This window comes from Lactobacillus sp. M0396 (assembly GCF_016101625.1).
Lineage (GTDB): Bacteria > Bacillota > Bacilli > Lactobacillales > Lactobacillaceae > Lactobacillus > Lactobacillus huangpiensis.
This window is the reverse complement of sequence record NZ_JACFQE010000004.1, coordinates 1-57,671: the sequence shown is the minus strand read 5'-3', so window position 1 is coordinate 57,671 and position 57,671 is coordinate 1. Positions and strand designations below refer to the sequence as shown.

54 protein-coding genes, 27 tRNA genes and 1 riboswitch (1 of these 82 running past the window's edge) are annotated in these 57,671 nt (G+C 35.7%); of the genes, 8 read left to right on the top strand and 73 right to left on the bottom strand.

The window, feature by feature from the left end; all coding sequences use genetic code 11:
• Positions 1-720 carry the 3' portion of a CPBP family intramembrane glutamic endopeptidase gene (locus H3T43_RS05990; protein ID WP_198213264.1) on the top strand. The gene continues 21 nt to the left of window position 1, outside the view, so 720 of the gene's 741 nt are visible here — the last part of the coding sequence; its start codon lies off the left edge, out of view; its stop codon occupies positions 718-720.
• Positions 721-1,038: 318 nt separating this feature from the next.
• A complete protein-coding gene (locus tag H3T43_RS05985; RefSeq protein WP_198213263.1) occupies positions 1,039-1,623 on the top strand; it encodes a TetR/AcrR family transcriptional regulator in 585 nt (194 codons plus the stop codon).
• A 66-nt stretch (positions 1,624-1,689) separates the two neighbouring features.
• Here the strand turns inward: H3T43_RS05985 and H3T43_RS05980 are convergent, their stop codons facing one another.
• The 15 genes from H3T43_RS05980 to H3T43_RS05910 all read right to left on the bottom strand — a co-directional run bounded on the left by H3T43_RS05980 (position 1,690) and on the right by H3T43_RS05910 (position 16,442).
• Positions 1,690-2,448, bottom strand: coding sequence for a GntR family transcriptional regulator (locus H3T43_RS05980; protein WP_034977200.1), 759 nt, complete (start codon positions 2,446-2,448; stop codon positions 1,690-1,692).
• A 140-nt stretch (positions 2,449-2,588) separates the two neighbouring features.
• The gene (locus H3T43_RS05975) at positions 2,589-4,835 is read right to left on the bottom strand and encodes an ATP-binding cassette domain-containing protein (RefSeq protein WP_198213262.1); all 2,247 of its coding nucleotides are present in this window, start codon (positions 4,833-4,835) and stop codon (positions 2,589-2,591) included.
• Positions 4,828-5,259, bottom strand: coding sequence for a MarR family winged helix-turn-helix transcriptional regulator (locus H3T43_RS05970; protein WP_198213260.1), 432 nt, complete (start codon positions 5,257-5,259; stop codon positions 4,828-4,830). The genes H3T43_RS05975 and H3T43_RS05970 overlap by 8 nt, the downstream gene beginning before the upstream one ends.
• A gap of 141 nt (positions 5,260-5,400) precedes the next feature.
• Positions 5,401-5,934, bottom strand: coding sequence for a ClbS/DfsB family four-helix bundle protein (locus H3T43_RS05965; RefSeq protein ID WP_198213258.1), 534 nt, complete (start codon positions 5,932-5,934; stop codon positions 5,401-5,403).
• A 62-nt stretch (positions 5,935-5,996) separates the two neighbouring features.
• A complete protein-coding gene (locus tag H3T43_RS05960) occupies positions 5,997-6,899 on the bottom strand; it encodes an ABC transporter ATP-binding protein (RefSeq protein WP_034977195.1) in 903 nt (300 codons plus the stop codon).
• A gap of 3 nt (positions 6,900-6,902) precedes the next feature.
• Complete coding sequence (locus H3T43_RS05955) at positions 6,903-7,970, bottom strand: ABC transporter ATP-binding protein (RefSeq protein WP_370520793.1); 1,068 nt, start codon at positions 7,968-7,970, stop codon at positions 6,903-6,905.
• 5 nt (positions 7,971-7,975) lie between these two features.
• Entirely contained in the window at positions 7,976-8,884 is a 909-nt protein-coding gene (locus H3T43_RS05950) for an ABC transporter permease (protein WP_034977189.1), read from the bottom strand.
• A gap of 2 nt (positions 8,885-8,886) precedes the next feature.
• The gene (locus H3T43_RS05945; protein ID WP_198213254.1) at positions 8,887-9,819 is read right to left on the bottom strand and encodes an ABC transporter permease; all 933 of its coding nucleotides are present in this window, start codon (positions 9,817-9,819) and stop codon (positions 8,887-8,889) included.
• A gap of 77 nt (positions 9,820-9,896) precedes the next feature.
• Positions 9,897-11,516: a peptide ABC transporter substrate-binding protein gene (locus tag H3T43_RS05940; protein ID WP_198213252.1), complete on the bottom strand. Its 1,620-nt coding sequence runs from the start codon at positions 11,514-11,516 to the stop codon at positions 9,897-9,899.
• 15 nt (positions 11,517-11,531) lie between these two features.
• Positions 11,532-12,347: a PfkB family carbohydrate kinase gene (locus H3T43_RS05935; protein WP_198213250.1), complete on the bottom strand. Its 816-nt coding sequence runs from the start codon at positions 12,345-12,347 to the stop codon at positions 11,532-11,534.
• Positions 12,348-12,361: 14 nt separating this feature from the next.
• On the bottom strand, positions 12,362-13,339 hold the full coding sequence (locus H3T43_RS05930) for an SIS domain-containing protein (RefSeq protein ID WP_198213248.1): 978 nt from the start codon (positions 13,337-13,339) through the stop codon (positions 12,362-12,364).
• A 234-nt stretch (positions 13,340-13,573) separates the two neighbouring features.
• Positions 13,574-14,227, bottom strand: a complete 654-nt coding sequence (locus tag H3T43_RS05925; protein ID WP_034977176.1) for an amino acid ABC transporter permease — start codon at positions 14,225-14,227, stop codon at positions 13,574-13,576.
• 15 nt (positions 14,228-14,242) lie between these two features.
• On the bottom strand, positions 14,243-14,881 hold the full coding sequence (locus H3T43_RS05920) for an amino acid ABC transporter permease (protein WP_034977173.1): 639 nt from the start codon (positions 14,879-14,881) through the stop codon (positions 14,243-14,245).
• On the bottom strand, positions 14,878-15,693 hold the full coding sequence (locus tag H3T43_RS05915) for a glutamate ABC transporter substrate-binding protein (RefSeq protein WP_198213246.1): 816 nt from the start codon (positions 15,691-15,693) through the stop codon (positions 14,878-14,880). The genes H3T43_RS05920 and H3T43_RS05915 overlap by 4 nt, the downstream gene beginning before the upstream one ends.
• Positions 15,694-15,704: 11 nt before the next feature.
• Complete coding sequence (locus H3T43_RS05910) at positions 15,705-16,442, bottom strand: amino acid ABC transporter ATP-binding protein (RefSeq protein ID WP_034977167.1); 738 nt, start codon at positions 16,440-16,442, stop codon at positions 15,705-15,707.
• A gap of 332 nt (positions 16,443-16,774) precedes the next feature.
• Here H3T43_RS05910 and H3T43_RS05905 point away from each other — a divergent pair, with 332 nt between their 5' ends.
• Positions 16,775-17,224 carry a GAF domain-containing protein gene (locus H3T43_RS05905; RefSeq protein ID WP_198213244.1) on the top strand — a complete coding sequence of 150 codons (450 nt, stop codon included), beginning with the start codon at positions 16,775-16,777 and terminating at the stop codon, positions 17,222-17,224.
• 121 nt (positions 17,225-17,345) lie between these two features.
• Here H3T43_RS05905 and H3T43_RS05900 read toward each other — a convergent pair whose 3' ends face one another.
• Positions 17,346-20,015, bottom strand: a complete 2,670-nt coding sequence (locus H3T43_RS05900; RefSeq protein WP_198213242.1) for a calcium-translocating P-type ATPase, PMCA-type — start codon at positions 20,013-20,015, stop codon at positions 17,346-17,348.
• Positions 20,016-20,264: 249 nt separating this feature from the next.
• Positions 20,265-22,667 (bottom strand): phosphoketolase family protein, encoded by a 2,403-nt coding sequence (locus H3T43_RS05895; protein WP_198213241.1) that lies wholly within the window; start codon positions 22,665-22,667, stop codon positions 20,265-20,267.
• 287 nt (positions 22,668-22,954) lie between these two features.
• On the opposite strand from H3T43_RS05895, the gene H3T43_RS05890 reads away from it, so the two are divergent.
• On the top strand, positions 22,955-23,719 hold the full coding sequence (locus H3T43_RS05890; RefSeq protein WP_034977158.1) for a DeoR/GlpR family DNA-binding transcription regulator: 765 nt from the start codon (positions 22,955-22,957) through the stop codon (positions 23,717-23,719).
• A gap of 50 nt (positions 23,720-23,769) precedes the next feature.
• Positions 23,770-24,093 carry a bacteriocin immunity protein gene (locus H3T43_RS05885; protein ID WP_198213407.1) on the top strand — a complete coding sequence of 108 codons (324 nt, stop codon included), beginning with the start codon at positions 23,770-23,772 and terminating at the stop codon, positions 24,091-24,093.
• A 51-nt stretch (positions 24,094-24,144) separates the two neighbouring features.
• Here H3T43_RS05885 and H3T43_RS05880 read toward each other — a convergent pair whose 3' ends face one another.
• The 6 genes from H3T43_RS05880 to H3T43_RS05855 form a co-directional block, all read right to left on the bottom strand.
• Positions 24,145-24,870 carry a GntR family transcriptional regulator gene (locus H3T43_RS05880; RefSeq protein WP_198213240.1) on the bottom strand — a complete coding sequence of 242 codons (726 nt, stop codon included), beginning with the start codon at positions 24,868-24,870 and terminating at the stop codon, positions 24,145-24,147.
• Between the two features lie 8 nt (positions 24,871-24,878).
• Positions 24,879-25,802 carry a nucleoside hydrolase gene (locus tag H3T43_RS05875; RefSeq protein ID WP_198213239.1) on the bottom strand — a complete coding sequence of 308 codons (924 nt, stop codon included), beginning with the start codon at positions 25,800-25,802 and terminating at the stop codon, positions 24,879-24,881.
• 160 nt (positions 25,803-25,962) lie between these two features.
• On the bottom strand, positions 25,963-26,655 hold the full coding sequence (gene rpiA, locus H3T43_RS05870; protein ID WP_198213238.1) for a ribose-5-phosphate isomerase RpiA: 693 nt from the start codon (positions 26,653-26,655) through the stop codon (positions 25,963-25,965).
• 115 nt (positions 26,656-26,770) lie between these two features.
• Entirely contained in the window at positions 26,771-27,241 is a 471-nt protein-coding gene (locus H3T43_RS05865) for a DNA starvation/stationary phase protection protein (protein ID WP_034977145.1), read from the bottom strand.
• Positions 27,242-27,398: 157 nt separating this feature from the next.
• Positions 27,399-28,763 (bottom strand): PTS cellobiose transporter subunit IIC, encoded by a 1,365-nt coding sequence (gene celB / locus H3T43_RS05860; protein WP_198213237.1) that lies wholly within the window; start codon positions 28,761-28,763, stop codon positions 27,399-27,401.
• A 79-nt stretch (positions 28,764-28,842) separates the two neighbouring features.
• Positions 28,843-29,343: a PTS cellobiose transporter subunit IIA gene (locus tag H3T43_RS05855; protein WP_198213236.1), complete on the bottom strand. Its 501-nt coding sequence runs from the start codon at positions 29,341-29,343 to the stop codon at positions 28,843-28,845.
• A gap of 151 nt (positions 29,344-29,494) precedes the next feature.
• Between H3T43_RS05855 and H3T43_RS05850 the strand changes: the two genes are divergently transcribed.
• Entirely contained in the window at positions 29,495-30,940 is a 1,446-nt protein-coding gene (locus H3T43_RS05850) for a 6-phospho-beta-glucosidase (RefSeq protein ID WP_198213233.1), read from the top strand.
• A gap of 215 nt (positions 30,941-31,155) precedes the next feature.
• Here the strand turns inward: H3T43_RS05850 and H3T43_RS05845 are convergent, their stop codons facing one another.
• From H3T43_RS05845 to H3T43_RS05790, 12 genes are all read right to left on the bottom strand, one after another.
• Complete coding sequence (locus tag H3T43_RS05845; RefSeq protein WP_198213231.1) at positions 31,156-32,097, bottom strand: aldo/keto reductase; 942 nt, start codon at positions 32,095-32,097, stop codon at positions 31,156-31,158.
• Between the two features lie 192 nt (positions 32,098-32,289).
• A complete protein-coding gene (locus H3T43_RS05840) occupies positions 32,290-32,664 on the bottom strand; it encodes a PTS lactose/cellobiose transporter subunit IIA (protein WP_034977130.1) in 375 nt (124 codons plus the stop codon).
• 10 nt (positions 32,665-32,674) lie between these two features.
• Positions 32,675-33,010, bottom strand: a complete 336-nt coding sequence (locus tag H3T43_RS05835) for a PTS sugar transporter subunit IIB (protein WP_034977128.1) — start codon at positions 33,008-33,010, stop codon at positions 32,675-32,677.
• A gap of 255 nt (positions 33,011-33,265) precedes the next feature.
• Complete coding sequence (locus H3T43_RS05830) at positions 33,266-33,493, bottom strand: hypothetical protein (RefSeq protein ID WP_198213229.1); 228 nt, start codon at positions 33,491-33,493, stop codon at positions 33,266-33,268.
• Between the two features lie 424 nt (positions 33,494-33,917).
• A complete protein-coding gene (locus tag H3T43_RS05825; protein ID WP_198213227.1) occupies positions 33,918-34,331 on the bottom strand; it encodes a PTS sugar transporter subunit IIA in 414 nt (137 codons plus the stop codon).
• A 15-nt stretch (positions 34,332-34,346) separates the two neighbouring features.
• Positions 34,347-35,342 carry an SIS domain-containing protein gene (locus tag H3T43_RS05820; RefSeq protein ID WP_198213225.1) on the bottom strand — a complete coding sequence of 332 codons (996 nt, stop codon included), beginning with the start codon at positions 35,340-35,342 and terminating at the stop codon, positions 34,347-34,349.
• A gap of 27 nt (positions 35,343-35,369) precedes the next feature.
• Positions 35,370-36,437 (bottom strand): SIS domain-containing protein, encoded by a 1,068-nt coding sequence (locus H3T43_RS05815; protein WP_198213223.1) that lies wholly within the window; start codon positions 36,435-36,437, stop codon positions 35,370-35,372.
• Positions 36,438-36,452: 15 nt separating this feature from the next.
• Positions 36,453-37,277: a PTS system mannose/fructose/sorbose family transporter subunit IID gene (locus H3T43_RS05810; protein ID WP_034977109.1), complete on the bottom strand. Its 825-nt coding sequence runs from the start codon at positions 37,275-37,277 to the stop codon at positions 36,453-36,455.
• On the bottom strand, positions 37,258-38,088 hold the full coding sequence (locus H3T43_RS05805) for a PTS sugar transporter subunit IIC (RefSeq protein WP_034977107.1): 831 nt from the start codon (positions 38,086-38,088) through the stop codon (positions 37,258-37,260). Before H3T43_RS05805 ends, H3T43_RS05810 begins: the two co-directional genes overlap by 20 nt.
• 13 nt (positions 38,089-38,101) lie before the next feature.
• The gene (locus H3T43_RS05800) at positions 38,102-38,572 is read right to left on the bottom strand and encodes a PTS sugar transporter subunit IIB (protein ID WP_109585971.1); all 471 of its coding nucleotides are present in this window, start codon (positions 38,570-38,572) and stop codon (positions 38,102-38,104) included.
• 14 nt (positions 38,573-38,586) lie between these two features.
• The gene (locus H3T43_RS05795) at positions 38,587-39,276 is read right to left on the bottom strand and encodes a GntR family transcriptional regulator (protein ID WP_223896792.1); all 690 of its coding nucleotides are present in this window, start codon (positions 39,274-39,276) and stop codon (positions 38,587-38,589) included.
• A gap of 2 nt (positions 39,277-39,278) precedes the next feature.
• Positions 39,279-39,995 carry a GntR family transcriptional regulator gene (locus H3T43_RS05790; protein WP_198213221.1) on the bottom strand — a complete coding sequence of 239 codons (717 nt, stop codon included), beginning with the start codon at positions 39,993-39,995 and terminating at the stop codon, positions 39,279-39,281.
• A gap of 283 nt (positions 39,996-40,278) precedes the next feature.
• Here H3T43_RS05790 and udk point away from each other — a divergent pair, with 283 nt between their 5' ends.
• Positions 40,279-40,920 (top strand): uridine kinase, encoded by a 642-nt coding sequence (udk, locus tag H3T43_RS05785; protein WP_198213220.1) that lies wholly within the window; start codon positions 40,279-40,281, stop codon positions 40,918-40,920.
• Between the two features lie 43 nt (positions 40,921-40,963).
• Here udk and H3T43_RS05780 read toward each other — a convergent pair whose 3' ends face one another.
• Both H3T43_RS05780 and H3T43_RS05775 read right to left on the bottom strand, forming a co-directional pair.
• The gene (locus tag H3T43_RS05780; protein ID WP_198213219.1) at positions 40,964-41,542 is read right to left on the bottom strand and encodes an ECF transporter S component; all 579 of its coding nucleotides are present in this window, start codon (positions 41,540-41,542) and stop codon (positions 40,964-40,966) included.
• A 42-nt stretch (positions 41,543-41,584) separates the two neighbouring features.
• A riboswitch (TPP riboswitch) is annotated at positions 41,585-41,674 on the bottom strand.
• Between the two features lie 67 nt (positions 41,675-41,741).
• Complete coding sequence (locus H3T43_RS05775) at positions 41,742-42,824, bottom strand: M42 family metallopeptidase (RefSeq protein ID WP_198213218.1); 1,083 nt, start codon at positions 42,822-42,824, stop codon at positions 41,742-41,744.
• A gap of 241 nt (positions 42,825-43,065) precedes the next feature.
• On the opposite strand from H3T43_RS05775, the gene hpt reads away from it, so the two are divergent.
• A complete protein-coding gene (gene hpt, locus H3T43_RS05770; RefSeq protein WP_034977086.1) occupies positions 43,066-43,635 on the top strand; it encodes a hypoxanthine phosphoribosyltransferase in 570 nt (189 codons plus the stop codon).
• A gap of 36 nt (positions 43,636-43,671) precedes the next feature.
• Here the strand turns inward: hpt and H3T43_RS05765 are convergent, their stop codons facing one another.
• The 36 genes from H3T43_RS05765 to H3T43_RS05590 all read right to left on the bottom strand — a co-directional run bounded on the left by H3T43_RS05765 (position 43,672) and on the right by H3T43_RS05590 (position 57,584).
• A complete protein-coding gene (locus H3T43_RS05765) occupies positions 43,672-45,018 on the bottom strand; it encodes a hemolysin family protein (RefSeq protein WP_198213217.1) in 1,347 nt (448 codons plus the stop codon).
• 94 nt (positions 45,019-45,112) lie between these two features.
• The gene (locus tag H3T43_RS05760) at positions 45,113-45,769 is read right to left on the bottom strand and encodes a nitroreductase (protein ID WP_187154559.1); all 657 of its coding nucleotides are present in this window, start codon (positions 45,767-45,769) and stop codon (positions 45,113-45,115) included.
• A 435-nt stretch (positions 45,770-46,204) separates the two neighbouring features.
• Positions 46,205-46,663 carry an SsrA-binding protein SmpB gene (gene smpB / locus H3T43_RS05755; protein ID WP_045927674.1) on the bottom strand — a complete coding sequence of 153 codons (459 nt, stop codon included), beginning with the start codon at positions 46,661-46,663 and terminating at the stop codon, positions 46,205-46,207.
• A gap of 9 nt (positions 46,664-46,672) precedes the next feature.
• Positions 46,673-48,997, bottom strand: a complete 2,325-nt coding sequence (gene rnr, locus H3T43_RS05750) for a ribonuclease R (protein WP_198213216.1) — start codon at positions 48,995-48,997, stop codon at positions 46,673-46,675.
• Between the two features lie 72 nt (positions 48,998-49,069).
• Positions 49,070-49,303 (bottom strand): preprotein translocase subunit SecG, encoded by a 234-nt coding sequence (gene secG, locus H3T43_RS05745; protein WP_034977075.1) that lies wholly within the window; start codon positions 49,301-49,303, stop codon positions 49,070-49,072.
• Between the two features lie 68 nt (positions 49,304-49,371).
• Positions 49,372-51,432, bottom strand: a complete 2,061-nt coding sequence (locus tag H3T43_RS05740; RefSeq protein WP_198213215.1) for an LTA synthase family protein — start codon at positions 51,430-51,432, stop codon at positions 49,372-49,374.
• A 69-nt stretch (positions 51,433-51,501) separates the two neighbouring features.
• Positions 51,502-52,527, bottom strand: coding sequence for a lysylphosphatidylglycerol synthase transmembrane domain-containing protein (locus tag H3T43_RS05735; RefSeq protein ID WP_109585957.1), 1,026 nt, complete (start codon positions 52,525-52,527; stop codon positions 51,502-51,504).
• Positions 52,527-53,570 (bottom strand): glycosyltransferase family 4 protein, encoded by a 1,044-nt coding sequence (locus tag H3T43_RS05730; protein WP_198213214.1) that lies wholly within the window; start codon positions 53,568-53,570, stop codon positions 52,527-52,529. The genes H3T43_RS05735 and H3T43_RS05730 overlap by 1 nt, the downstream gene beginning before the upstream one ends.
• A complete protein-coding gene (locus H3T43_RS05725; RefSeq protein WP_045927669.1) occupies positions 53,563-54,735 on the bottom strand; it encodes a glycosyltransferase family 4 protein in 1,173 nt (390 codons plus the stop codon). The genes H3T43_RS05730 and H3T43_RS05725 overlap by 8 nt, the downstream gene beginning before the upstream one ends.
• Positions 54,736-54,845: 110 nt before the next feature.
• Positions 54,846-54,930 (bottom strand) — tRNA-Leu (locus H3T43_RS05720).
• A 44-nt stretch (positions 54,931-54,974) separates the two neighbouring features.
• Positions 54,975-55,045 (bottom strand) — tRNA-Cys (locus H3T43_RS05715).
• 23 nt (positions 55,046-55,068) lie between these two features.
• Positions 55,069-55,140 (bottom strand) — tRNA-Gln (locus H3T43_RS05710).
• Positions 55,141-55,147: 7 nt separating this feature from the next.
• Positions 55,148-55,220, bottom strand: a tRNA-His gene (locus H3T43_RS05705).
• 12 nt (positions 55,221-55,232) lie between these two features.
• A tRNA-Trp gene (locus H3T43_RS05700) sits at positions 55,233-55,303 on the bottom strand.
• Between the two features lie 4 nt (positions 55,304-55,307).
• Positions 55,308-55,389 (bottom strand) — tRNA-Tyr (locus tag H3T43_RS05695).
• Between the two features lie 7 nt (positions 55,390-55,396).
• A tRNA-Phe gene (locus H3T43_RS05690) sits at positions 55,397-55,469 on the bottom strand.
• Positions 55,470-55,475: 6 nt separating this feature from the next.
• A tRNA-Asp gene (locus H3T43_RS05685) sits at positions 55,476-55,549 on the bottom strand.
• A 3-nt stretch (positions 55,550-55,552) separates the two neighbouring features.
• A tRNA-Met gene (locus tag H3T43_RS05680) sits at positions 55,553-55,626 on the bottom strand.
• A gap of 10 nt (positions 55,627-55,636) precedes the next feature.
• Positions 55,637-55,723: transfer RNA gene (locus H3T43_RS05675), tRNA-Ser, on the bottom strand.
• A 26-nt stretch (positions 55,724-55,749) separates the two neighbouring features.
• Positions 55,750-55,821: transfer RNA gene (locus H3T43_RS05670), tRNA-Glu, on the bottom strand.
• A gap of 357 nt (positions 55,822-56,178) precedes the next feature.
• Positions 56,179-56,268, bottom strand: a tRNA-Ser gene (locus H3T43_RS05665).
• 4 nt (positions 56,269-56,272) lie between these two features.
• Positions 56,273-56,346: transfer RNA gene (locus H3T43_RS05660), tRNA-Ile, on the bottom strand.
• A gap of 5 nt (positions 56,347-56,351) precedes the next feature.
• Positions 56,352-56,422 (bottom strand) — tRNA-Gly (locus H3T43_RS05655).
• Positions 56,423-56,433: 11 nt separating this feature from the next.
• A tRNA-Phe gene (locus H3T43_RS05650) sits at positions 56,434-56,506 on the bottom strand.
• A gap of 6 nt (positions 56,507-56,512) precedes the next feature.
• A tRNA-Asp gene (locus H3T43_RS05645) sits at positions 56,513-56,586 on the bottom strand.
• A 3-nt stretch (positions 56,587-56,589) separates the two neighbouring features.
• A tRNA-Met gene (locus H3T43_RS05640) sits at positions 56,590-56,663 on the bottom strand.
• 39 nt (positions 56,664-56,702) lie between these two features.
• A tRNA-Ile gene (locus H3T43_RS05635) sits at positions 56,703-56,776 on the bottom strand.
• A 13-nt stretch (positions 56,777-56,789) separates the two neighbouring features.
• Positions 56,790-56,863 (bottom strand) — tRNA-Met (locus H3T43_RS05630).
• A gap of 30 nt (positions 56,864-56,893) precedes the next feature.
• Positions 56,894-56,967 (bottom strand) — tRNA-Pro (locus H3T43_RS05625).
• A 6-nt stretch (positions 56,968-56,973) separates the two neighbouring features.
• Positions 56,974-57,047, bottom strand: a tRNA-Arg gene (locus tag H3T43_RS05620).
• A gap of 9 nt (positions 57,048-57,056) precedes the next feature.
• Positions 57,057-57,142: transfer RNA gene (locus H3T43_RS05615), tRNA-Leu, on the bottom strand.
• Between the two features lie 10 nt (positions 57,143-57,152).
• Positions 57,153-57,224 (bottom strand) — tRNA-Gly (locus tag H3T43_RS05610).
• Between the two features lie 11 nt (positions 57,225-57,235).
• Positions 57,236-57,308, bottom strand: a tRNA-Thr gene (locus tag H3T43_RS05605).
• Between the two features lie 32 nt (positions 57,309-57,340).
• Positions 57,341-57,422 (bottom strand) — tRNA-Leu (locus tag H3T43_RS05600).
• A 12-nt stretch (positions 57,423-57,434) separates the two neighbouring features.
• A tRNA-Lys gene (locus H3T43_RS05595) sits at positions 57,435-57,507 on the bottom strand.
• Between the two features lie 4 nt (positions 57,508-57,511).
• Positions 57,512-57,584: transfer RNA gene (locus tag H3T43_RS05590), tRNA-Val, on the bottom strand.
• Between the last annotated feature and the right edge of the window lie 87 nt (positions 57,585-57,671).

Here is a 57,671-nt window from a genome sequence, read left to right as displayed (position 1 = left end):
TCATTTCATTTATCTGGTAAAAAATGGTTATTAATATTATTATCGAACATAATTGCATACTGCTGTTTGATAATGCCTGGTATACAAGTTCCAGACTATTTAGTCTTTGATGAAAATCATCCCTCTTTAGCAGCTGCTTGTTTTCAGCTATTAATTGTAACCATTTTTTTAGTAATTCAAATAATCGGTATACAAATTGCTACTGGTAAAAGATGGCACCAATTATTTCACCTGCCACATGCTAAAGAATGGCTTTGGATTCTTGTTTTCTTTGTCTTTGCCTATTTCATATCTGTGTTATCAGGAACAATTTCTCAAAAATTATTTGGTTCTGTTTCTGGCAATGCAGCTGCAGGATTGACTATGAAGACACCACATGTTTGGCCAATTTTTCTCTATCAACGTATAAGCAGCGCTATCCAAATATTGGGCGAAGAATTTTTAGCAATCATGCCTTTATTAGCTGTTACCCAGTTAGCTGACTCTATTAATTTAGCGCACCCACTATTTTGGGGTAATATTGTTTCGGCTTTAATATTTGCACTACTGCACTTATCAACTTATGACTACAATCTGGGTTATGTCATATTAGGATTGGCATTTACACGTCTAGTTTTAAACTGGGCTTTCATCAAAACCCATAATATCTGGGTCAGCTTTTTGGTCCACTTTTTATTTGATACATTAGCCTTTTTAATTTTATTACTAGCAACAAAATAAGCAAACTCACTTAAATAATTTTTGAATCATAACTGGAATTTTTTCTAGTTATGATTTTTATTTTAGCAATGATCAAGTCACTTTAGAAACAGGGATATTTTATCTGCAGTGCTTAATGTTTCTTTATGACAGTTCAATATCTCACTTTGAAATATACAATCATTTTAAATTGATTTATGGTAGCAAATTATAAGAACATTAACAAATTGTTGGAATTTTACTATTACTTGTCTTGTTACTTAATGTGATAATTGTTACAATTAGACACAAACAGCCATTATTGAAATTTAAAGAGTTGAGTTAAGGTGAGTGGCCAAAATGAGCGGTAATGTTGAACAGAGAATATTAACAGCTTTCTCACAATTATTAATTCACAATGGTTATCAAAGAACCACTACTAAAAAAATTGCTCAAGTCGCTCAAGTTAATGAAAGCACCTTGTTCAGACATTTTAAAGACAAACGTGGTATTTTGCAGCAACTGATATCCAAGTATCATGATGATATTCAAATGATTAATAAAAATTATCAGTTAGTTGGCGATTTAGATAAGGATATTATGAATTTTTCCATTATATACCAAAATTTTATAAAGCAACATCTAGCTTTGTTTTTAACTGGTATTCGCGAATCTCAAAATTTGCCAGAACTGCAAACAGTGATTAAAAATCTTCTCGATTTAATCAGGAAAATTTTAGCTGAAAAGTTTGAACAAATGCAAAAAACAGGAGAAATTGCTCAAGATATTGATAAAAATGTTGAAATTGATAATTTAGTCCTACTCAATTTAGGTCAAGCTATTATGCAGCATTCCTTTCCTAATTGTGTTTTTCAAACTCAGCCACATGCTTTTGTACAAAATAATATTCGTGCCTACTCTCAACATTTAAAGCCTAAAAAATAATAAAACGACCAGGTGAATTCATTTCAACTGATCGTTTTTAAATATTGGAAAGTTTTTTAAATACAATTACTTTTTGTGGTTAAGATAAATATTGCTGTCATTTTTGGAGTCGATAGTATAAACCATTTTATCTCCTCTTACCACATAATGAGAAAATTCTAGCGGTTGATCAAACTGATTATAAACAGTCTTGTTTACATCAAAAAGTGGCACTACATTAGTTAATGCCAATAATCTAGCTTGTTCACTACTGGGTAAGATAGTGCTGATTTCGCGATATGAACTTGCTAAAGTTTCATGGTACTTATCTGCTAGGTATTGGTATAGTGAGGTATCTTCCTGAATATTTGTAAGCAAATCTGGAAAGCGTTCAGCTGATAGCCAGGCTTCATCAATTGCCATAGGCTCATTTCCTGTTTGAGAAATTCTTTTAATATAAACTAAATCTGCTGGCTCAGACAGTTGCAAAATCCTAGCAATTTGAGAATTTTGTAATATTTCTCTTTTTAAAATAATCTTTTTATTTGTTTTAGAGCGAGACTCAGAAAATTCTGAGAAGCCTTCAATTTGTTCCAGTCTTCCCCTCAGCTTTTTGACATTGACATAGGAGCCTTTTCCTTGGATGGTAACTACTAGTCCTTCATCAGTCAATAATTTCAGAGCTTTACGCACTGTTATTCTGCTAACCTGATATTTTTGACACAAATATTGTTCACTCGGTAATTTTTCATCAGTTTTCAAAATGTTTTGCTGAATCTTTTGTTTGATATCTAAGTAGATTTTTTTGTAAAGTGGTACGCCAGCTATTGTTTTGACAGAATTCATTATCACACTTCCTTAACTATTCAATATTACTAAATTAAAATAAAAATAACAAACTCAAAGATTAGTATAACAGTCATTTAAAATTATAACTGTATGAAAAGTTTGGTAGATTATACTAACTAAAAAACTCTAAAAATATTTTAAAGCCTGAAATATTGCTTTAGAGCCTTAGCTGTCAAAGTTTTTCCTTTATCAATTAATTGTTCTGGACTACCAGAAAACATAATTTTACCACCTTTATTACCAGCATAAGGTCCTATATCAATAATCCAATCCGCTTGTCCAATTAGGCGTAAATTATGTTCAATTACAATAATAGTTAATTGATAAGTTGAGATTAAGCTTTTCAACAGATCAATTAAATCCTGAATATTATATTCATGCAGACCACTTGTTGGTTCGTCTAAAACTAAAATTTTACTGGACTGGTTTAAGAGAAACTTGGCTAATTTAAGCCGCTGTAGTTCGCCTCCAGAAAAAGTGTCTAATGACTGATTTAACTTTATATAACTTAATCCTACTTGTTTTAATGCTATCATTGCAGGATTAAGGATAGGATATTTAACAGCAAAATCTGCAGGACTTAAAGCCATCGCTTCTGCAATATTTAAACCATTGACTTTTAATTTTAAAACCTTTTCTGAATAACGTTGCCCGTGACAAGCTTCGCAAACCGTAACAGACTCTCCAATATATGCCAAGTCAAGCTTAAGCATCCCCTTGCCTTTACATATCGGGCAAGCTCCCTGACTATTAAATGAAAATAACCCTATTGGTTGGTTAGTGGCATCAGCAAAATACTGTCGCAATTGGTCAAAAACATTTAAATACGTTAACACATTTGACCTGTTGTTCCCACGAATTTCACGTTGACCTAAAACCGCTGTTTGCGGATACTGTTTTTTTATTATTTTGACTAAACTACTTTTGCCCGATCCAGCAACTCCTGTAATTGCTGTAAAGGATTGTTGAGGAATTTTAATACTTATATCATGAAGATTATTTAGGGATACATTACTTATATGATAAAAATTGTTAAATAATTTGGTTTCACTTTTAAGACTGCCAAAATTGCGCAAGCTTTTTCCTGTTAAAGTATTACTTTGAACTAAGTTTTTAAAATCACCTGTAAATGTAATATATCCACCTTTTTCACCTGCTAACTCCCCTAAATTAATAATTTTGTCAGCTATTGCCATCACTTCTGGGTCATGATCAACAATAATTATTGAATTTCCTTTATCCCGTAATTGCCTAAAAATACCGTTAATTTTGTGAAGGTCATATGAGTGCAAACCTACGCTGGGTTCATCAAAGACGTAAAGCAAGTCGGTCAAATCACTATTTAAATAGTTTGCTAATTTAACTCTTTGAGCTTCTCCACCTGATAAAGAGGTAGTTGTCCTGTTTAAACTCAAGTATCCTAAACCTGCATTAATTAAATTAGTCAGCTTAGCTTCTATTTCCTTCTGAATAAGTTTAGTTTTTTCATCATTGATTCTACTTAGCCAGAGTTTCAATTCAATTAAACTCATCATACTGCAATCAGCAATATTATTATTATTAATTTTAGCAGAAAGTGCTTTTGCATTTAGCCTTTGCCCATGACAAGCTGGACAGACCTTCACTTTAACAATCCTCTTTAAATCATTTTGGTATTGAGAATCATTTTTGCTTAAAAAAGTTTGAGTTATCCTAGGGATAAGACCAATATACTTCGCACTTTTATGCCATTTTCTCGTTGGGTTTGGTGGCACTTGCTTCTCACCATTCAATAACAGAGTAATTTTTGATTCAGACCATTTTCTTAGCGGTAAATCATTATTAAAAAACCCTGATTCAGTATAACGAGTTAATCGCCACCCACCTGGTTGAAAGGTAGGAAATTCTATCGCTCCTTCATTAAGTGATTTGCTCATATTCAACAAATCCTCTGGAATAATTTCTCTAACTTCTCCTAATCCTTGGCATCTGGGACACATGCCCACTGGATTATTAAAAGAGTAGTTCATTGAATAACCAATAAACGGCTTTGCCAAACGTGAAAACAACAATCTCAATGCTGAATAAATATCAGAATAAGTACCAAGAGTTGAACGCTTGTTGTTTCCGATACCTTTTTGATCAACTACTACAGTAAATGGCAAATTTTTAATTTTATCAACTTCAGGTTCTTTAAAATGAGGTAAAAGTTGTTGAACATAGGCGCTGTATGTCTTATTCACCTGCCTTTGAGCTGCTGCTGCAATAGTCGACAATGCCAGTGAGGATTTGCCAGCCCCAGATAAGCCGGTAATAACGGTAATTTTATTTTTGGGAATTTCAACCGAAATATTTTTTAAATTATTTGTATGTGCACCTTCAATAATTATTGGTTTACTACTCATTTCCAATCCGGTCTTTCCTTAAAACAGCAATCAGTTTATTTGCTAATAAAACAAATTGTTCTTGTTCTTTCTTGGACCAAATTTTTTGAGCCTGATTATATAGTTCACCATGCTTTTCAGCAATATCATCCATAAAAGCAAGTCCTATTGCAGTAATTTCTGTTATCATTTCTCTATGATCTTGTATGTCTGGGTTTTGCTTGATATAGCCTAATTTTCTTAATTTTGTAAAATTTTTGGATAATTTCGCCTGCGTAATTCCAAGCTGCCGGCTTAAAACGGTTGGTTTGCAAGCATGCTTTTGCAAAACGCTCAAAATATCATATTGCAACCAGTTAATTTGTCCTGGATTTACCAAATTTCTTTCAGCAACCAACTCACACTGTAAGTCCATTAATGTCTGGTATAACTTATTATTTTTCATTATAATTTCCTTTTATAAATATTTTCTATTTAGAAATTATATCTATAGAGAAATAAATTGTCAAACTTTTGATTTATTTAAATAAGTGGCTCATCCAAAACAAAAACCGCTAGCTTTTACGCTAACGGTTTTCATAAGCCCTTATTTCAAGGATCTTTGATATTTTCGTAACTTCTTTAAAGCCCATTCATAATGACTGCAAGTATTTGCAATGAAGTAAGTACCTAATGCATTATTACCAGTCCAAGGAAAAACATTCTTTTGAAAGAGTTGCTCTTGCGTATAGGTATCAAGCAAAGCCATGGTTTGTTTATGACTAGTCGCCAGCATTTTTTCTGCTTCTGCAAGTGGCGTAGATTGGTGCTTTTGCCAAAATTCTTGATTCATTTCACCATAATTACGCCAATTATACCCTTCAGGCAAAAATTCTTTGTTTTCACCGGATTGATTGCTTTTAACCCACTCTAGCAACAATTTTTGCCATTCATATAAATGGATCAAAACATCGCGTACATTATGATCTCTCTTCCAATGGGCTTCTTTTAGTTTACTCGTATCAAAATTGAAACTGCCAGTGCGAGCACCCTCTGGCAACTTAGCGATTAAATCAACTATCTTCTGGTATGACGAATTACTTGCATCAACTAATTCTTGCTTGGTTTTAGGACGTGGCATCTATTTTTCCTTTTCTTGATAATATTAAAAATTTATTTATCAATATTTTATCATAAGGAGTTTTACTTAGTCCACGACCCATCGTCTATTGCATAGTGACCATTGCCTAAATCTGCCATTTCTTTATTTTCATATTGTTGTCTAAATGCATGATAATTTGATAACTTTTTATTTTGTTCTGCTATTGGATTAGTAGTGGGGATAGCAGTTAACAAACTTTTTGTATAAGGATGCACAGGATCGTCAAAAATTGCTTCTGTTGGCCCAATCTCGACAATATGTCCCAAATGAATTACTCCTATATGACTTGAAATATGTTTGACCATTGCCAAGTCATGGGCAATAAAGAGCATGGCACTGCCACTTTCTCTTTGTATTCTTTGAAGAAGATTAACAACTTGAGCTTGTACTGAAACATCTAGAGCAGAAATAGCTTCATCTGCAATAATAAGTCTGGGATGCATGATAACTACTCTGGCAATACCAACTCTTTGTCTTTGTCCACCTGAAAGTTCTTGCGGATAGCGGTTAACAAATGATGAGTCAAGGCCCACTACTTTTAACATTTCAATAACTTTTTGCAGTTTTTCATCCTTAGATAATTTAGGATAATGAATATCAAGACCCAGCTTGACTATGTCACCAACTTTTTTACGAGGATTTAGTGAAGACATAGGATCTTGAAAAATCATCTGCATGTCTTTACGCAGCTTAGCAGTCTGCTTTTTACTTAACTGACCTGCTATTTGTTCACCTTCAAAAATCACCTCACCAGCAGTAGGCCAATAAAGACGAATAATAGAGCGTCCAATAGTGGTCTTTCCACTTCCTGACTCACCTACCAGACCAAAAGTTTCACCATTAGCAATGTTAAAGGAAACATCATCTACCGCTTTAACTACTTTTTTATTTGCAACTGGAAAATATTGCTTTAAATGATGAACTTCAAGGATATTTTTAGTCATTGCTTATGATGCCCCCTTCATTTTTAAAATTCTCTTTTGCAAAACTGCTGGAATTGGTACTTTGGGAGCTCTTTTATCTAAGAGCCAAGTTGCAGCATAATGGTGGTCATTAATTTTAAACATTGGCGGTTGTTTTTTAAAATCAATGTTTAAGGCATACTTATTTCTGGGAGCAAAAGCATCTCCAACAATCGGTTGTGTTAAGTCTGGAATCGTTCCGGCAATAGTCGGTAATTCGTCAACCTTCTCATTGATATCAGGTACTGATTCAAGCAGACCCCAAGTATATGGGTGACGAGGTTCAAAAAAGATATCTTGGCTCGTTCCAGTCTCAACTATTTTTCCAGCATACATGACGTTTACATATGTTGCAATATTGGCAACCACCCCTAAATTATGGGTGATAAAAATAACAGATAATTTCCTGCTCTTTTGTATATCTTTAATCAGGTTCAAAATTTTAGCCTGAATGGTAACATCCAAACCCGTAGTTGGTTCATCACAGATCAGTAAACTGGGATTCCCGGCCAACGCAATGGCGATAACAATTCTCTGTCTCATTCCTCCAGAAAGTTGATGTGGATATTGGTTCTGAACAACCTTCATGTTTTGAATGCCAACGGTTTCAATTAAATTAAGCACCCGTTCGTTGATTTGATCCTTGTTCATCTCAGGATGAGAAGCCTTTACTGCCTCCGCGATTTGCTTATTAATTTTCATGGTTGGATCGAGAGAAGTCATTGGGTCTTGAAAAACCATTGCTATTTCTTTGCCCTTAATACGATTTTGCATAATCTTAGGACTAATTTTTAATAAATTAACTGTTTGTAGACCATTTTCAGTCTGGTAAGTGAAATTGATCTCACCGGATTTAATTATTTGATTGGCTTCTTTTTCGCCCATGATTGGCTTTACACTAGCTGACTTGCCACAACCGGATTCACCAACTAAAGCAACTGTTTCACCCTTTTTTACCTGATAACTTATTCCTCTAACAGCTTGCACTTCTCCGTGATCGGTATGATAGGCTACTTGTAAATTTTTTATTTCTAATACTGTTTCGGTCATAATCTTACCTAACTTCCTTCAATAGCATCCCGTAAGCCATCCGCAATAATATTAAAACTCAGCATAATTAGTGCTAAAAACAATACGGGGAAAATGACCATGTATGGGTAAACGATAGCCTGGGTATAACCATCATTAATCATTGTTCCTAATGAAGCTAATGGTGCCGGAACACCTAAACCGATAAAGGCTAAGAATGCTTCCAAAAAAATTGCGTTCGGAATAGATAACATAAATGTGGTAATTATTTGTCCTAATGTATTAGGCAAAATTTGAGAGAAAATAATTTTAATATCAGATTCTCCCATTGTCTTTGCTGATAAAACATACTCGCTGGTTTTTAGTTCCAACACTTGTGCGCGAACTATTCTACTCATATTAATCCAGCCGACAATCATCATCGCAGTAATTATGCTTACTAGACCTGGCTTCATGACAAGAACAAGCAAAGTAACAATAATGATCATAGGAATAGTACTAAGAATTTCTGTTATTCTTTGCATGAATAAATCAATTTTGCCACCAAAATATCCTGAAATCAGGCCATAACTAGTACCAATAACCAGATCAATTGCCATAGCCACTAGCGCAACCCTTAGTGAAACTGAAGTACCAGCAGCAACTCTTACAAAAATGTCTCTGCCTAAGTTGTCTGTTCCAAACCAGTGACCATTAACTCCAGGAGCTAAATTAGACTGGTTAGGATACGGCGTAGTGGGTGAGTATTGACTAAGGTAAGGTGCCAGAATAGCTATTAAAGCAATAATAATTAAAACAACTGCGCTAATCACCGCACCTTTATTTCTTAAAAAGCGATGCCAAACCAATTGCCCATATGAATAAGATTTACCGGAATAATGGTCAACTGTTTCAGATTTATGGGCAAATTCAAAATCATTATTTTCTATATTAGTCATAATTATTTGCCCTCATCTAATCTAATACGCGGATCTATTAACCCGTAAAGAATATCAACTATTAACATAATGCTAATAAAAAGCACTGCATAAAAGAAAGTTATGCCTAAGACTACATTGTAGTCATTAGCTTGTATAGCACTGATATACAATGTTCCCAAGCCTGGAATAGCAAAAGCTTTTTCAATTACCATACTCCCGGCAATTAGGTCAATCATCAGTGGTGCTAATACTGTAATAACTGAAATTAAAGTGTTTCTGATAACATGGTGTCCGATCAACTGGAACTTTTTAATTCCTTTTGAATCCGCTAAACGATAATAATCAGAATTCATAATATCAATCATGTCATTTCTAACATATCGTTCAATACTTGCCATAGTAAAAGTACTCAATGCTATTGTAGGCAGAATACTTGATACAAATGGTTGTGTTGGTTGGTATGTTCCTGGAAAGACCATCAGCTTATAAGAAAATATGATTGACACGATCAATGCTACTACAAAGTTAGGAAGACTTATTCCCAAAACAGAAATACCAGTCATTAAGTTATCCCAAATTGTGCCTTTTTTGATTGCTGCCAAAATTCCCATCAGAAAGCCTAAAACTAAACCTAGTACAGTAGCCTGTAAACCTATCTGGAGTGAAATGGTAAAATGTTGCAAAATCATTGTAGTAACCGGCGTATTAACTTGAACGGTATACGAAACACCGAAATCGCCAGATAACATATTTTTCAAGTAATTAAGAAACTGCAGTGGTACTGGACCGTCTAAACCATATTTATGATAAAGTGCCGCTACTTGAGCATGTGACATTTTTTCATCATTAAATGGAGAACCAGGCATTGCCTTTTCCATAATAAAAAGAATCAAAGTAATCAAAAATAATGTAATCACTGCGATTAATATTCTTTTTAAGACATACTTTTTCAATTTTTTCCCTCCAATCTTCGTAAATAAGCAAACAGAGCTGAGATTGTATCCCAGCCCTATTAATACTTTTAATGAAATTATTTAATTGAAGCATATTTGAAGAAGAATGGTACACCTGCAATATGCATCGGTAAATCTTTTATATTGGACCTTTCCAAAACTGGTGCGCCAATCTGATATAGCGGTGGGCAAGAAGCACTGTCAATTAGGATATTATTTGCCTTAAGAAGCAATTTGTATCTCTTAGCTTGATCAGTTGTTTGATCAGATTGAGCCATTAACTTATCAAATTCTGAATTTGCCCAGCGACCGTAATTGCTGTCGTTCTTAGATTGATACATACTCAAGATCGCTGTTGGATCTGCATAGTCTGGTCCCCAACGAGTTAAAGTAGCATCATAAGTAGCTTTTGACATCTTATCAGTTCTAGTCTTCTTTGCTACTTGCTGCAGTGTCACTTTCATGCCGGGAAGGTGTTTTTCAACTTGAGCCTTGATATACGCGGCTACGTTAGCATATGAAGGATCACTGTCATCATAAAGCAAGGTAAATGAACGCAAGTTAGTTGCCTTTTTGGCCTTATTCCAATACTTTTTAGCTTGAGCTGGTGAATATTCGTAAAAATCAGTAGTTGATTCATCTGCAAAATCTTTGCCAGTAGCTGGATTCTTAACCAAATCTTTCATAACCATAGAATGAGAAGGAATTGAACCATCTTTTAGGATGTGAGTTGTTATTTCTTTACGGTTAATGCTGAGAGAAATTGCTTTACGCAGATCAGCATTATCTAATCCCGGTTTTTTCAGATTAAACATAATGTACTGTGTAAAATTACCAACATCATTGACAAAGTTCTTATCTTTCCGATATTTAGAAACAAGCTGACCACTTAAGTGAACATAGTCTGCACTGCCATTCTCGAATGCAATAGCTGCCTTTTCTGGGTCCGTAATAATATCAAGCTTAACATTCTTAATTTTGACATTTTTGGCATCCCAATATTTAGGATTTTTAACTAACTGGATAGTGTTATCGCCTAATTTCCAATCCTTGATTTGGTACGGACCAGAATAAATTAAATGATTGGAATCTTGTGCAAATTTTTTACCAGTTTTTTGGAAGTATTTCTGATTGACAGGGGCAAAATCACTGAATGCCAGCAACTTGTTCATATAAGGTACAACATGATCAAGTTGAACTACTAAAGTTTTAGGACCTGTGGCCTTAACACCCAATGACTTGACGGGCTTTTTACCAGCTACAATGTCATTAGCATTTTTAATTCCAGCCGCACCTGGTTGGAAGTTAAAGGCTGAGGCTATCTTAGGATCTGACAGCCGACGCCAGGCAAAAACAAAGTCATTAGCCGTAACTGGATCACCATTTGACCAATTGGCGTTTTTACGAATAGTAAAAGTCTTGGTAAGTCCATGATTGCTCGTTTTAACTTTAGAGGCCAAAGCCAATTGGGGCTTATCGTGGGCATCAATAGTGTACAAGCCTTCTGTTGTGTTAGCTACAACAGTTGAAGATGTGTTTTGATACGCTAAAATCGGGTCAAGAGAGTCAACCGTTGCATTTTGAACAACAGTAATTTTATCTTGATTTTTTGTACCAGAACTAGAATTTTTCTGGCATCCTGTTATTAACAAGCCTACACATGCAATTGCAGTTGCAAACAATGCACTTTTTTTCATAAATATCACTCTTTTCTAAAAGGATTTCTGATGACCAAAGCCACCAGATAGTTGGCAAGTAGCTGCAGCATTTTTACTAGCTGCTAAAGCAGCTTCTTGCAGATTGTTTTTATTTAAGTAAGAAACTAGAAAACCAGCAATAAAGCTGTCACCCGCACCCATAGTGTCAACGACTTTTACTTTTTGTGGTTTTTGATAATAGGATTTCTGTGAAGTTAACAAGAATGCAGAATTTGCACCTCTTGTGATGACTATGACTTCCGGTCCCAAAGTTAAATATTTTTTAGCAAATTCTTCCACTTGTTCATCAGACATCTCTGAACCTGAAAAGAAAGCATAATCTACATACGGTAAAACACGTTTAAAATAACCTTCATTGCGAGAATCTGAAAAATCAAATGATACTTTGGTAATATGATGTAATTCATCAAGATAATTTTCAATTCCCGAATCAATTCCAATATGAACAACATCAAATTTTTTTATTTCCGCAAAATCTGTTGGGGTAAGCCTTAAGGATAACAAATGCATTACTGAATTTTTAGGACCAGGAGCAAAAGTTCTATCACCTTCATCTGTGAGAATAACTCGAGGCTGTGCTGTGGGAGCATAGACCTTACGACAATTAATAAGTTCTACATTTTCTTCTGTTAAAGATTTTTTAATATGCTGTGCTCGATCGTCATCTCCAAACATTCCCAGATAAGCTGAAACATCAGCTCCGGCTTTTTTGGCATCAACTGCTACATTGACACAATTTCCGCCTGGAAAAAATATCTTTTGCTTGATGTATGTATCAGCTACATTGTCACCAACTGCAATTATTTTCATGATTTACAGCCTTTTTAATAATCCAGGTGTCCCATATAACGACGGACATCTAGTGAGTGTCCTCTTTCATATGCAAATCCTTCGGCTAATTGACGGAAAGCAACTCCTGAAAGAATCTGAGAATAGTATTCTTTAAAGTCGTCATCTACTTCATGCATATCAAAGTCAGCGTCGTCAATCACGTAAACTTTTTGACTATGCCTTTTAGCAAAATCGATTACACGTTGATCCATTTTTCTAGTAACGCCTAATCCTTTGCAAATGATAAATGGCACATCAAAGTCTGTTACTTCAAAAGGACCGTGGAAATATTCAGCAGAATTGATATATCCACTATGAATCCACTGCATTTCTTGAAGCCAGCAAGCTGAGAATGAATATGTTTCTCCAGTATTAATACCTGAGCCTACAGCATAAATTAATTTTTCGCGTTTTAATTCACTGGTCCATTTCTTTGCAGTTTCTCCAAATTGCTTTCTTACCCTGTCAGCCATAGTTTCTAAACCATCCAAAGCTTTCAGGCCTTTTTCAAATTTGTTATCACCAGTTATGGACTTCAATAAACTAAATATGAAACCATATAAAACTCCATTATTTAAATCAGAAGCATCGGTACCTTTGCCCCAACTGTAGTGCAGAGTGAAATCGGAATTCTTTTCTAAGTCAGAACCTGCTGTATAGGTAATACCTACTGTTAGAGCACCTTTACTCTTGGCAAAATTAACTGCCTCATTTGTTTCTGGTGTACTACCTGAATGAGAACAAGAAACTACTAAACTATGATTGCCCAAATCATGAGGATTACGTGTTGTAAATTCCCGTGCTGGTAAAATTGTGGCTGGAATATCACATTCGCGGTTGAAAATATATTCAGCTGGTTGCATAAAAGCCATCGATCCTCCACAAGCTACAAAATAGACATGATTAATGCCATCAATCTTTTCTGCAGCGGCAAGAGCATTCTTAATTTCTCGTTGATATTCTTTTTTCATTTTTAACCTCTCAATCATTCTTGTTATATGATGTTATATTATAAGATAATAGCTAATTTTTAATATGTCAAGCATTTTTCTTAAAATTATTTAATAAAAACAATTGACTAGTAAAATTAAATAAAAAAGTTTGTGAAATGGTATGAACCAATTGCCTATGTATCAGAGCAAGCAAAAAAAACAATTCACAAACTCGTGAATTGCTTTTTAATAATTACTAATCAAATTCTTATTTTAAGACAAATGCCTGCCTATTGCACTGCCGATAATTGACAATGTAAAGCACACAGCAAAATACAAAACAGCTAAAGCAGCAAACATCGGCAAAATGTAGTTTGCATTTTGACCATAAATAACTTGTGCGTGCTGCATCATTTCCGGAACAACTATGATTGTTGCCAAAGATGTGTCCTTAATTAGAGAAACAAACTGACTAATAATTGTTGGAATCATGTTTTTATAAGCTTGAGGCAAAACAACATGCCATAAAGCCTGAACAAACGACATGCCAGTTGATCTTGCACCCTCCATCTGACCGATAGAAACAGATTGAATACCTGAACGCACAATTTCAGCAATCATACAGGATTCGAATACTGTCATGGCAATAATCGCTGCCGGTATGGTTTCCGGCCTTAAACCAAAGTTTGGTAGCCCAAAATAAGTAAAGAAGATAATCAGCAGCAGGGGAATATTACGAATAATATCAATAATGAAACCTACAACAGCTGAAACATACTTAATTTTAGAATATCTAATTATTCCTAAAATCGAGCCAATAATAAAACTTAAAATGACCGAAATTACGGAAATGTAAATAGTTACCCAGAGGCCCATTAACAAAAAGCGTACATTAAGCCATGAAAAGGCGTTAACCCAATTTTGCATTTTCTAGTACCTCCTTTAACCTAATTTCTTTTCCAGGTGCCGCATATAATAACTAATCGGCAATGTAACGATCAAATATAAAACACCTACAACCAAATAACTGTTAATAGTGTCAAAAGTTGCTGAAGCAATTGAATTTGCTTGATACATTAAATCAAATCCTGCCACAAAGGCTAGGACTGAAGAGTTTTTGACCAAGTTAACAAACTGGTTGCCTAAAGGTGGTATTACTATCTTGAATGCTTGAGGCAAAATTATATAACGCATTGCCTGCCAGTAAGTCATACCAGTTGATCTTGCACCTTCCATTTGACCGCCAGAAACAGATTGAATTCCTGAACGAATTGTCTCGGCAATAAAAGCAGAAGTATATAAGGTTAACCCGATTGTACCAGCAGTAAAACCGTTTATTTTGACAACGTAAATCGGAATTACCAGATAGAAAAACATAGTGATTACAAGCAAAGGAATGTTACGCATTATTTCCACATAAGCATGTCCAATTACACGCATTACTTTACTTGGAACAACTTCCATAATTGCAAATATTGTTCCAATTATTAAACTGAAAAATAAAGCAATTACACTAGATAGTATTGTCCAGCCCAAGCCAACAAACAGCTGGCTGCTGAATTTTGAAAAAATATTAATCATCGGCGATACAGCTCCTTATACTTAAATCCTGGAACATCGCCAAACCACTTTTTAATTAAGCGATTATATTCACCATTATGCTGCATCTCAAGAACTGCCTTGTCTACAGCTTCAGTAAATGAGGTTTGTCCCTTATTAACCGCAACACCGTATGGTTCAACAGTAAAAGTGCCGCCACGAACTTCGTAGCCCGGGTTTTGAACTGCTAACCCAAATAAAATTCCGTTATCAGTAGTTAATGCATCCCCCTGATGTGATTTTAAAGCGTTCATTGCCTGAGCATAGTCTTGCAACTCAATCACTTTTGCTCTTGGAGCCACCTTTTTAATGTTATCGACTGAGTTTGCGCCTACAACACCGATAACTGTCTTACCATTAAGATCTTTTGTACTCTTGATTGAAGAATCTTTAGGAACTAAAAGTGACTGACCAGCATCAAAGTATGACTTTGAAAAAGAAATAATCTTTTTACGCTCTGGCGTGATTGACATCGTGGCTATAACGGCATCGACATTTCCATTCTTTAAAAGTGGAATTCTGGACTGAGATGTTGTTGTAACAAACTCAGCTTTCCCTTGAGGTCCTAATATATGCTTTGTAATATGCTTTGCCATATCAACATCAAAACCTTTTTGCTGACCATCCTTAACATCAATTAAGCCAAAAAGTTTAACATCACCTTTAACGCCCCAAACAATAGTATTTGATTGTTTGGCATTATTTAAAACAGATTGGTCACTAAGACTTTTACCACAACCGGTTAGCATTAAAATACATGCTAATAAAGGAAGTAGCCAAAATTTCTTTTTCATAATTGGCCTCCTTAGTGAGAAATAATTTTACTCAAAAATTGTTGTGCCCGCTCCGTCTTAGGCTGCTTAAAGAAGCTCTCGCTATCATCATCCTCAACAATTCGGCCTTGATCCATAAAGATAACTCTATTTGCTACCTCTTTAGCAAAGCCCATTTCGTGAGTAACAATTAATGAAGTCATACCACTTTCATTGGTAACCTTCTTCATAACTTGTAAAACATCATCAATCATTTCCGGATCAAGAGCAGATGTTGGTTCATCATATAAAATAAGTTTTGGTCTCATTGCCAGCGTTCTGGCAATAGCAACACGCTGTTTTTGACCACCGGAAATTTGTGAAGGCATATTATGTGCCCATTTGCGCAGCCCAACCATATCAAGTAAATCTAATGCCTGTTTTTTATTTTCTTCTTCAGGCATGTGACTTACTATTCTGGGAGCCAGCATAATATTTTCCAATACATCTTTATTCTTATACAAATTAAAATGCTGGAAAACCATCCCAACATCACTACGTAAGATGTTGAGGTTTGTCTTTGGATCTGAAAGATCGTGACCGTTAACTACTAACTTACCTTTCTGGATTGACTCAAGACCATTTACGGTCCGTACTAAAGTACTTTTACCTGAACCAGATGGTCCAATCAGAACCACCGTTTCACCTTCATCAATCTCTAAATTAATGTCGTGCAGTGCATGAAAATGGCCATAAAATTTTTGCACGTCATGGAACTCTATCATCGACATTGTCATCGCCCCTTTCATAATCAATGCATGAAATAATAAGTTGTAGAATCTATTTTACTATAACCGTTAAGAATTTTAAAAGTAATACAGTGTTTTTAATAAAAATTTATAGAAAGATCTGTTTAATTCACATTGGCTTTGAAGTCATTTAGTTGGCGCTATGACAGGAAAGTACAATAATAAAAAGCCTTTTTGTATGTTCATTAATGACAATTTATTGTCAGAAATTGCCATTTATAATTAAAATTATCTGTGAAAAATATACTCTTATTTGCATTTTTTTCTTTCAAAAATAGTTCGACTAGCATACACTCTAACTAAGGAGAAAACTTATGGATAAAGAAAAAAATTATAAATTACTTTTAAAACAAGCCTGCAGTCTTCTGCAAGGCGAACACGATTTAATTGCCAACATGAGTAACATTAGTGCACTACTTTTTAATGGGTTACCCAAAGTAAGTTATGCCGGATTTTATCGCTTTCAAGAGCAAGAGCTTATTTTAGGACCCTTTCAAGGACCGGTCGCCTGCATGCATATTCAGTTAGGAAAGGGTGTCTGCGGCGCAGCTGCACAAACCGGTCAAACTCAAATTGTTCCGGATGTTCATAAGTTTAGAGGTCATATTGCCTGCGATGCCAATACCAATTCAGAAATCGTTGTTCCCATTATCCACAATAAAAAACTTGTCGCTGTTCTTGACCTTGACAGTAATGACTTTGACAGATTTGATCAAATTGATGCTCAATATTTATCAAAAATAGCAGAACTACTATTTAATTAAGTGAAAGAAATAATCTTGCATAAAATAAAAGACCAATAAATCATCTTTTAAATGACTTATTGGTCTTTGTAACTTATAAACGACTTTAGATCTCTGTCGAAAAAGTGTTCGTTTCACTTTTTTATTTTTTACCGGAGAGACGCTGAAATCCCTTCACAATTTCTACTATTAAAATCATACAAATTCCAGCTCCCAAAACTATTAACCATTGTGTTGAATTTAATTCCGTGACATCAAAGAACTTTGTCATAAATGGTAATTCAACTGCTGCCATGACAACAGCTGATATCAAGATTGCCCAATTAAACCACTTATTAGCAAATGTCCTCTTAGAAAAAATTGATTGATGAATATACTTAGAATTAAAGGCATGAAATAGTTGAATAAGTCCTAATGTAAGAAAGGCCATTGTCAGAGCATCAGCGTGTTGCAGATTGGCATTACCCATGTGAGGGCCAAAGTTTAAGCCTAGTTGATAAGTAGTTAAAACAATGACACCTTCGAGTATTCCTTGGTAAACAATTGAGCTGGCAACGCCACCGCTAAAGAAGTTTGATTTCTTACCCCGAGGCGTACGCTTCATAATACCTTTTTCAACTGGTTCAAGTCCCAAGGCAATAGCTGGCAAAGTATCTGTCACTAAGTTAATCCACAGCAATTGCACTGGAGCTAAAATATCCCAACCCAGCATGGTCATCATAAATACTGTTAAAACTTCCCCGACATTACAACTCATGAGGTAAAGAATGGCTTTTTGAATATTGCTAAAGACCTTGCGTCCTTGTTTAACTGCTTCAACAATAGTTGCAAAGTTGTCGTCTGCTAAAACCATATCACTGGCACCTTTTGATACTTCTGTACCAGTGATGCCCATACCAATTCCAATATCAGCTTGCTTTAAACTAGGTGCGTCGTTAACTCCGTCCCCTGTCATAGCCACAATTTTGCCTTGGGCTTGCCAGGCCTTAACGATACGAACTTTGTGTTCTGGAGAAACCCTGGCATAAACATCAAAATCAGCTACATGCTTTTCCAGATATTCATCACTAAATTCATCCAGCTGTGCACCGGTAACTACCCGCTCATCTTGGCCAGGCTTCAAAATGCCCAGTCTTTCTGCAATTGCCTGAGCAGTAACTTGAAAGTCACCTGTAATCATAACTGTTCTAATACCGGCACTGTGAGCTTCTTTAATAGCCTCTTTTGCTTCAGGACGCTCTGGGTCTATCATCCCCACCAAGCCAGCAAAAATCAAGTCCTGCTCAACATTATCAGTTGTAGGATCATCATATAATTGCTCAACTGGTTTATAGGCTAACCCCAAAACTCGCAAAGCATTTTTAGCCATATTTTGATTTGAAAGCATAATTTCATCTTTTTGCTTCTCAGTAATCTCACTGACTTTACCATCAAGTTCAATCCGTGTTACCCGTTTGAGCAGTTGATCCGGTGCCCCTTTAACCGCTACAAAATATTGTCCGTTATCTTCATTGACAGTGCTCATTAATTTACGGCCGGAATCAAATGGCACTTCCTGGAGCCTCTTATGATTTGCAAGCAAATTATGCACATCAATTTTTTGATCAAGCGCATACTGAACCAATGCAGTTTCAGTTGGATCACCCAACAATTGATTATTATCGTCAAGTTTTGAATCATTAGCTAAAACCATTGCCATTAAAGCATGATTATCAGTACTGATTCTATTGAAAGAATTATGAACCTGGTTATCATAATAAACCTGTTCAACTGTCATTTTATTTTGGGTTAAAGTACCGGTTTTATCAGAACAGATGATATCCGTTGCTCCCAACGTTTCCACTGCTGGTAACTTACGCACAATCGAATTGTGCTTAGCCATTACCTGAGTACCAAGAGCCAAAATAATGGTTACAATTGCAGGCAACCCTTCTGGAATTGCAGCAACAGCAAGTGAAACTGCCACCAAGAACATATCGATTGCTAATTTATCCGTAGGTTCTGTTCCCTTTTTAGTAAAAAAGCCTACAACAAAGACTACAGCACAGATCAGCAGAATCATAATAGTTAGCGTTTTACCAAGCTGATTTAGATTACGCTTTAATGGTGTATCCGTTTCATCAGTGTTGTTAAGCATTGTCGCAATCTTTCCGACTTCAGTATTCATACCTGTTTCAGTGACAATGCCTTCACCGCGACCGTAAGTAACATTAGTATTAGCAAATGCCATATTATCTTGATCTGCTAGTGCTACTTTTTCTTCATTAATAGGTTCACTAGTTTTGTCAACCGGAACCGACTCGCCGGTTAAAGCTGATTCTTCGATTTTGAGACTTTTGGTAAGAGTCAAACGCAAATCTGCCGGTACAACATCACCCGCTTCAAGTAACACAACATCCCCAGGTACTAATTCCGTACTTGGTATTTCTACAATTTGGCCATCACGACGTACATGGGCGTTAGGAGTAGCCATTTTCTTTAAAGCATTAATTGCCTCCTCAGAACGTGTTTCTTGAAAAACGCCTAATACTGCGTTCAAAATGACCACAATCATGATTATTGCCGCATCTGTCCATTCTTGAGCTACAAAGCCTGAAAGCAACGCTGCAACTATCAAAACAATAATCATAAAATCCTTAAACTGGGCTAAAAAACGTTGCCAAATGCTGATTTTCTTTTTGCTAGTCAAACTATTAGAGCCATATTTTGTACGCAATTCTTCTATTTGGTTTACGCTTAATCCTTGACTTGATGATGTTTCTAACTCTTGAGCTACATCTTCAATCTTTTGATTGTAAAAATTCTGGGGCATTGTTACCTCCTAATAACAAAAAAGAGACTTATATGTACAACACACACAAGTCTCACTATTTAAGATAAGTCCAGAAGTATTTCTTCGGGTGTTGGGCTTATCGCAAGTAATTGCTGTTACTCCCTTATGATGATTCTTATTATAAATAAAATTATTGTTTTTAACAAGAATAAGGCTAATTAAATTAACCGAATAAAAGCAAAAACATAGCTTCTCTTATTAAGAAACTATGTTTTTAACTAACAATATTTACTTGAGACCTGTCCATTTCCATTCAGTAACTTCAGGCATATCTTTACCATTATCACGAATGTATTGGTGGTGTTTTGCAAGCAATCTGTCCATTTCTGCCACAAAGCCGGCACTCTTTTCAGCGTAACGAGGAACACTTAAAATGGCATCCTTTGCTAAATGGAATCTATCAAGTTCGTTAACCACCCTCATATCAAACGGTGTAGTAATATCTCCTTCTTCTTCATAACAATGAATATGAACATTGCCACGCTTGCGACCAAACCAAATGGATTGCATCATTGCCTTATAGCCATGCCATGCAAAGATTACTGGCACATCGCTTGGGAATAATTCAGCAAATTCTTCATCAGAAATTGCTTCTGGGTTATCCTTAGTATTCATCAATTTCATAACGTCAATTACGTTAATATAACGAATCTTGAGATCAGGGAAATTCTTATGCAAAATGTCAATTGCAGCAAGAGATTCCATTGTCGGCTCCGTTTCAGTTGAAGCAAATACAACATCAGGCTTAGCATTTTGGTCAGTCGATGCCCAATCAATGTATGACAAGCCGTGGTTTGCAATACGAGTTGCTTCATCAATTGAGAACCACTGAGGTCTTTCCTGTTTTGAAGTAACCAAAATGTTGATGCATTCGCGATCGCTGAAAGCTTTTTGTGAAATAGCGAGTAATGAATTAGTATCAGCTGGTAAATACTCATGAACTAAATCTGGACGATTCTTTTCATACATGTGAGTCAAGACACCTGGGTCTTGGTGAGTATAACCATTATGATCTTGTTGGAAGACAGTTGAAGTTGCAATGAAGTTTAATGATGGATAATCCTTACGCCAATATTGTTCCTTAGCTTTTCTTAACCATTTCATATGTTGAGTCAGCATTGAATCTACAACACGACCAAATGACTCGTAAGTAGCAAAGAAACCGTGACGACCTGATAAAACGTAACCCTCAAGCCAGCCTTCGGCTTGGTGTTCTGATAATTGAGAGTCAATTAAACGACCACTTGGTGCCAAGTTTTCATCATTAGGTGTATGAACGGAGCTTTCCCATTGCCGTTTTTGTTCATCAATAAACTTAAATAAGCGGTTAGACTTAGACTCATCTGGTCCAAAACCCCGGAAAGTATTTGGATTTAGTTCAGCAATTTCGTTCAAATATTTAGCCCATTCCGACATGTCTTCAGCTTCAATAGAACCTGGTTGATCAAATTTTAAGGCATACTTACGGTAATCAGGCAAACTAAGACGCTTAGCTTTCTCCCCACCTGCATTAGTGATTGGGTTCATGGCCATTCTGCTATCGCCAGTAACATTATCAGCCGTGACTATTTCAGTTGGAACGCCATTTTCATCGAATAACTCTTCCGGTTTATAACTCTTAAGCCAATCAACCAGCATATCTTTATGTTCCATGTCATTTTGAGCGACTGGAATTGGAATCTGATGAGCCCTAAATGAGTTTTCAATTGGATTACCATCAAGATCCTTCTTTGGACCTGTCCAACCCTTTGGTACACGGAAAATGATCATTGGCCAATGCGACAAAGTTTCATCATTATTCTCACGAGCATTCTTTTGAATAGCCTTAATTTCTTCAATCACGTTATCCATCAATTTAGCCATTTCTTCATGAATCTGCATGTGGTCTTTATAGCCATCAAACTCGCCGCCCTTGTATGCAGAAATAATATAAGGATGCCAGCCCATGCCTTCAAAATACTTGGTCAATTCTTCATCTGACATTCTAGAAACAATAGTCGGATTTGAAATCTTGAAACCATTAATTTGCAATATTGGTAAAACTGCCCCATCTTTGATAGGGTTAATAAACTTATCACTAAACCAGCTAGCTGCAAGAGGACCTGTTTCAGCCTCGCCATCACCAATTTCAACAGCCGCAATTACGTCAGGATTATCTAAAATTGCACCTGTGCCATGAGAAAGAGAATAACCTAGTTCTCCACCTTCGTGCATCGAACCGGGGGTTTCAGGTGCAGCATGTGAAGCAGACCCGCCAGGGAAGCTAAAACGTTTAAAGAGCTTGGCCATCCCTTTTTCATCTTGTTGAATTTCAGGATAAAGTTCACTATAAGAACCATCAAGGTATGAATTAGATACCATAACCTGACCACCATGACCTGAACCTTCAATATAGAACATATTTAGGCCATATTTTTTGATAACTCTATTTAAATGAGCATAAATAAAGTTTTGTGGTGAAATAGTACCCCAGTGACCAATTGGTTTAGGCTTAACTTCACTTGCTTTCAAATCATGTTTTAATAATGGGTTACTCATTAAGAAAAGCTGACCTACAGATAGATAATTTGCTGCACGCCAGTGAGCATCAACACTTTTGAGAAATTCTTTTGAGTCGTAATCAACTGCCATTTTTATTCTCCCTTTTTAATATTTGCTAAAATTCATTTGATAAACATATTATAGCAAGTTTTTGTCAAAGTTCAACCATTTTAAAAATTGGTTCGTTCCAATTTCTAAAAAATAAGTGTTTAGTTATTGCCGAGTAGATAAGTAATACTATTATTATGGTATTTTTTATTTACAGATCAGCATATTTATGTTCAAATACTGATAAATACTTATTTTTTAAATTAAATACTGAAAAAGTGATTAAACAAAATTTATTCTAGTGCTAAATTAGGCACAGGAGAGGTAAAATGACACAAGAAGAACGCCTGCGACAAATTAAGCAAATGCTTAATAAAGAAAATCATTTGAGTACTCGCAAGTTAGCTGATTATTTCAAAATTTCTTTTGATACAGCTAGACGAGATGTAGTTCGTTTAACTGCAACTGGACAAGCAATTCGTGTTCATGGTGGATTAGTAGCGATAGACCGTAGTGATGTACCCAACTTCCTCATGAGAAGTCAAATAGATTCACCAGTTAAAACTAAAATGGCAAAAATGGCTCAAAGATTTATCCATCCTAACCAGTGTGACTTTATTGGTCCATCAACCACTTTAAAGAAATTATGTGAATTAATTTGTGGTACTGACTTGCAAATCGTTACTAACTCAATTGATAATTCATTAGCTCTGATGCAATCTAAATTACCTAATGTAAGACTTCTTGGAGGCAAAATAGATAAGGAAGACAGATTTAATTACTCTGTTGATTCACTTGAACTTTTGCAAAAAATAAGTTTTAATACTGCTTTTGTTGGCACATCAAATGTTAGAAGCGATGGTATCTATTCAGCAAAAATGAGTGATTCAGAATTAATCAAGATTGCATGTTCAAGAGCTAAGCAAGTGGTTGTAATCGCAGAAAAATATAAATTTAATAGTCAAAATACTTCTCCTTACATGTCAATTCCGCTTAATAAGATTGACGTTTTAATCACAGATTTGCCTTTATCTGAAAATTTCCAAAAAAATTTTTCACCAAAGACACAAATTATTTCGATATTGAGGAAGTGAGGTTATGAACAACTTTTTTTGATAGCTTATTTTCTAAAAAAAAGCAACTAATCGAAGAAGTTTATAAAGATTTAGATCAGTTTTATAGGAGTTTCTACTCTAATATATATAATGAATTGAATATTTATAAATATAAGCAAATTCGTGATGCTATTGGTATGGTAATGCGTAAGTTTGACAGTCACGATCACCCATTAGATTATACTGGTAAATTAGTATTGTATATTGAAGCTTGTGTCGCACTTCAGCATTTGCATTTAACGACCTTGCAGCAAAAACTTTTACATGATTTAGGTGAAAAAACTAAAAACATTAACTTAAATTTTGTTTATTCTGGACGGATCACGGATATGCAACAATTTAGAAATGTTTGATTTTTTTTAAATAGAATGTATCCCAAAAAAGCAGGCTTAAGCCTGCTTTTTCTATTTATTCAAATTAACAAATGTATTGAATTTCATATATTGATAATGAATTCGCATTGTAGAAACTTCAAATGGAGTTCCATCATCCAAAAAGAAAATACCTTCCATCACTCCCACTGGTTCACTCTTTTTTAAATTAAGGCGAGATTGGTCTTCATTATTTGAAGGCTCAACAGTAATATTCAGAAACGCTTTGGTAACGACTTTATTTTGCGAATCTTCTAGGTAATTAAAAAGTGATTTTTTCAAGTGTTCAGGTTTTAACTCAGGAACAATTTTAATAGGCACATAGCCTGTTTCAATTAAAAATGGTTGTTCATCTAGAAAGCGCAGCCTTTTAAACTCATAAACAAAGTCATTTTCTTTAAGGAATAAGTCTTGTGCTATCCCTTTCGGAGTCTTGATTACGCTAAAAGAAAGCAATTTGATTCCCTGCTTTTTACCAGGAACCTTCAAACTATCAGTCAAACCTAGGTTAGACCCTTCATAACGAAACAAAGATTGATTTTTTAAATATAAAGGGTTAATAAATGTTCCGCTGCCTCTTTTTTTAAAGACAATACCTTGTTGAGAAAGCATCTCCATCGCCCTTTTCATTGAGGAACGACTTACTTGATAGTGTTCAGCTAGACTACGCTCGTCTGGAAGGCGCATCCCCTCATATTTGTTATCTAGAATATTTTGTTTGATATCACGCATCACAGTACGATAAACGAAATCTGCCATTATCTACCTCAATTATTTATATTCCTGATGGAAGAAACTAACCATTCTGAAAATTGAACTCGGTCAACTTTTACACCAACTTGAACATTTGCCGGTTTATTAAAAAAGTTATTAAAATCAATCAGCGAAGCACCATAGGCACTTGGACTTTTGGTATCTACTATGACATAAGCTGGCTTAAAAGCAAACATTTCGGGCTTTACCAACATACCAGCTGCCAGTGCATCGTAAACTTCACGGCCATTGGTTTCAGTATGATCATGTAAATTACTCATAATATGATAGAGCATATCTCCCGTTCTGCCCGATTGCTTAATTTGATCCAAAACATCTGGAGTCACATATGCTTGATGTCCTAATTCGAGTGGTGCTAATAAAATTTTTATGCCACTTGAAAAAACAATCTGTGCTGCTTCAGGATCGCCCGCAACATTATATTCTGCATAAGGCCCCCAATTGCCACGACCGATTGCACCACCCATAATTACCAGTTGCTCAATTTTAGGCAAATCTTCTGGAAATTGTCTAAAGTAAAGCGCAAAATCTGTTGCTGGTCCAATTTGCATTAACGTTACTTTTTCAGCGCTGCCAGCAACAACTTCATGAATTGCCTCTGCAGCAATACCTGGTTTTAATAAGTTGTGATTGGGCGCAGGAAAGTCAAATCCAGCCAGTCCACTCTTTCCGTGGACATCTGAGGCATCGATTTGATCTCGCAGTAAAGGTCTGACAGCACCACTTACAACGGGGACAGTGGTTTTTAAAAATGTTTCCAATTTTAAAGTATTGTCCAGAGTATTTTTCAATGGTACATTGCCCCAAGTTGCTGCTATCAATTTAACATCAAATTCAGGAGCAAATAAGGCAACGGTAATTGCAACAACGTCGTCAATTCCGGGATCTGTACTAATTATTAATGGTTTTTTTAACATAAGTATCCTCTTTTTAAAAATGGTTATAAAACAATAATACCAAATTTAGCTACTCGTTGCTGTAAAAATAAAAAGAGCTGGCATTGAAATAAGCCCCGAAAGTTAGAAAACTATTTGGGACTTATTTCACTCATAGTTATGTTTCAAGCTAACTTAAAAGCTACTTTTTTCGATCTTCGATCTTGCCATTAGAATGTGCAATGAATGCCTCATCGCACATCCCAAGAAAAAGCCCATGTTCTACCACGCCTACGGTATGATCCAAATAGTCAGCTAAACCACCAGGAACAGGAATAGGATCAATATTCAAATCGATAATAAAATTGCCATAATGAGTTACAAAGCGTTCATTTCCTGACATGCGCCACTGCGGATTTAAGCCCTCGGATTGAAAAAGTTTAAAATTTTGTTCACACGAAACAGGTAAAACCTCAACAGGCAAAGCAAAGCCGCTTAAACGCTCAACTACTTTAGATTCGTCTACAATCCAAATTATTTTGCGAGAATTTATTGCAACATTTTTTTCCATGGTCAAAGCGCCACCGCCGCCTTTAATACCATCAAAGTTAGCTGCTAACCTGTCTGCGCCATCGATAGTCAAATCAAGTTGATCTACTGCATTCAAGTCATCAACATGAAAACCGTAGCTTTCCATTTGCTTCTTGCTTCTGCTTGAAGTCGTTACCACAGCATCAAGGTCAAGTCCTTCTTCTTTTTTTCTTCTGCCTAATTCATCAATTAAAAATGCTACTGTCGAACCAGTGCCTACTCCCAGTTTCATTCCTGATTTGACTAATTCAGCAGCTTTTACGGCAGCCTGTTTTTTTAACTTATCCTGCTCTTCTTTATCCATAATTCATGCTTTCTAAAACTATATTATTAATTGTCATTTTAAATCAATTATAGCAAAAGTAATATAAAAAGAAGATACAAAAAAGCAGTCAAGACTGCTTTTACACTTCACTTAATTATTCTGGATCAATTTCAGGAGCCTTGTTAATTTCGCCTGACATCATCCAAATTCTCTTTTCTACATCAGTGTGGAAACCAGTTAACATATCATTAGTTGAATAGTCTCCTTCTTCATCACTGACTTTAATGCCTTCTTCATAGAGTTGATCAAGGTAATGGTAATCTTCAATAATTTTTGCATAACGTTCATCTATTGTTTCGTTCCAATTGCCCTTTTCATCAGGAATCTTAGTTTTAGCTGCTATTTCACCTAAGGTTGAAACTGGAGAACCATCAAGAGTAATTAAACGTTCAGAAACTTGATCCAGTTGGTCAGCTAATTCGTCCATTACCTTATCTAAATATGGATGTAATTTCAAAAAACGATTACCACGCATGTACCAGTGATGTTGATGAACAACCATGTGTAGTTGAGTCAAATCAGCAACTAATTGGTTTAAAACTTCTTTAGTCTTTGGATATTTCATATAAAAGTGCCTCCAAAATCTATTAACATTGTTACACTTTTATTATAGCCAGTAAGCGCTATTAATACTAAAATATTGTTTAGCATTTTTTACTCCTACTATAATCTATAATAAAAAAATCTGCCTTTACCAGACAGATTTTAAATAATCTATTTTTTTATGCAACATCTGGGGTTGCATTGTTCTTCTCTTTCTTTAGAGTGACATTGTCATAATGCTTAATAAACGGATACCAGATTAGAAATGCAACTATTGCACATATAATTGCGAGGATCCCTCCTTGCCAACTTGTCGTAGCTAAGTAGCCGCCAATACCAACTGGTGTTGGCCAAGGCTGTTGTACTCTAATGACCGGAACTATCCTTGCCGCAATAGCTAAATAAGCTACCAGACCGGAAGCCATTGGAGCACAAATAAACGGCACAAATAAGTCAATATTATACACAATTGGCAACCCGAACAGAATTGGTTCGTTTATATTGAAAATTGCTGGTACAATTTCAACTTTACCTAATTCTTTCAACTGTGTTGAACGTGCTCTTAATACCAGCCAGATAGCAACACCTAATGTGGCACCTGAACCACCAATTGTAACAAACGCATTTAAAATTTCACCAGCAAAAACATGGTGAGTACCTTGATTAACATTTGCCTGCATATTGGCTAAAACTATTGGTGAATAAAAGGAGCTAATAATTGTTGCGCCATGAATTCCAAACCACCATAAAAAGTGAATTAAAAAGAGTATGATCAGGAATCCCCACCAAGTATCTGCAATATTGCTGATGAAAGAAAACGGGATAAATAACACATTGAATAAATCAGTTCCTGCCAAAACTAAGGCCATATTAATTGCCGACATCACTACAGCAACACAAAAACCAGGTATCATGGCACTAAATGAGTTTGCCACTCCTGATGGGACTGAATCTGGCATTTTTATTTGCCAGTTGTGCTTAATTGTAAAGCGATAAATCTGAACGGTTATCCACGCAACCACTAATCCAATAAAAATACCTACAGCACCTATACGATAAATACCGGTTAATGGAGCTGCTTGGTATCCGCCAGCAACCATTTTGTCTTTAGTAAATATGGTTATAAATTCTACTCTGCCATTTTTCCAAACTAATTCAGCTACGGTAATAAAGAACCCCATTAGGAACATCATCAAGCCATCTATAGGTATCAAGTTTAAATGTTCTTCATCACGGTAAATTTTTGTATAAGAGTAAGCAAAAGTGCCAGAGAAAACTAGTGCGATGATTCCCATAGTAGCATTATAAACAGACTGAAACAGATTAGTAAGACGACCTATTGTTCCCGCATACCAAGTAGCAAACCCGGGAACGGGAATTGCTTGCGGCAATACAGTCAAAATTAAGAAAATGGACCCAATTATCGAAAATGAAATAACGCTATAACCCGCGTCCATAATCGACCTTACAAATCTTGTGGCAGCAAATTTACCGGCCACTTCAGCAATTCGATCTTTTATTGGTTTTTGATTTGGTTCAGCCATAAAATATACTCCTCTCAGATAGTAATACATAATTAACTACTATTAATAAATATTGTAAGCGTATTCAAATAAAATGCAACTATTTGTCCTTTATTACAGTTTCGATTGCATTTAAATATTTATCTTTTCCAATAATAATGTTATGTATTCTACGTTCACAGAAATAAGCTAACAAAATGCCAGCTAATAAAATAGCAATCATAAAATAACTTGAACTTGTACTGGTTATAAAAGGGAAGATTTGCAATTTAAAAGGTAAAAACAGACAAACGATCAGAAAAGTATTAGCAACAATTTGTATCCAAAAATAAATTCTTGTAATTGGTACATCACTCTTGTGGTTGTACATTTTTGTTAACTGTTCTATAGCAGCAATGCTGGAGAATAGAGTTAGTATACCAGATAAAATTATCCCTAAGAGTTTTTTATATTGAACTAAAATTAACAGCCAAAAAAGGTTAGCAAACCAAAAAATGACAACACAATAACGGACCATTAGATAACGGCTAAAATAAAGATATTTGATCTTATCATTATGCTTTTTACGTTCAACTTTATTTTTCTCTGAAGAACTATTCATTTTAAGCTTCATTCCTTTACTATATTATATTAACAAGTATAGTCTAAATTACTCAAATAATGATAATAATTGTACGCCTTGAACTATAGGTAATAATTGTTATAAAATATATCTGTTAACGCTATCACAATTAACTAAAAAGGAGATAAAAATGTATTCAGCAAAAATGCCAGATGGATTTTTATGGGGAGGAGCCGTTGCTGCTCATCAGTTAGAAGGTGCTTGGAACGAAGATGGCAAAGGAATGTCAGTTGCTGACGTCATGACAGTAGGTTCTGCTTCTAAGCCACGCGAAATCACTGATGGAATTATTGCAGGCAAAAATTATCCTAACCATAGTGCAATAGACTTTTATCATCACTATAAAGAAGATATAAAATTAATGGCGGAAATGGGTTTTAAAGCCTTCAGAACCTCCATAGCCTGGACTAGAATTTTTCCCAACGGTGATGATGAACAGCCAAACGAAGCCGGTTTAAAATTTTATGATGACTTGTTCGATACTTGCCATCACTACGGCATTGAGCCAGTAATTACTTTATCTCACTTTGAAATACCATTTAATTTAGTTAAGAAATACCACGGCTTTACTAACCGCAAATTAATTGATTTCTTTGTTCGCTTTGCCACAGTTTGCTTCAAACGGTATCAAAGTAAAGTGAAATACTGGATGACATTTAATGAGATCGATAACCAGTCTGCATACAATGATGATTTTTTAATGGCTACAAATTCGGGAATTATTCTCAAGAAATTGACTGACAAAGAAAAAGAAGCTGCAATGTATCAAGCAGCTCACTATGAATTAGTTGCCTCTGCCTTAGCTGTTAAAGTTGGACATAAGATTAACCCAGATTTTCAAATTGGTTGTATGATTAACTATTCTCCAGTAAGACCCTTGACCCCTTCATCTGCTGATATGCTTTTAGCGGACAAGTTTGAACAGCGGCGCGACTGGTTTTCAGACGTTCATGTTTTTGGTGAATATCCGAAAGAAGTTGAAACATATATTGAACGAAACGGCTATCGTCCTGATATTACTGACGAAGACAGAATTGTACTGAAAGAAGGTACAGTAGATTATGTGGGCTTTAGTTACTATCAAACAACAACTGTATCAGCCCAAAATGTAAAAGCTGATGAATTAAGTGACTTATCTAAAGCAAAAGCCGCTAATCCAACTTTGGAAAAAAGTGATTGGGGCTGGGAAATTGATCCAGCTGGCTTAAGAATTGCTTTAAACCACTTAACTGACCGCTATCATAAACCTTTATTCATCGTTGAAAATGGCCTGGGTGCTTACGACAAAGTTGAAAAAGAGGGATCTATTCACGATGATTACAGAGTAGATTACTTAAGAAGGCACATTTCTGAAATGGAAAAAGCAGTTGAAATTGACGGTGTTGACTTAATGGGTTACCTGCCATGGGGCCCAATTGACTTGGTATCTGCTGGAACGGGCCAAATGGATAAGCGTTATGGATTTATCTATGTAGACAAAAATGATGCTGGTGAAGGCACTTTGAAGCGCTCACGCAAAGATTCATTTGATTGGTATAAAAAAGTTATTAGTTCAAATGGTCTTGATTTAGATTAATCTCGTAACTTTAAAAAATTAGCATTTTTTAAAAAAAGTAAATTTAATACACGGCACTTATATAAGTGCCGTGTTTTTCTTATTCAAATATTAAAAACATGCTTAAAAAGCCGATACACTTTTTCTAAATTCAAGTGATAAAGTTATTTCTAATCTTTAACACAAAAAAGGCTCTAAGCTCTTTTTTAATTAGCTTAAAGCCTTTTTTTTGTTTTTTAGAAGTTGCTAAATAACTGATCTATTTGCTGATATTCATCTGTCGTCAAATTAACATGCAAAGCAGCTGCATTGCTTTTAACTTGATCAGCGTTACGAGCACCAGGAATTACAACACTAATTGCTGGATTTGCCATATACCAAGCTAATACGGTTTGTGTAACCGTTGCTTGATGATCAGCAGCAATTTTTCGTATTCCATCAATCCCTTTCATAGCATCTTCATACTGCTTTTCACTGAAATCTCCCAATAATTGTCCACCATCACTATTTTTAAACTTTTCCCAGTCTTTTAGATAGTATTTTCCTGTTAAAAGTCCTGATGCTAATGGGAAGAAAGGTACAAAGGAAATATTATTTTCCTGTAAGTACTTTAATTCCTCTTTAACTGGAGCTTGGTGAACTAGGCTGAACTGGTCTTCAACAATATCAACTTTGCCATTTTTATTTGCTTCTTTAATCTGATCTAAAGAAAAATTGGAAACGCCGATTGCTCTTATTTTGCCTGCTTTTCGTATTTCATCTAAAGTTTCAATTACTTCATCTTTTGGCGTATCCTTGTCTGGAAAATGAATATAAAAAATATCAATATAATCAGTTTTCAACCTTAACAAGGCTTCATCGACTGCTTTTTTAATAAATTCAGGACTATTATTGATAGCCATATCATGAGACTTATCTTGGGCAGCCTTAGTAGCAATTATTACTTTTGAACGATCATAGTCTTGCAGCACATCACCAATAATTTCTTCAGATCTTCCAAGACCATATACATAAGCTGTATCAAAAAAATTAATTCCTTGTTTTAAAGCTTCTCTTAAAAGATCATAGCCATCTTGTTCATCTAAATTCTGAAATAAGTTATGTCCACCAACTTTGTTAGTTCCTAAACCTAACGGAGTAGTATAAACGTCACTTTTACCAATTTTTATTTGTTTCATGTTGATTCTCTCCTAAATAAATGACTTGAGAGGCTCAAGGCAATAGCTTTGGAATTTATACATATAAGAAAAAAGCAGACCATATTTCATTAAAGCTAAATCAATTATGACAATTCAATGTTTTTAGCTATGGAATTTATAAAAAATCACCAATATTAAACTGATTGAGATACCACAGTCATTAGTTTTTAATTACTTATTCTCAGTTTCTTTCTTTAACGCATCTGCTTTAAAAAGTTTTTCATAGAGATCTACCATTTCTCCAGCCAAATCCCTAAAGGTTATTGCATTCATCAAATGATCTTGTGAATGGACTACCAGAAGGGTAACCTTTGTATGATCTCCTTGAGCTTCTTTTGTTAACATCCCTGTTTGAGAATTATGTGCTTCGTTCAAAGATTGATCCGATTCTTTCAATTTAGCACGTGCACCTGCAATGTCACCCTTTTTCGCGAGACGAATAGCTTCAAATGCAAGGCTTTTAGCGTTACCACCATTGGCAATAAGTCCCATGGCTGCTTCTAAAGTTTCTTGTTCTTTTTGTTCAGGTGTTTCCTTTTCAGACATCGTAATCCCCTTATCCGTTAATTAAGTCTTCTGCTTGTTGTAAAACCTTTTTACCATCCATCATGCCATAAGCACGCATATCAATAACTCCAAGAGGAATGTCCTTACCTTCTTTTCCTTGACCTTGGACTTTATTCTTAAAGTCATCTTCCATATAACGAATTTGAGGTCCAAGCAACACACAGTCGGGATGATCTTGTTCAATGTGTTGTGAAGCTTCTGAAGCTGGACACGCAAAAATATGTGCGTCAATACCCTGATCCTTCGCAGCTTGCTGCATCTTAGTAACTAACAAAGATGTACTCATTCCAGCACTGCAGTTAAGCATAATAGTTTGTTCTGCCATAATAATACTTTCCTCCTAAAATGTATCCTAATATTAATATCTTCTATTATAGCACGTTTAAAATAGCGCTTACTAATATATCCATTAATTTTTACATTATTCGAAATTTATAATTACATCTAATTTTTTCTAATTAAAAATAAATATTCGTGGTTATGCACTACTTTGCTTACCACGAATATTAATATAATATAGTCTAAATGTATCTTTTAAAAATTTACATAATAATTTGCCTATGGTCTTTTAAAAAATCAATTAAAATCGTCTAAAAGTCATAACAATTCCAGCAATACCAATAATTAGCAAAGCCAAACCAATAATTAAAGATGTCCACATTGCAAGTGGCATAAATCCATTATTGGTACCTTTATGCAAAATTCCACGGATATAAACGACACTATTAACTATTTGATAAGACCCTAAGGCCATCATAATCACAGCAACGATCATTAAAAAAGCTGCACTTGTTAAAAAGTTTGTCATTTTAACACCCTCTTTTAAATTAACTTACTATATTATAAATCAATTTTACCACCTTTTGAAATTAAGGTGCGGAAAATTTATCATATTTTTTTAACTTTAAATTTAAAAATGATAAAACACACAAATAAATCCGCCAACTAATAGTATTATCCCAAAAATGAAAGCAAAAATAATTGCAAAAAGCGAGAACCCATTATTTGTACCATTCTGCAAAATTTTCTTAGCATATTTGTAACTGCTAATTATTTCAAAGACAGCCAATACAATTAAAACTATGCCTATTATTTTCTGAAATACTATACCATTGAAAAAGCTTCTCATTACAACCGCCTTCTTCGATATTAAAAAAGCCCTTTCATTTTAGTTTTTCCTATTATAAGTCTTTTAATAAAAAAAGTATAGCATCTCTGCTATACTCTTTTATTTAGAATTCTTCATCTGCTGTCCTAGAATCAATAGCTTGGTAGTGATAAACTCCAGTTTTACCTGCCTCTAAAGTAGCAGAAAGCAACTTGTCCGTTTCTAACTGACTGCGATTGATGAATAGTTCCAACAGCATTGGAATATTAACACCTGTAATAATTTCTATTTCAGGATTACTCTTAAGCAAGCTGACCAGCGTATTAAAAGGAGTTCCTCCCTTTAGATCCGTTAAACAAAAAACTGTTCCTTTAAGATCGCTAATTTTCCCACTTATTTCTGCTTTTAATTGTTCTAAAGATTCACCTTCTGTGAAACTCACGGTTTGACAGTTTTCTTGTTTTCCGCAAATCATTTCTGCTGACTTTAATAATTCAGGTGCTGAATTACCATGTGTACAAATAATTACTCCAACCATATAATCACACTAAAACTAATAATCTAAGCAGCGGTAATAACGGCGTATATCCATCGGGTGACGGTTAATATGCTCAATATGAACATCAATTCTGTTATTAATGGCATGGAAGACAAACGGCGACAAGGTGCCACGATATTTTTCAGAAAAACCTGGCAGATCATAATCTTTAGAGTCTATAATTGTATAATTACCGCAGATTTCAGGTAAAAATTTGGCAACACGTTCACTTAATGGTCGTTGACTGTCTTCACCGACATAGACGGTAACTGGAGTATCACGATCAACAATTTCAAACATTCCATGGAAAAATTCTGCAGCTTCCACTGCGCGAGTCCTAATCCAGTGTTGTTCTTCCCAATAGCACATTGCATATGAGTAAGTTGCACCCCATTGATTGCCGGCACCGACAAAATAATGAATTTCATCGTCATGGTGCTTTTCAGCAAACTCTTGAGCAAATTTATCTGCATTTTCTTCAATGTCAGCAATGTCTTTTGCAAAATGTTGATCCATTTCTTGATAAAATTCGTCATAATCTGGAAATTCGCCATTCAAATACATTAAACGGTCTCCAACCATAAAGAATTTTAACTGTTCATTTTCAGGATAAGAAATACAATATGTTAGCATTGAAGCTAATTTAGCTTTCGGATCGTCCATAAAACCTAAAATGATTGCACCAACTTGGTTTAATTTTTTAACTGCATCAACCATTTCTTTAGTATTTCCAGTAACTGAGGAAATCACCACTAACGTCTTATCGGTAATACGTTTATTTCCAGTTACATTATATTCAGCAGCATTTTGATAAAAAGTTTCTAAAGCACTTTTTTCCTTCATGTGGATATTTGCCTGCATCCCCGAAGCATAGGTACCACCGATTCCTAACCAGCAAATATTGGTTATGCCTTTTTTAAATAGTGGATCAAGCACATCGTTAATTTGGCTCCGCAGTTTAAGAGCACCAGTCATACTATCAATTAATTTTTGTTTATTAAACTTACGCATTTTTCTTCCTCTTTTTTTAAAATTATTCTATATTTTTGAAGCTGTTATCTGATCAAAATCTGGGTATGCAGAATGTTGCAAATCTATCTTCTTCACTTGTGATAACTTATAGGCCAGCAAGTGAATCGGTACAGTCATAAATAAAGAAGTTAAAAGCTCGTTTGTTGTGATACCTAGACTGAGGTCGTTAGCTGCTTCACTTTGATCTTTACCAGGATAAATTGTATATACATTTTTAACATGCTTATTTAAGAACCGCTTTAAAAGATCCATTCTATCGTGAAGCTTTCCCATCGGGTCTAAACAAATGATAAAGTCATCCACGTTCAATCCCAGATAAGGACCGTGCATGTATTCTTCCAGTTCTTTTCCCCACGAATTAATTCTGACCGTTTCAGTTGTTTTAGTTTCACCTTCACGGCTAACACCATAAGTTGCACCGTAGCCAATAAAAACTAATCTTTTTGCTGTGGTAAATTTACTAATATTATTTTCAACCCAGTTGCTTGCACTATTAATTGCTTCAGGCATCTTAAGGACTATATTTTTTATTTCAGACAAAAGTTTTGTAAATTCTACAAACGAAATTTTGCCTGTTTTTTGTGCAATTAACATAGCTAATAACATTAAATCTAAAATTTCTACGCTATACCCAGCACTGACATATGGCATTTCTTCAATAGGCATACCCATATCTAAAACGTGATGACAAACTTTTCCAACTGGACTATCAAGTTCACTTGTTAAAGCAAAAACTGTATTACCGGCATCTTGTAATCGCTGAATAATTTTTACTACAGAATAGCTGTGACCGCCTTGAGATATCGCAATACATAAAGAATTTTGACTAACATGAAGCAAGTAATTTTCAGCTATAGAAGGCTCTTCAATTTTTACTGGCATTTTTAAAATATTGCTCATGAATGGCAATGCACCATATGCGGCATTTGAACTAGAACCTGTTGCATAAATGACAATATTATCAAAATTTTTATTTAATTGAGTCAGTTTATTGCTGAACAAATCAGAATAGTTCTGCAAAACCGCTTCATAGTATTTTGGTTCTAAGTGGACATAATCTTCTATACTTTTCACAAGAATCTCCTTTAGTTACTGACCCAGCAGTCCTGACCAGGCACCAAATATTCCGATTGCTGCTATCAGCAACAAAATATATTGTGATTTCCAGCCCTTTTTATCAAGCCAGAAAATAAAGAATGTGAACAATAGAGGTAAAATACCAGGAACAATGCCATCACAAATTTTTTGAACGGTAGTCGCTTCAGCACCACTACCAATTTTCAAAGGCATTTTCAAAGTTACCATGGTCGCAACCATAGCCCCGACAACAGCAAGTCCTAAAACAGAAGCACCATAGGTTAACTTATCCATTAATCCAGTCTTTTGCACTTTATCAATAAATGATGAACCGATATTGTAGCCAATAAACAAACCATAATATCTAGTGATAATGGCCGGAATATTAAAGATCAATAAGAACAAAATTGGTCCTAAAATATTTCCTTGCATTGCAAGAGAAGTACCTATTCCCGTGGCAATAACCCTTAACGTACCCCAAAAGAATGAATCACCGATACCACTCAAAGGACCCATTAGAGCAACTTTAATGTTATTGATTGAAGCTGCATCAAAATCAGGATCAAGTTCGTTTTGCTCTTCCATCGCAATTGAGATACCTAAAGGAAAAGTACTGAGCCATGGAGTAACATTATAAAATTCCAGGTGACGTTTATAGGCTTCTTTTAATTTTTCCTTGTTTTTGCCATAGATCTTTCGTAAAGCAGGAACCATTGAGTAAGCATAGCCAAGATTCATTTGGCGCTCATAATTCCAAGCCCATTCCATTGTGAACGACCGCCAGAAAGTTTTCATTAAGTCCTTTTTGGTGAGTAACTTAGAATTCTTCATCTTCATAATCTATGCCTCCATCATCTGAATCTTTTTCATTTGTATTATTAGAATTAGCAGCAGTATTTACCAACGGTTGACCTTTAAATGCGGAATAGCCAGTTAGAATAAGAGCCAAACATGCGCCGAAAATGGCTACGCCAGTTACTGATACTTTGAGATAGACTGCCAAAGCAAAACCAATAATAAAGAAAGTGACATTATTTTTGTTGACCATCATCTTAAGCAGCAGAGCAAAACCATATGCTGGTAGAAGACCTGTGGCAATTCCCAAGCCATTAATAATGAACTGAGGAATAACGGCTAAAATCGCCTTAATTACTGGGCTACCTAACACATAAGAAATGCCAACTACTAACCCTATTGGCAAGTTAACCGAGAAAAAGCCTCCCAGAACGTTCATCCGACTTACACCACTACCATCGGCTTTTTCAGCATATTTATCAGCACGGTGAACGAAGAACGGTAATATGAAAATAAAGCACAGATTTTTGATTACCAAAACAAGAGATGCGATAGGAATACCTAGTGTTAAAGCAACAGCAGTGCTTTTACCAGCTTCAATTGCAAAAGCAGTTCCCAAAACACTACCGGAAATTATTTCTGGGGGAATTGCTGCACCAATAGAAAATGAACCAACAAAGGCTAACTCTAAAGTTGCCCCCATAATAATTCCCTGATGCAGGTTACCCAACACCAAGCCAGTTAACGTACAGGTTACAAGTGGCCTTGACAGCATGGATGAACCTACAAAATATTCGCCATTACCCATCATCGCAATTAAAGCCAAAATAATTGCGGTTAAATATACATTCATTATTTACCTCCAATCATTTTTTACGAAATTCTTGTCTTTCATCATTTGGCACCTGTTGAATCCAGACATCCACTCCCTTTTGTTGCAGTTGATCTAATTCACTGGCTTCTTCTGCAGTTAAATTAATTGTTTTAGAGTAGTTTTCTGTTCCTTCTCTGGGCTTAGTGCCACCAAGATTAAGGCCGGTTATTTTATCACCAGTTCCCTTAATAAGTTCAACAGCGTCAGCAACTGATTCAACTACAATCAACATTTTATATTTGTCCGTTATGCCCGAATTAATTGCTTTTATGCTGTCTGCAACAGACTTCATTACCAACTTAGACTTTTCTGGCTTGGCCAGCCTGATAGCCGACTTACGGAAATCATCATGGGCAACATCATCGTTTACTACAAATATCGTGTTAACATCTAAACTATTAAACCAAGAAACAGCTACTTGTCCATGGACCAACCGGTGGTCAACTCGCACTAGTTTAATCACTTTTCATTCCTCCATTAACTAAAATCTATTGAGTACCTTGTTTTTAAAGCATCTTGCAGTCTGTACTCTACGGCTACAATTTTGCCTTCTCTAGTTGAGAATAGGTTCATAATTTTAAACACTGGGTCTTTTTCCTGAATATGAAATTGTTTACTAATTTCTTCGGTTGCTTTAATTAATTGAAAGTCTTGATAGACATCATTCGGCTTATGGATACCAGTATTGACTGCTTCAATTATTGACATTACTTTTAAACAATTAGGATCAAATCCCGGAAAGTTATCAAGAAGCAGAAGTAAATGTTCACATGTGATTTCATTCTTAATTTCAGCAGCAAAGGAGATATCATATAGCAATTCGTTTGAACTTACGTTAAAAACCGCAGCGTAATATGAACCAACCAGTCTTAAATAAGTTTCTTTAAATTTAATTTTGTCTGAGGACTCCAAGTATAAAGGCTTGATAATACCAGTCATTTCCAAAATATTTTGTTTAGAAATTATTGGAGCAACAAATAAACCACTTCCTTTTTTACGGACAACCTTATTTTCAGCTACTAATTTATTAACAGCCTTTCTAATTGTTGTTCTACTAACATCATATCTTTTTTGTAATTCAACCTCATTGGGTAAAGTACTACCTGGTGGATAACCACCATTAACAATTCTTTTATCCAAATCGGCATATACTTCTTTAAAAAGCAAAATTATTCCTCTTGATAATCATAAATATTATTAGCATTAAAATGATATTTAAATTTATTTCCTACTAAATATTGAGTTGTACTCTCAATTGGTAAGTCATCGTCTTGATAATTGAAACTGTTTACTTGATAAAGAGGAGTACCTTTTTTGACTTTCAACAGACTGCTTATTTTTTTATCGGCCAAAAAACACGAGATACTTTCTTTACCATAAGTTGGCTTCACATGATACTCCTTCTCCAGAACCTCATAAAGCGATTTATTAGTAAAATCAATCTTTTCCATTCTGCTAAAATTCTTTTGACTAAAATACGTTATCTCATATGTTAGGGCAATATCTTTAACAAACCGAACTCGCTCAATTTTAATAACTGGCCCGTTTGAATTAAAAAAATCATCTAATCTCTTGGGCATTGTTTCGATAGTTGTTGCCAGATGTTTGATGCTAACTGTCTTATTTTTAAATTCAGTAGTCATTGATTCCATTCCCAGCATATTAATGTCAATTTTATTGTTAGAAATTATTCCTGTTCGCTCTTTTACCAGTATTTGTCCCTCATTTTTGAGCCCATCCAATGCATGTTTCACTGCATTACGACTAACTTGCAATTTCTCAGAAATTTCGCGTTGTGAGGGTAAATCTTTCACTTTTTTAAAGTGGATTAAAAATTCTAAATACTCTTGAACTTGAACCGCAGCAGTTCTCTCTTTGAATTCCATGATATCTTCTTCATTCTGGTATCATTATTTTATTTAATTGCTTCTCTTTTTGCAAATTGTCTTTTGTTTAAGACGTTTACTACGTACATTTTCTATTTTTAAAGTATATCTTTTAAATTTTTGATACCAGATTTATAGTAATCGCTTCCACAGTTCTTGTCAATATTTTTTTATTTTAGTTTCCAATTTTCTCAGAGCATTTTTAAAGTGAAATATACCCTAACTGTTGGTAATTAAAGGCAAAGTAAAGTAAAATATTTAAGGATTAAAAGGGAGTGGCACAATGTCGAGACTTGAAAAGCCTGTCGTAATTGGTATTACTGGTGGTTCAGGCAGTGGAAAAACTACCATTGCACAAAAAATAGTTGCTCAAATGCAGGAAGATGAGCATCTCCTGATTATGACACAGGATTCTTATTATAAAGATAATACTGGCATCCCTATGGATATACGAATGAAGATCAATTATGATCATCCCGATGCCTTTGATGTACCCTTACTAGAAAAGCAGCTACGCGACTTGTTAGCATACAAAGCTATTGAGATGCCTGTTTATGATTTCAAGGAGCATACTCGCAGCAAAAAAACCATTCATAAAGAACCTGCTGATATCATTATTCTCGAGGGAATTTTAGTTTTAGCTAATAAAGAAATTCGTGATTTAATGGATATTAAAGTATATGTTGATACGGACGATGATATTCGCTTTATTAGACGTTTAGAGCGAGATTTAAGTGAACGTGGGCGCTCAATTGACTCCGTAATTGATCAGTATCTGAGCACGGTTAAGCCAATGTATCATCAATTTATAGAACCTACTAAGCGTTATGCTGACATTATTGTTCCTGAAGGTGGCAAAAATGATGTGGCAATTGATATGTTGACTACTAAGGTTCATTCTATTTTAAGTAGAAAAGAGCAATAAAAAAGGAGTAAATGCATTACTGGCATTACTCCTTTTTGCGTATTTAATCAACTTTTGGCTTTAACGCATTATCGAATAAATTTGTGATCAGTTTAACTAAAACGCCATCGAAAACTAGCGCAGAAATGATATTAGTAATAAACATCACAATTTGAACCTGCATACTGAATTTACTCCAACCATATAAAATATATGATGGAATGAAACAGCCAAATGATGCAAAGAATGCACCGGTTAATACGCTTTTCCAGGTAAACTTTTGGTAACACTCTTTTTTAGGAAAAAAACCAATTTCATTAGTTGCACCTTGAATGACACCTGAAAGAATAGTAGTAGCTCCCCACTGCCCACCAATCGCCATTTCAACAATTGATGCCAGCAGTTCACCTATTGTTCCAGAGCCAGGCGTAGGAACAAAATACATTGCCAGTGGTCCCGCCATAAGCCATAAACCAGAAAACACAGTGTCTGTTACTGGCGCAAAACCTGTCGGTACCAAGAGCATCTTAACTAAATTAAAAGCCCAGTTAAAACCATAGGTATAAATAACACCCATAATGATACCAATTAATGCAATTAAAATAATTGACTTCACATTCCATTTCGAAGACCTTGTAAACATAAAAATACTCCTAACTTTATATGTCATTAGGAGTATCTTTAGTAACTAAATTTAACACTTCCCTAACGCAGGTATTATCCCGTTCAGGTTCAGAGGGTATTTCTCAGCTATTTGGCACCCCTAGTGACTGATATTCATTTTTTATTAGTATATCACATTTTAACTAGTTTTTCTGCTCTATTCAAAAGAACAAGTGTTTTTAAAACTGACTAAAACTTGCTAATTTCTCTTTTGTAAGATCACGAATAATAGCCAGCGTCAGATCTACAGAAGCTTTAAAATCGGAATAAGCACTAAAACAATATGGCGAATGTTCATAGCGCACTGGAATGCCAATTACAATAGTTGGTGCTCCGTTTTCATAATAAATTGCAGCTCCATCTTGTCCACCACCAGTACGAACCGACCGAGTATACGGAATATTATTTTTATCCGCTAAATCACAGGCATATTGCTGAAATTTAGGATTAGGTAAAAAGGACGTATCCATGTCACGCAACATTGGTCCTCGTTTTAACCCTGTTTGTGATAACCATTCTGGAGTAAAAGTATCGTCAGCAGGACAAGATTCCAAGACTATAGCTAAATCCGGCTTTACCGCTCTAGCTGTGACATATGCACCTCGCAAACCCACTTCTTCCTGACTCGAAAGTGCAGCAACAACGTTAAAATCGCATTGTTCGTCCTTTAAATTGTCCAGGACATCTGCCATAGCAGCTGCGCCAAAACGGTCATCAAAGTCCTTACCGAAGAATAGACCACTTTTTTCATTGTATTCACATTTAACATCAACAAAAATTGGACAACCAGTATCAATTTGATAATCATTTATAGTTTCAGCTCGAGAACTGGAGCCAACATCAATAGACATATCTGCTACATCGGGTACATTATTTTTTTCAGCTGCAGTCATAAAGTGCGGGGGTTTAGTTGCAACTACTCCGGGCACATACTCACCTGCACGATTCTTTATTTTGACGCGTAAAGCAGGGATATTGTATTTGACCCAGCCACCCAATGGTACAAATTTAATCATTCCATTAGGCCGAACAGCCTGCGTAATAAAACCAACAGAGTCGGAATGAGCATCTAATTGAATTACCGGTTGATCTTTTTTATTTTCTTTCTTAGCTGCATATACGTTGAGCATGCCATCAACTTTGACATTAGCAAAATCATGCACTGTTTCAGTAAACAATTTAACAAATTCTTCTTCAAAACCTGAAGTAGAATTAGCATCGGAAAAAGCTTTGAGCATTTTAATTTCTTGTTGTTTATCCATTTTTTTACCTTCCACTTAAAATATCTTATCTATTAATTCTACCAAAAACATGAGTTACAGGCCTTAAAAAAATAAATAAGATGATAAATAATCCTACTGCTTTTACTAGTATATATGCTTTTTGTACGTAATTTAGTCCATAAATACTTAAATTGCTTCAAAATAATCTGTTTTTCTAGCCAAAAAATGATATAATCGAAAATATTAGAAATTTTAATTGTTTTAAATGAAGGGTAGATAAATGCCAAAAAACGACAATATTAATAATATTATTGATCATAAATTGTTTAGTGAAGATGACATTCATCAGATGTGTGTCAAGCTAGGAAAGCAGCTTACTACAGATTATGCTGGTAAAAAGCCTTTAATTGTTGGAGCACTTAAAGGTGCCATCTTCTTTTTAACCGATTTAGTAAGAGAAATGGATGTTAAAGCAGAAATTGATTTCTTGGACGTTTCCAGTTATGGTAACGAAATGGAGTCTTCCGGCAAAGTTAAGCTTGTTTCTGATTTAGCAACAGATGTTAAAGATCGTGATGTGTTAATTGTTGAAGATATCGTTGATACTGGGTTGACTCTGGATTTTATGAAAGAATTGCTTAAAAAACGTGGTGCTAAAAGCGTTAAATGCTGCGTTTTACTTAACAAAGAGGCAAATCGCAAAGTAGACGTTGATATTGAGTACTATGGTTCAAAAGTAGGAAATGAGTTTGTAGTTGGCTACGGACTTGATTTTATGAATTTTTACCGTAATTTAAAATATATTGGTGTATTAAAACCTGAAATTATTAAATTAGTTAATAATAAATAAAAAGGAGTTGTCTAACTGACAACTCCTTTTTACTGTCTACTCTGCTTTAGGTGCTTCTTTTTCTTGGTCGACAGCTTTAACAATAAACCAGCGCATAAATCCCTGCTCTATATCGTCAAGTTTGAATTCAAATCCTTCTAACTCAACTTTTTCACCTTTTTTCAAATCTGGATAGTGTTCCATCATGTAGCCACCAATAGTAATAATATCACTATCTTGGAAGCTTTTTAAATCCTTTTTAAAGTAACGGGCAAAATCATATAAAGTGGTTTTGCCGGATACATGAATATTACCTTGCTCGTCTTTAATTATATAATCATCAGAAACATCATCAATTTCATCTTTGACAGTACCAAATAATTCTTCGTAAATATCCTTATCTGTAACTATTCCGCTGGTACCACCATATTCATCCACAACAAGGACTATTGGGGTATGCTTTTTAATCATTAATTGAAGAATATCTTGAATTGGCATCGATTCAGGTACAGTAATCATCGTTCTAATAATACGCGTAACTGGTACATTATCATCAATCTGACTCTGCTGAATAACATCAAAAGCATAGATATAGCCAACAACATCATCTTTATTGTTATCGCGCACAACTGGAATTCGGCTTGAACCTTCATCTAAATACATTTTAAGAGCTTGCTTAATTGTTTCAGTTGAATTAATAACTACTAGCCGTGTTCTATCAGTCATAATGTCTTTAGCTATTTTGTCATTCAGTTCAAAAGCACGTTTCATATAGGTCAGATCGTTTTTATCAAGTGAACCTCCATGAACAGCTTTACGTGATAGCTTGATGATTTCCGATTGAGAATAGACTTGATTTTCCTCATCAGCCGGCTCAAAGTCTAACATTTTCAGCAAACCATTTGAACTAGCATTAAGTAACCAAACAAAAGGGTAAACCAAAGTATGAAACAACTGCAAAGGTGTCACAATTTTTAGCAAAATCTTTACGGGCATGTCAATCGCAATATTTTTGGGCACAATTTCTGTAACCACAACTTCTAAATAAGTTAAAAGAATAACGCCCAATATTGCGCTAATAGAGCGAATGACAGAATGGTTAAGATCAACTAAATTAAGCATTCTTTCAAATATTGCAGCTAAAGTATCAGCTGAAAACCAACCCAAAACTACACCAACTAAGGTAGTCCCGACCTGCGTCGTTGAGAGGTACTCATTTAAATTATGAGTCATATGCAGAGCGCGCTTAACTTTGCGATGGTTGCCAATTTTATTGGACAGCATATCTTCAAGCTGGCTGGGCCTAGTTTGAACCAAAGCAAATTCTGCAGCCACAAAGAAAGATGCAAAAACAAAAATAACTAAAGTTGCTATTAAATTAGTAACTATTTGGGCCGTACTCAAAATTTATATCACCTTTATTAGTTTATTGTTTAATTAAACTTCCTTATTTAGCATTTTATCATTAATAGCGCTTTATTTTAATTAAATTACTTATCTATTTAACTAATTTATAAATTTTCTTGAATGGTAAACGATCAGGATAAAATTTGGGATCGTTAACTTCTGCTGCATTATCCTGATACCCTAATCCAATTGCCATTCCTACCAGTTCATCTTCTGGGATTTTACAATACTTACGTACCAACTCAGGGTAGGATACCATTGAGTGCGCAGGCATAATTGATAATCCTTCATTAATCGCAAGCAACATAATACTTTGAGAAAAAATCCCTAAATCGTAAACTGACCAAGCTGGAGAAGTTCTAGGGATCGTAAGGAACGCGATATCTTGGGCGTTGAACATATTATTATTCGATTCTGAAAATAATGCCATCTTGTTATTAAAAAAATACGGTTGAGATGCCCCAACAGCAGCCATATTTTGACTAGGATATGAATCCCAATTAAGTGACAACATTTTGACAAAATCCTCGTGAGGCTCAACATTATTATTGATTTGAGTTTTCACTTCTTTTTTTAGACCAGCGAGCGCATTACCGGTTAGCATATAAACTTTCCACGGCTGTGAGTTAAGTAATGATGGTGATAACTGTGCTCTTTGAATAATCTTAGCAAGTAAATTTTCGTTAACTTTTCTACTAGTAAACTTGCGAGTTACTCGTTCATGGTTATAAACTTTATTAAATTCCATTCCGATTCAAATCCTTACATACAAAGAGAGCATAATAAGACGTCCTACTTTTTTAAAACAAATTTCTCTAGAATTCCAAATACAGGTAGAAATAATCAAAAATACTCTATTTTTTAAATACGCACTTGTTTACACTTCTACTAAAGTTATAAATTGAAATATTACTATCCAATAGAATCAGTCATATACACATTAATAATATTAATAAATTCTAAGCAATATTGCAAAGGTATTTGGCAAAAATAACAAAAAAACATTAATTTATTCGTTACTTTGTGTATAAATTACAAGTTTGCTTTTTTTGCTTTTACTGTTAAATCAAGATTAACAAATTATATACGAAGACTATTAAAATAGTTTTTTATGATTTGTTAAGCTTTAAACAAATACAAAATTAAAAAACAGTTTAACTATAAAACAAATTAAACCGTCCATTTATATTTTATATTGTCTGCGTATTTCTCGTTCTTGATCCCGTTTCTTAATTGCCTCACGCTTGTCATATTTTTTCTTTCCTTGACCGACACCAATGAGGACTTTGGCAAAACCATGTTTAAGATAAACTTTCAAAGGTATAATTGCAATCCCGCGTGCAGACTGGTCCTTAGCAAGTCGTGCCAGTTCCTTTTTATGTAAAAGCAACCTCCTTGAGCGAAGTGGTTCATGGTTATACCGGTTGCCTTGCTTATATTCGCTGATGTGGACATTTTCTAAAAATGCAGAACCGTTAATAATTTGTACATAGCCATCACGTAAATTAATACGTCGTGCTCTCACTGATTTTATTTCCGTGCCCGTTAAAGCAATACCTGCCTCATATGTTTCTTTAATGAAGTAATCATGATGTGCTTTTTTATTTTGAGCAATTAAATTTTCATTTTTTTCTTTTTTCAATTTTCTAACCTAATGTTTATATCTACTTAAATGTGGATGATTACCATTTTTTTGAAAATTGTTACGATAGTGACCCTTATGTGCGTGATCGTTGCGAAAGCCCCGATTACCATGTCTTTCGTTTTTAGCACCGCGATTGTTATGAGACTTCTTAGGAGCATTAGGATCATAGATTTCAAAATCAAGCTGATGTTGTTCAACGTTGGCATTAGTAAGGGTTACTTTAAGGGGCATCCCGACATGATATTGTTTATGAGTACCGCGTCCAGTCAGTGTCATGCTTTTTTCATTATAACTGTAGAAATCATCCGTCAAATTTGAAATATGAATTAACCCTTCAACTGTATTGGGCAACTGGATAAACATGCCAAAACTAGTCACAGAAGAAACAACAGCATCAAAGTGTTCTCCAACTTTATCCGCCATATATTCTGTCATCTTTAAGTCGTTTACTTCTCTTTCAGTATCAACAGATACACGTTCCTGAGTTGAAGTCTGATCTGCAACTTCAGGTAAATAGCCGGCAAAGTGATCTTGTACTTTTTGGTTAATACCCTTTTCACTATATGTGTGAATCATTCTATGCACCATTAAATCAGAATACCGTCTAATTGGTGAAGTAAAATGAGTGTAGTATTTAGCGGCAAGACCAAAGTGTCCTAGTGGCTCTTCTGAATAATGTGCCTGCTTTAAGCTACGAAGCATCATGATTTGAACTACTGCTTCTTCAGGTGTATCAGTTGTTTTGGCCACGACTTTTTGCAAGTCAATTGGCTTAACGTGATTGGGATCAGCAGTAATGTGCAATCCAAAAGCACTGCAAAATTCAAAGAAGCCTTTGATACGCTCACCATCTGGAGTTTCATGTACACGATACAGAAATGGAACGCGTTTGCGATAAAAGTCCTCAGCAACAGTTTCGTTTGCCATCAACATGAATGATTCAATCATTTTTTCAGCTATTCCACGATCATGCAACACGATATCAGTTGGTTTACCCTGATCATCAACAATAATTTTTGCTTCTGGTTCTTCAAAATCTATTGCACCACGCTGATGCCTTTGCTGGTATAACACATTATGCAGTTCGGCCATATCTTGCAGCATTGGTGCCAACTTAACGTATTTGTCTTCAAGCTCTTCATGATTATTTGGATCCAGAACCTTATTGACATTGTTATAAGTCATTCTGCCGTGAGATCTCATAACAGAGGGATGAATACGATAATTAACTCTTTTTCCTTCTGGAGAAATTTCCATTTCGCAAGACAAAACAAGACGATCTTGCCCCTCATTTAAAGAACAGATGCCATTAGATAATCTAAAAGGCAACATTGGAATAACACGGTCAACAAGATATGTACTATTACCTCTGGTAAAAGCTTCTTTGTCCAAAGGAGAATTTTCCGTCACATAATGCGCTACATCAGCAATATGAACCCCTAAATGATAGTTACCGTTGGGAAGTTTCCATAAAACCACGGCATCATCGAAGTCTTTAGAATCATCCCCGTCAATGGTAACTGCGGGCTGGTTCCTAATGTCCTCTCGATCCGCCATTTCTGCCTCAGTCACGTGATCAGGAATGGCATTAGACTGCTCAAGAGCATCTTCAGACCATTCTGTACGAACATCATGCTCAGAAACAATGGCCATAATATCGACACCTGGTAAATTTTTGTTACCAATAATATTGGTAACAACACCTGTCATTGAATCTGGATTATCTTTGTCAGGATAACTAGCAATCGATACTTTTACAATGTCTTGTTTTTGTGGACGCAAACTGTCCTGACTAATATAAACACGATAGTTCGCCAACTTTTTATTTGAGCTGAGAACGTAACCAATAAAATGACTGCTTCTTATTTGCGCGTCAGTCATTGAGTGAAATTCACCAACAAGTGTTTTTGTGCCACGTTCGAGAATTTCTTCTATTTGTCCTTCAGGTCCCTTGCCATTCCATGGATTACCACCAGCAGTTATTTTGACCTTAACACGATCACCGTCCACGGCATATGCTGTATAATCGCGAGCAATGAAAATATCATCAGCATCTTCGTCTTCGAGTTTGACGAAGCCGAAACCCTTGCTGTTAGCCTTAAAAATGCCTTCCACTTCGGTATTTTCTTCAGCTAATTGATATCGGCCATTTCCATCAGTAATTATTTTCTTTTCCTGCTCCAAATAGGATAATGCTTTGACCATATCTGAAAAACTGCCGAGTCTGTTTCGGCGCAACATACGGTCAATTTGTTCAACTTGATATTGTTTTTTAGGATTGTGACGAAAAATCTCTAAAACATTGGCTAAGATATTCTCGTTTTGTGCCATGCACTTAACTCCATTTCCTTAGTAAAAAGATAAAAAAAGTCCTCCCATCACTTGATCGGGAGGAACCATTAGTTATTTTGAAGACAAATAAGCTAATACAATAGCAAAAGCGAAAAAGAGCACCAGCAAAACAGATGTTACTTTTTCCATAAATGCTTCAAAACCACGTTTCTTCGTTTGACCACTAAAAACTGCACCGCCAGAGAGTGCATTCAATGCATCTTGCTGCTTTTGCGGCTGCATCATTGTCGCAATAACGATTAAGATTGAAACAATAATTAGTAGCGTCATAAATAAATTGTACAATGCGCTGCCTCCAATATACAGATACGTTACTGGTAAATTTTAGCACAAAATAGATTTAATTTCGAGTATTATTTTTCGAGTTCAGGTGCATCGGTCTTAAATTTATTTTGCGTTGTTTTTTGGTGATTTTTATACCATAAAGAAGTTTTATTTTTTACATACAATTTTTTTAATGATTTTTGCTCATTATAATCATAATCTTGCGGTTTAACCTTTTTAAACCATTTTGGATGATAAAAACGTAAAAGATTACCTGCTATAACACGATCAGACAATGAAAGCTGTGTTGTTACCTTGTTTGAAATTGCTACTAACTCAGTCTTTAATTTTTTGTCTGGCTGAATTATTTCCTCACCAGTTTTAGTATCATAATACGTACTGCCTACTTTTGCATATAGCGGTGTTATAAAGTCACCATTACGCTGTGCAACAATTTGTGGTGCCTTTTTACTTAATAAATCATGACCAAATTGTATAGTGCCCTTGTTACTAATTCCAAGCAAATTTAACAATGTTGGCAACACGTCAATTTCCCCACCATAAGTTTTTTTAATGCCGCCTTTTAACCCCTTCATATGAAACATTAAGGGAACACGCTGAAATTTCAAGTTATCAAAATTAGTAAATTCATCCTGATCAAGAAGCTCTGCACTTGCCTTATGGTGGTTGCCAGAAATACCATAATGATCACCATAAAAAACAAGTAATGTATTTTTATCTAAACCAGTCTTTTTCAACCACCGCATTAATTGTCCTACGGCCTGATCTAAATAATGAGCCGTTTGGACGTAACCATCGACCGTTTCATCACCCGTGTCAGTTTTGTCAATTGATTGATTTTTCTTATCTAAATCATATGGATAATGATTTGTTACAGTAATTAATTTAAGATAAAAAGGTTGGGGCAAACGTTCAATATACTTAATTGATTGCGAGAAGAAAATCTTGTCTTTTAAACCATAACCAATGTAATACTTAGGTTTATTTTGATAATAAGAAAGAGGCATAAAGTACTCATAGCCAAATTGCTTGTAGGCATTATTACGATTCCAAAAAGAACCAGCTCCACCATGCATAACGGCAGTAGTATATCCACCCTGTTGTTTTAATATTGCAGGAGCGCTCTCAAACGTATTTGAAGTGCCATAACTAGACATTGCTGAACCTGATTGTAAACCAAAAAGAGAATTTTCCAGCATCATTTCGGCATCCGAAGTTTTGCCTTGACCTACTTGATTATAAAAATTGGCAAAACTAAGAGTGTTTTTAGAATGATAAAGTTTATTTAGATTAGGAGTAACTTCCTTGCCCTGCCATTTATACCCTATTAGAAACTGCTGAAAACTCTCAAGATGTATAACCAGCACATTTTTGCCCTTTGCAACACCCGAATATGCGCTATTCGGTTTAACGTAGTTAACCTTTAAGTACTTTTTGACAGATTGCAAGTCAGATACGTTAGCCTTTGCCATTTGTTCGCTTGTTTGAGCTGTTTTAAACGCATCATATACTGCATATTCATTCATACCCAAATATTTAACAATATAGCTGTTGTCAAAAGTTCTAGTTAACAAACCTGAGCGGTCTTTTTGAGCCATCAACAAATTAACGCCAATGAGAAGAACTGCAATACCTTCAAGCAAAAGATTAAATCTTAACTTTAATGGACGTAAATCATATTTAACGACTTTGGCAACCATTAAAAAAATGACAAGAGCAATGTCAATAAAAGCTAAAAAATCTGTTACCCGGGTTATTCCTACAATGCTTTTGCCCAAATTATCAGCAGTTGAGCCGGAAGTTTTAATTATAGACAAAGACAAAAAATTTGAAAACTCGCGATAATAAAGGATATTGGCAAATAACCACAAACTGAGAACAAAATCAATTGCAATCATAATCCAATAGGACTTTCTACCCTTAAAGAAAAGACCAATTCCCAGCAAAAGTAGTCCTGAAGGCAAAGGATTTAAAAATAGCAGAAAATTCTGCATTGCACCTTCAGCACCCAAATTAAATTTTGTTAGATAAATTACGTATGTCTTCAACCAGAAAGTCACTAAAACAATAGTAAAAAAGCCTAGTTTGGTTTGGGTTAGCCATTGTAGAAAAGACTTGATACGTGTCATCCTATTCTCCTCTCACTAAGCCTATATCTTAACCTTAACTGCAGTTAAACACAGGGATTTTAATAAAAATTAATCATTTTGTGGGCTTAGCAATTTTTGCGGTTTAAAAATCCAGCCAAAGATTCCTAAAATCATGCCGAAAAAATACGTGACAAAACGCCACAAGAACATCCCTACGATTAAGGTGCCATTAGATGAAATAAAGGTGGAAAATAAAGTTTGAAAACTATATTCTGCCCCACCTGAAGCTCCAGGAATTGGTATGATTGCCATGAACATGATAATCATAATGTTCATTTGAGTTACGCTTGTCCAATCAGCAGAAACATTTAATGCTACCAGCGTCATATAGGGAATTGAATAAAAACATAACAGTTGTAATACAGTGAGTACTACACACACTAGCAATTTCTTTTTTTCTCTTTTTAGCTTTTGGCTTTCTTCATAAAATGTTTCAATTTTGTCAAGCGTGTTTTTGCGCCATATAGCAACCCGCTCTTGATTAATAAATTTCGCCAGTAAGTTCATTATCCAATTGGCAGCATTTTTAGTCCAATTATAGGCAAACAAAATTGCCAGCAAAAAAGCAATAGAACTAACATGAATTAAAAAGCCGATTGCAATGAAAACAGCTAAACCCGCAAACTTGGTTGCAACCATATGAAAGCCAGTAATAATTGTAGTGACGTAAGCTAAAAAAACTACAATTTGATAAATAATAAACTTCATTAGTAGTAAGGATGTTGCCCGACCGCCTTCTATTCCCATTTGAACCATAGCAGCCAATTGCGAAGGCTGTCCACCAGTTGACATAGGAGTGATGGCATTGAAAAGCGCTTGAATCAAAGGAATTCTAAAAAAAGACCATTTTGAACGTTTAGGTTCATTTTTGCGTTTGGTAAGAACTGCCAAAATGCTAGCTTCAAAAACATAAGAAAGAAGCATCAAACTAAAAACAGCAACTAATCCAATCAAATTAATATTGCGAGCTGCTTGCTCCAATTGCGCAATTGGAGTTGATCTTAAGTCAACATATAAGACTATGCCACTTATTACAAGAACTATGGCAACGCCCCACAAGTGTTTTTTATTCATTAGCGGATTTGTCCCAGCTCACGACCAATTTCATACTGTTCGTGATAAAAATCATCCCATATGTGGGCTAAATTAGCTTCAGAATATTTTTCACTGGCTTCATCGGATAACTTGCTATATTTATTTAAAATTGCAGTATCGTGAGCAGCTGCTTGTAATTGCTGATTCATTTCAGTAAAATTGCTGCCCTTGAGGTAGTAACCACTAATTATTGCCTGATATAAATCGAGATCGCGCAACAAAACTGGCGTACCACAACTAAAGGCCTCTAAAACAGACATAGGAAACAGCTCATCATAAGACGGCAAAACAAAAAGATCTGCAATATTGAGGTAGTCAACTAATTTCTGTCGATCAATGATTCCCGTAAATTTAAGATTATGTGGCGGATTTTCGACCAATTTTTTAAAATGATCATAACCATCAGTTATTTTGCCAAAAGAAAAGCCTCCGGCCCAAATAAATTGCATCTCAGGATTTGCCTCAGCCAATTTGGCAAAGTCATCAACACCTTTACGAGCTTGTACTTGACCATCACCGAAAACCACAAATTTATTAAGTGGTATACCTAATTGATGCCTAAATGAATTCTTTTTTTCCTGACTTTCTGAATAAAACTCATTCTTCGATACAAAGTTGGGAATATACTTCACATTTTCACGCTTAATACCATATTTAACTAACTTATCAATAAAAATCGGATTAACAACTACGATCTCATCCATCCGTTTATAAAAATCAATTACATACTTATAAAAAATATTTTTTGCCAATGATGGCAATTTAACTGATCCTTCAAGCGTTTCCGGCAAAAAGTGAACATAACCAATTTTGCGTCCACGTGCTGGTGAAAAGCTGTTAGCAAAATAAGTTGGATTTACCGTATGATAATGTGTCAGATCACTTTTGCCATACTTGTTGTTAGTGACATAAAACTTATCGACCAAGTGTGTTCTAAGTAATCTTATCAGCTCCGTATAAGCAGAACCGACTCCCTGTCCTTTTACTGAGGCAGCTTGTGAAAACATATTAATTCTAATCATTTGTCTCCTCTTTGAGATCCTTTTGATAATTTGAAATTGTGTCTTGATAAAATTGATAAACTGAACTGGCAAATTTTTGAGCAGAGATTTGATCCATTTTTGCAGCTAATTTATCATGTGGGATTTGTTTTCTCCCTTTTCTTAAGTAGAATAATATTTCATTTAACATTTCGCCAGGACCATTAAAGACTTTGCCAAATTCTTCATCATCAAAAACATGCTCAGTATAGTCTGTATCATAAACGACGCATCTTGTGCCTGAAGCCAGGGCTTCAATATATGTCAGACCTTGAGTTTCCGTATCACTGGCCGAAACAAACAAATCAGCCATTTTATAGTATGAACCAACATCATCATGAGGTATATCCCCAGTAAATATTACACTATCTTCCAATGTTAATCTTTCAACCTGTTCTTGCAAAACTTCCATATCTGGTCCATCGCCAGCAATTACTAGACGTGTTTTTGGAAACTCATCAATAATTTCTGGCATTGCATTCAGAATGCGGTCAATTTTCTTTTCTTCCGCAACTCTGCTCAAAGTTAACAATACTGGTACATCGTCTGGTATATCTAACTCTTTGCGAACGTCAACTGTCTCAAGCTTATTTAAGCTATTTATGTCCACTCCAGTTGGAATAACTCTCATAGGTATGTTTACTCTATAACGCTTTAAAAGTGCTTCTACACGCTTACTGGGAGCGATAACGCCATCCATATTTTTTAAGTAGGCATTAGTAAATTGCTTAACATGATATGGTCTAAGCAAATGTCCATTTAAAACGTAGTGCAGGTAATCTTCATACATAGTATGGTAAGTATGAATTGCCGGAATTTTCAATTGGTGGGCAACGTACTTCCCTATCATACCCAAAGCAAATTCGGTTTGGGTATGAACAATATCCAATTTAACTTCACGAGCAACTTTTGTAGCTTCAAAAAAACCTCTAAACGCAACACGTCTATCAGTAAACGAAATAAAGGGAACGCTGCTGAAACGGAATATGTTAGCCTCAACTGTCCCTTTTTTTATATGAGGATCGGTAGTAGTAAAAATAAAAACATTATGACCCTGCTCCTCAAGAGCATCCTTTAAGGTTTTAATTGATGTTGCAACACCACTTAATTGTGGAAAATATGAATCGGTAAAGATACCTATATTCATCTTAAATACCTCCATAAAAGGTATTATAAAGATTACACATAACTTGTGCAATTTTTATAGAAAAAATTAACAATACAAAAGCAGCTCTCACACGAGAGCTGCTCAGTAAATAGCGGTGATCGGGGTCGAACCGATACGTCCTAAACGGACACCAGATTTTGAGTCTGGCGCGTCTGCCAATTCCGCCACACCGCCATAATAATATGTTTTAATTAACAGTTCAATGAGTGAACCGATAAAGGCGGGGATCGGATTTGAACCGACGATTAAGGTTTTGCAGACCTCTGCCTTACCACTTGGCTACACCGCCATCGAATTTTATTAATAAATAGATTGGGATAGCTGGATTCGAACCAGCGCATAATAGAGTCAAAGTCTAGTGCCTTACCGCTTGGCTATATCCCAATGCTAGGGCGGAATATGGGATTCGAACCCATGTATGCCGGATCCACAAACCGGTGTGTTAACCCCTTCACCAATTCCGCCATGAAGGTAAACAGGGATAGTAGGAATTGAACCCACACTAGCGGTTTTGGAGACCGATGTACTACCTTTATACGATATCCCTATTATGGAGGAGGGTGGATTCGAACCGCCGAACTCAGAGAGAGCGGTTTTACAGACCGCCGCGTTTAGCCACTTCGCTACTCCTCCAGGCTGATGGCGCGGGACGGAATCGAACCGCCGACACAAGGAGCTTCAATCCTTTGCTCTACCGACTGAGCTACCGAGCCATCCTACGGTCCATATCAGATTTGAACTGATGATCTTCTCCGTGACAGGGAGACGAGATAAACCACTGCTCCAATGGACCATATTGCGGGAGGTGGATTTGAACCACCGGCCTTCGGGTTATGAGCCCGACGAGCTACCAGACTGCTCCATCCCGCGATTTTAATAAAGGAGGATGTGGGATTTGAACCCACGCACGGCAACACCGTCTAACGGTTTTCAAAACCGTCCCCTTAAGCCACTTGGGTAATCCTCCAAATGTAAATATACCAAGAATGGTAATGACCCGTACGGGATTTGAACCCATGTTACCGCCGTGAAAGGGCGATGTCTTAACCACTTGACCAACGGGTCATATTTATCGTTCTTACGCCATAAGACGCTTAATTATAATACCGAACTTATTGCCAAAAGTCAACCATTTTTTTATTTAGTTAATTCGATAAATCCTTTTAAGTTGCTGAATCACAACGTTATTAATAATACAGGATTATGATTCATCATGCAAGAGTTTTGTGCAAAAAGTTAAACTTTTTTTCGTAGGATCGCCAATTAAAATTTTTACTTTTGGCAATACCAATATTGTTATAACATATTTTCAAAAAAGGCTGAATTACAACTCCTTTAAAGATTTAACAACTGATTAAAGTCTATATCTAGTAATTAAAAAGACCGTTAGAACAAAATCTACGGTCTTCTTAATTATATCAGCGGAGACTGAGAGATTCGAACTCTCGCACCAGAATAACCCGATCTACACCCTTAGCAAGGGCGCCTCTTCAGCCACTTGAGTAAGTCTCCACAATGGGCCTAAATGGACTTGAACCATCGACCTCACGCTTATCAGGCGTGCGCTCTAACCAGCTGAGCTATAGGCCCCAAAAAGCGGGTAACGAGAATCGGACTCGCGACTAAAGCTTGGAAGGCTTTCGTTTTACCACTAAACCATACCCGCACTAATATAAATGGCGCGGGACGGAATCGAACCGCCGACACAAGGAGCTTCAATCCTTTGCTCTACCGACTGAGCTACCGAGCCATCCTACGGTCCATATCAGATTTGAACTGATGATCTTCTCCGTGACAGGGAGACGAGATAAACCACTGCTCCAATGGACCATATTGCGGGAGGTGGATTTGAACCACCGGCCTTCGGGTTATGAGCCCGACGAGCTACCAGACTGCTCCATCCCGCGATTTTAAAATATAAAAGTACAAACAAACTCCATACTTTATGGACCTTGTAGGACTCGAACCTACGACAGGACGGTTATGAGCCGTCTGCTCTAACCAACTGAGCTAAAGGTCCAAGCTCTGGGAAATAGCGGCGGGGGGGATCGAACCCTCGACCTCCCGGGTATGAACCGGACGCTCTAGCCAGCTGAGCTACACCGCCAACAATGCAATCATTTTATAAAGATTACAATCGGGAAGACAGGATTCGAACCTGCGACCCCCTGGTCCCAAACCAGGTGCTCTACCAAACTGAGCCACTTCCCGTAATTATGCGCCCTGAAGGATTTGAACCTTCAACCTTCTGATTCGTAGTCAGACACTCTATCCAGTTGCGCTAAGGGCGCATCACTAAATGCCGAGGACCGGAGTCGAACCGGTACGGTTGAAACCAACCGCGGGATTTTAAGTCCCGTGCGTCTGCCAATTCCGCCACCCCGGCAAGTAATGAAAGCGGAAGACGGGATTCGAACCCGCGACCCCCACCATGGCAAGGTGATGTTCTACCACTGAACTACTTCCGCACAATATGTAATGCCGATTATACGATTTGAACGTACGACCCCCTGTTTACAAGACAGATGCTCTACCAACTGAGCTAAATCGGCAAAATGTAAATATGGTATATATTATTGGCGAATACGGGTGGTGGGACTTGAACCCACACGTCCGAAAACACTAGAACCTAAATCTAGCGCGTCTGCCAATTCCGCCACACCCGCAAAATGGGGCCATGAGTCGTGACGGGCTTGAACCGTCGACCCTCTGATTAAAAGTCAGATGCTCTACCAACTGAGCTAACGACTCGAGATGGAGGATACAGGGCTCGAACCTGTGACCTCCTGCTTGTAAGGCAGATGCTCTCCCAGCTGAGCTAATCCTCCATAAGCACGGCAGCGTCCTACCCTCGCAGGCAGTCTCCCACCAACTACTCTCGGCGTGAAGAAGCTTAACTGCTGTGTTCGGCATGG

Excerpts from the sequence above, each read along its gene's own strand:
- H3T43_RS05805 (WP_034977107.1), bottom strand. The coding sequence starts at position 38,088 with ATGAATGTATATTTAACCGCAATTATTTTGGCTTTAATTGCGATGATG.
- H3T43_RS05850 (WP_198213233.1), top strand. The coding sequence starts at position 29,495 with ATGTATTCAGCAAAAATGCCAGATGGATTTTTATGGGGAGGAGCCGTT.
- H3T43_RS05875 (WP_198213239.1), bottom strand. The coding sequence starts at position 25,802 with ATGTTAAAAAAACCATTAATAATTAGTACAGATCCCGGAATTGACGAC.
- H3T43_RS05725 (WP_045927669.1), bottom strand. The coding sequence starts at position 54,735 with ATGAATATAGGTATCTTTACCGATTCATATTTTCCACAATTAAGTGGT.
- H3T43_RS05735 (WP_109585957.1), bottom strand. The coding sequence starts at position 52,527 with ATGAATAAAAAACACTTGTGGGGCGTTGCCATAGTTCTTGTAATAAGT.
- H3T43_RS05740 (WP_198213215.1), bottom strand. The coding sequence starts at position 51,432 with ATGACACGTATCAAGTCTTTTCTACAATGGCTAACCCAAACCAAACTA.
- H3T43_RS05985 (WP_198213263.1), top strand. The coding sequence starts at position 1,039 with ATGAGCGGTAATGTTGAACAGAGAATATTAACAGCTTTCTCACAATTA.
- H3T43_RS05840 (WP_034977130.1), bottom strand. The coding sequence starts at position 32,664 with ATGTCTGAAAAGGAAACACCTGAACAAAAAGAACAAGAAACTTTAGAA.
- H3T43_RS05895 (WP_198213241.1), bottom strand. The coding sequence starts at position 22,667 with ATGGCAGTTGATTACGACTCAAAAGAATTTCTCAAAAGTGTTGATGCT.
- H3T43_RS05920 (WP_034977173.1), bottom strand. The coding sequence starts at position 14,881 with ATGATTAATATTTTTTCAAAATTCAGCAGCCAGCTGTTTGTTGGCTTG.
- H3T43_RS05880 (WP_198213240.1), bottom strand. The coding sequence starts at position 24,870 with ATGGCAGATTTCGTTTATCGTACTGTGATGCGTGATATCAAACAAAAT.
- H3T43_RS05820 (WP_198213225.1), bottom strand. The coding sequence starts at position 35,342 with ATGCGTAAGTTTAATAAACAAAAATTAATTGATAGTATGACTGGTGCT.
- H3T43_RS05910 (WP_034977167.1), bottom strand. The coding sequence starts at position 16,442 with ATGTCGATGATAGAGTTCCATGACGTGCAAAAATTTTATGGCCATTTT.
- H3T43_RS05730 (WP_198213214.1), bottom strand. The coding sequence starts at position 53,570 with ATGATTAGAATTAATATGTTTTCACAAGCTGCCTCAGTAAAAGGACAG.
- H3T43_RS05835 (WP_034977128.1), bottom strand. The coding sequence starts at position 33,010 with ATGGCAGAACAAACTATTATGCTTAACTGCAGTGCTGGAATGAGTACA.
- H3T43_RS05905 (WP_198213244.1), top strand. The coding sequence starts at position 16,775 with ATGGATAAAGAAAAAAATTATAAATTACTTTTAAAACAAGCCTGCAGT.
- H3T43_RS05810 (WP_034977109.1), bottom strand. The coding sequence starts at position 37,277 with ATGAAGATGAAGAATTCTAAGTTACTCACCAAAAAGGACTTAATGAAA.
- H3T43_RS05845 (WP_198213231.1), bottom strand. The coding sequence starts at position 32,097 with ATGAAACAAATAAAAATTGGTAAAAGTGACGTTTATACTACTCCGTTA.
- H3T43_RS05970 (WP_198213260.1), bottom strand. The coding sequence starts at position 5,259 with ATGAAAAATAATAAGTTATACCAGACATTAATGGACTTACAGTGTGAG.
- H3T43_RS05935 (WP_198213250.1), bottom strand. The coding sequence starts at position 12,347 with ATGAAAATAATTGCAGTTGGTGACAATGTAGCTGATACATACATCAAG.
- H3T43_RS05865 (WP_034977145.1), bottom strand. The coding sequence starts at position 27,241 with ATGAAATATCCAAAGACTAAAGAAGTTTTAAACCAATTAGTTGCTGAT.
- H3T43_RS05790 (WP_198213221.1), bottom strand. The coding sequence starts at position 39,995 with ATGGAATTCAAAGAGAGAACTGCTGCGGTTCAAGTTCAAGAGTATTTA.
- H3T43_RS05825 (WP_198213227.1), bottom strand. The coding sequence starts at position 34,331 with ATGGTTGGAGTAATTATTTGTACACATGGTAATTCAGCACCTGAATTA.
- H3T43_RS05925 (WP_034977176.1), bottom strand. The coding sequence starts at position 14,227 with ATGCAAAATTGGGTTAACGCCTTTTCATGGCTTAATGTACGCTTTTTG.
- H3T43_RS05830 (WP_198213229.1), bottom strand. The coding sequence starts at position 33,493 with ATGACAAACTTTTTAACAAGTGCAGCTTTTTTAATGATCGTTGCTGTG.
- H3T43_RS05930 (WP_198213248.1), bottom strand. The coding sequence starts at position 13,339 with ATGAAAAAAGAATATCAACGAGAAATTAAGAATGCTCTTGCCGCTGCA.
- H3T43_RS05760 (WP_187154559.1), bottom strand. The coding sequence starts at position 45,769 with ATGGAATTTAATAAAGTTTATAACCATGAACGAGTAACTCGCAAGTTT.
- H3T43_RS05950 (WP_034977189.1), bottom strand. The coding sequence starts at position 8,884 with ATGACTAATATAGAAAATAATGATTTTGAATTTGCCCATAAATCTGAA.
- H3T43_RS05890 (WP_034977158.1), top strand. The coding sequence starts at position 22,955 with ATGACACAAGAAGAACGCCTGCGACAAATTAAGCAAATGCTTAATAAA.
- H3T43_RS05915 (WP_198213246.1), bottom strand. The coding sequence starts at position 15,693 with ATGAAAAAGAAATTTTGGCTACTTCCTTTATTAGCATGTATTTTAATG.
- H3T43_RS05780 (WP_198213219.1), bottom strand. The coding sequence starts at position 41,542 with ATGTTTACAAGGTCTTCGAAATGGAATGTGAAGTCAATTATTTTAATT.
- udk (WP_198213220.1), top strand. The coding sequence starts at position 40,279 with ATGTCGAGACTTGAAAAGCCTGTCGTAATTGGTATTACTGGTGGTTCA.
- H3T43_RS05965 (WP_198213258.1), bottom strand. The coding sequence starts at position 5,934 with ATGCCACGTCCTAAAACCAAGCAAGAATTAGTTGATGCAAGTAATTCG.
- rpiA (WP_198213238.1), bottom strand. The coding sequence starts at position 26,655 with ATGGATAAAGAAGAGCAGGATAAGTTAAAAAAACAGGCTGCCGTAAAA.
- H3T43_RS05980 (WP_034977200.1), bottom strand. The coding sequence starts at position 2,448 with ATGAATTCTGTCAAAACAATAGCTGGCGTACCACTTTACAAAAAAATC.
- rnr (WP_198213216.1), bottom strand. The coding sequence starts at position 48,997 with ATGGCACAAAACGAGAATATCTTAGCCAATGTTTTAGAGATTTTTCGT.
- celB (WP_198213237.1), bottom strand. The coding sequence starts at position 28,763 with ATGGCTGAACCAAATCAAAAACCAATAAAAGATCGAATTGCTGAAGTG.
- H3T43_RS05960 (WP_034977195.1), bottom strand. The coding sequence starts at position 6,899 with ATGACTAAAAATATCCTTGAAGTTCATCATTTAAAGCAATATTTTCCA.
- hpt (WP_034977086.1), top strand. The coding sequence starts at position 43,066 with ATGCCAAAAAACGACAATATTAATAATATTATTGATCATAAATTGTTT.
- H3T43_RS05940 (WP_198213252.1), bottom strand. The coding sequence starts at position 11,516 with ATGAAAAAAAGTGCATTGTTTGCAACTGCAATTGCATGTGTAGGCTTG.
- H3T43_RS05775 (WP_198213218.1), bottom strand. The coding sequence starts at position 42,824 with ATGGATAAACAACAAGAAATTAAAATGCTCAAAGCTTTTTCCGATGCT.
- H3T43_RS05855 (WP_198213236.1), bottom strand. The coding sequence starts at position 29,343 with ATGAATAGTTCTTCAGAGAAAAATAAAGTTGAACGTAAAAAGCATAAT.
- H3T43_RS05975 (WP_198213262.1), bottom strand. The coding sequence starts at position 4,835 with ATGAGTAGTAAACCAATAATTATTGAAGGTGCACATACAAATAATTTA.
- H3T43_RS05900 (WP_198213242.1), bottom strand. The coding sequence starts at position 20,015 with ATGCCCCAGAATTTTTACAATCAAAAGATTGAAGATGTAGCTCAAGAG.